This is a genomic window from Bauldia sp. (genome assembly GCA_037200845.1).
Lineage (GTDB): Bacteria > Pseudomonadota > Alphaproteobacteria > Rhizobiales > Kaistiaceae > DASZQY01.
The window spans coordinates 228,577-284,583 of the sequence record JBBCGQ010000001.1 but is presented as its reverse complement, the minus strand read 5'-3'; the positions used below and the strand labels follow the sequence as shown (position 1 = coordinate 284,583).

General features: G+C 63.0%; 58 protein-coding genes and 1 tRNA gene (2 of these 59 cut by a window edge). 32 read left to right on the top strand and 27 right to left on the bottom strand.

All coding sequences use genetic code 11. From position 1 onward, the window contains the following. The 3 genes in view from WDM94_01400 to WDM94_01390 are tightly spaced (each overlapping or abutting the next) and all read right to left on the bottom strand, a layout consistent with a single transcriptional unit that may run on beyond the window. Positions 1–726, bottom strand: the 5' portion of a protein-coding gene (locus tag WDM94_01400; GenBank protein ID MEJ0011284.1) for an NAD(P)H-dependent glycerol-3-phosphate dehydrogenase. It extends 264 nt beyond the left edge of the window; 726 of the gene's 990 nt are visible here — the first part of the coding sequence; the start codon lies at positions 724–726; the stop codon falls past the left edge of the window. Beyond that, the gene (tsaD, locus tag WDM94_01395) at positions 726–1,799 is read right to left on the bottom strand and encodes a tRNA (adenosine(37)-N6)-threonylcarbamoyltransferase complex transferase subunit TsaD (GenBank protein ID MEJ0011283.1); all 1,074 of its coding nucleotides are present in this window, start codon (positions 1,797–1,799) and stop codon (positions 726–728) included. Before tsaD ends, WDM94_01400 begins: the two co-directional genes overlap by 1 nt. Then, on the bottom strand, positions 1,796–2,122 hold the full coding sequence (locus WDM94_01390; protein MEJ0011282.1) for a nuclear transport factor 2 family protein: 327 nt from the start codon (positions 2,120–2,122) through the stop codon (positions 1,796–1,798). The genes tsaD and WDM94_01390 overlap by 4 nt, the downstream gene beginning before the upstream one ends. 62 nt (positions 2,123–2,184) lie before the next feature. On the opposite strand from WDM94_01390, the gene hemC reads away from it, so the two are divergent. The 15 genes from hemC to WDM94_01315 all read left to right on the top strand — a co-directional run bounded on the left by hemC (position 2,185) and on the right by WDM94_01315 (position 16,553). Next, a complete protein-coding gene (gene hemC / locus WDM94_01385) occupies positions 2,185–3,108 on the top strand; it encodes a hydroxymethylbilane synthase (GenBank protein MEJ0011281.1) in 924 nt (307 codons plus the stop codon). Positions 3,109–3,110: 2 nt separating this feature from the next. Next, positions 3,111–3,827 carry a uroporphyrinogen-III synthase gene (locus WDM94_01380; protein MEJ0011280.1) on the top strand — a complete coding sequence of 239 codons (717 nt, stop codon included), beginning with the start codon at positions 3,111–3,113 and terminating at the stop codon, positions 3,825–3,827. Between the two features lie 41 nt (positions 3,828–3,868). Further along, complete coding sequence (locus tag WDM94_01375; protein MEJ0011279.1) at positions 3,869–5,158, top strand: hypothetical protein; 1,290 nt, start codon at positions 3,869–3,871, stop codon at positions 5,156–5,158. Between the two features lie 6 nt (positions 5,159–5,164). Then, entirely contained in the window at positions 5,165–6,733 is a 1,569-nt protein-coding gene (locus WDM94_01370; protein MEJ0011278.1) for a heme biosynthesis HemY N-terminal domain-containing protein, read from the top strand. A 54-nt stretch (positions 6,734–6,787) separates the two neighbouring features. Next, a tRNA-Thr gene (locus WDM94_01365) sits at positions 6,788–6,863 on the top strand. Positions 6,864–7,037: 174 nt separating this feature from the next. Next, positions 7,038–8,246 (top strand): integrase arm-type DNA-binding domain-containing protein, encoded by a 1,209-nt coding sequence (locus WDM94_01360; GenBank protein ID MEJ0011277.1) that lies wholly within the window; start codon positions 7,038–7,040, stop codon positions 8,244–8,246. Between the two features lie 109 nt (positions 8,247–8,355). Then, positions 8,356–8,568 carry an AlpA family phage regulatory protein gene (locus WDM94_01355; protein ID MEJ0011276.1) on the top strand — a complete coding sequence of 71 codons (213 nt, stop codon included), beginning with the start codon at positions 8,356–8,358 and terminating at the stop codon, positions 8,566–8,568. A gap of 267 nt (positions 8,569–8,835) precedes the next feature. Further along, positions 8,836–9,636 carry an SDR family oxidoreductase gene (locus WDM94_01350; protein ID MEJ0011275.1) on the top strand — a complete coding sequence of 267 codons (801 nt, stop codon included), beginning with the start codon at positions 8,836–8,838 and terminating at the stop codon, positions 9,634–9,636. A 34-nt stretch (positions 9,637–9,670) separates the two neighbouring features. Continuing rightward, positions 9,671–10,138, top strand: a complete 468-nt coding sequence (locus WDM94_01345) for a hypothetical protein (GenBank protein MEJ0011274.1) — start codon at positions 9,671–9,673, stop codon at positions 10,136–10,138. Positions 10,139–10,145: 7 nt separating this feature from the next. Continuing rightward, entirely contained in the window at positions 10,146–11,045 is a 900-nt protein-coding gene (locus WDM94_01340) for a TauD/TfdA family dioxygenase (protein ID MEJ0011273.1), read from the top strand. Then, positions 11,023–11,685, top strand: a complete 663-nt coding sequence (locus WDM94_01335; protein MEJ0011272.1) for a YdcF family protein — start codon at positions 11,023–11,025, stop codon at positions 11,683–11,685. The genes WDM94_01340 and WDM94_01335 overlap by 23 nt, the downstream gene beginning before the upstream one ends. A gap of 103 nt (positions 11,686–11,788) precedes the next feature. Next, positions 11,789–12,703: a hypothetical protein gene (locus WDM94_01330; GenBank protein MEJ0011271.1), complete on the top strand. Its 915-nt coding sequence runs from the start codon at positions 11,789–11,791 to the stop codon at positions 12,701–12,703. Between the two features lie 159 nt (positions 12,704–12,862). Continuing rightward, the gene (locus tag WDM94_01325) at positions 12,863–13,285 is read left to right on the top strand and encodes a hypothetical protein (protein MEJ0011270.1); all 423 of its coding nucleotides are present in this window, start codon (positions 12,863–12,865) and stop codon (positions 13,283–13,285) included. A 10-nt stretch (positions 13,286–13,295) separates the two neighbouring features. Then, positions 13,296–15,479 carry an ATP-binding protein gene (locus WDM94_01320; GenBank protein ID MEJ0011269.1) on the top strand — a complete coding sequence of 728 codons (2,184 nt, stop codon included), beginning with the start codon at positions 13,296–13,298 and terminating at the stop codon, positions 15,477–15,479. A gap of 102 nt (positions 15,480–15,581) precedes the next feature. Next, positions 15,582–16,553, top strand: a complete 972-nt coding sequence (locus WDM94_01315) for a replication-relaxation family protein (GenBank protein ID MEJ0011268.1) — start codon at positions 15,582–15,584, stop codon at positions 16,551–16,553. 136 nt (positions 16,554–16,689) lie between these two features. On the opposite strand, the gene WDM94_01310 is transcribed toward WDM94_01315, so the two are convergent. The 6 genes from WDM94_01310 to WDM94_01285 all read right to left on the bottom strand — a co-directional run bounded on the left by WDM94_01310 (position 16,690) and on the right by WDM94_01285 (position 20,051). Continuing rightward, on the bottom strand, positions 16,690–17,013 hold the full coding sequence (locus WDM94_01310; GenBank protein MEJ0011267.1) for a DUF3768 domain-containing protein: 324 nt from the start codon (positions 17,011–17,013) through the stop codon (positions 16,690–16,692). After that, a complete protein-coding gene (locus WDM94_01305; GenBank protein ID MEJ0011266.1) occupies positions 17,010–17,177 on the bottom strand; it encodes a hypothetical protein in 168 nt (55 codons plus the stop codon). The genes WDM94_01310 and WDM94_01305 overlap by 4 nt, the downstream gene beginning before the upstream one ends. Positions 17,178–17,349: 172 nt before the next feature. Beyond that, a complete protein-coding gene (locus WDM94_01300; GenBank protein ID MEJ0011265.1) occupies positions 17,350–17,880 on the bottom strand; it encodes a hypothetical protein in 531 nt (176 codons plus the stop codon). Then, on the bottom strand, positions 17,858–18,205 hold the full coding sequence (locus tag WDM94_01295) for a helix-turn-helix transcriptional regulator (protein ID MEJ0011264.1): 348 nt from the start codon (positions 18,203–18,205) through the stop codon (positions 17,858–17,860). The genes WDM94_01300 and WDM94_01295 overlap by 23 nt, the downstream gene beginning before the upstream one ends. Before the next feature lie 367 nt (positions 18,206–18,572). Further along, positions 18,573–19,400, bottom strand: coding sequence for a hypothetical protein (locus tag WDM94_01290; protein ID MEJ0011263.1), 828 nt, complete (start codon positions 19,398–19,400; stop codon positions 18,573–18,575). Between the two features lie 48 nt (positions 19,401–19,448). After that, complete coding sequence (locus WDM94_01285; protein MEJ0011262.1) at positions 19,449–20,051, bottom strand: hypothetical protein; 603 nt, start codon at positions 20,049–20,051, stop codon at positions 19,449–19,451. Between the two features lie 231 nt (positions 20,052–20,282). Here WDM94_01285 and WDM94_01280 point away from each other — a divergent pair, with 231 nt between their 5' ends. Further along, on the top strand, positions 20,283–21,857 hold the full coding sequence (locus WDM94_01280) for a recombinase family protein (protein MEJ0011261.1): 1,575 nt from the start codon (positions 20,283–20,285) through the stop codon (positions 21,855–21,857). Positions 21,858–22,316: 459 nt separating this feature from the next. Here WDM94_01280 and WDM94_01275 read toward each other — a convergent pair whose 3' ends face one another. The 3 genes from WDM94_01275 to WDM94_01265 form a co-directional block, all read right to left on the bottom strand. Further along, positions 22,317–22,967 (bottom strand): hypothetical protein, encoded by a 651-nt coding sequence (locus tag WDM94_01275; protein ID MEJ0011260.1) that lies wholly within the window; start codon positions 22,965–22,967, stop codon positions 22,317–22,319. 5 nt (positions 22,968–22,972) lie between these two features. Continuing rightward, a complete protein-coding gene (locus WDM94_01270) occupies positions 22,973–23,860 on the bottom strand; it encodes a nucleotidyltransferase (GenBank protein ID MEJ0011259.1) in 888 nt (295 codons plus the stop codon). Between the two features lie 537 nt (positions 23,861–24,397). After that, positions 24,398–24,946, bottom strand: a complete 549-nt coding sequence (locus WDM94_01265; protein ID MEJ0011258.1) for an ImmA/IrrE family metallo-endopeptidase — start codon at positions 24,944–24,946, stop codon at positions 24,398–24,400. A 538-nt stretch (positions 24,947–25,484) separates the two neighbouring features. Between WDM94_01265 and WDM94_01260 the strand changes: the two genes are divergently transcribed. From WDM94_01260 to WDM94_01235, 6 genes are read left to right on the top strand one after another with little or no spacing between them, the layout of a single operon-like run. Continuing rightward, entirely contained in the window at positions 25,485–26,000 is a 516-nt protein-coding gene (locus tag WDM94_01260) for a hypothetical protein (protein ID MEJ0011257.1), read from the top strand. A gap of 3 nt (positions 26,001–26,003) precedes the next feature. Then, positions 26,004–26,399: an E2/UBC family protein gene (locus WDM94_01255; protein MEJ0011256.1), complete on the top strand. Its 396-nt coding sequence runs from the start codon at positions 26,004–26,006 to the stop codon at positions 26,397–26,399. Next, entirely contained in the window at positions 26,396–27,733 is a 1,338-nt protein-coding gene (locus tag WDM94_01250) for a ThiF family adenylyltransferase (GenBank protein MEJ0011255.1), read from the top strand. Before WDM94_01255 ends, WDM94_01250 begins: the two co-directional genes overlap by 4 nt. Then, complete coding sequence (locus WDM94_01245; protein ID MEJ0011254.1) at positions 27,730–28,275, top strand: DUF6527 family protein; 546 nt, start codon at positions 27,730–27,732, stop codon at positions 28,273–28,275. The genes WDM94_01250 and WDM94_01245 overlap by 4 nt, the downstream gene beginning before the upstream one ends. Further along, positions 28,268–28,510 carry a hypothetical protein gene (locus tag WDM94_01240; GenBank protein MEJ0011253.1) on the top strand — a complete coding sequence of 81 codons (243 nt, stop codon included), beginning with the start codon at positions 28,268–28,270 and terminating at the stop codon, positions 28,508–28,510. The genes WDM94_01245 and WDM94_01240 overlap by 8 nt, the downstream gene beginning before the upstream one ends. Next, positions 28,510–30,015 carry a hypothetical protein gene (locus tag WDM94_01235; GenBank protein MEJ0011252.1) on the top strand — a complete coding sequence of 502 codons (1,506 nt, stop codon included), beginning with the start codon at positions 28,510–28,512 and terminating at the stop codon, positions 30,013–30,015. The genes WDM94_01240 and WDM94_01235 overlap by 1 nt, the downstream gene beginning before the upstream one ends. A 140-nt stretch (positions 30,016–30,155) precedes the next feature. Here the strand turns inward: WDM94_01235 and WDM94_01230 are convergent, their stop codons facing one another. From WDM94_01230 to WDM94_01220, 3 genes are all read right to left on the bottom strand, one after another. Continuing rightward, the gene (locus tag WDM94_01230; GenBank protein ID MEJ0011251.1) at positions 30,156–32,753 is read right to left on the bottom strand and encodes a DEAD/DEAH box helicase family protein; all 2,598 of its coding nucleotides are present in this window, start codon (positions 32,751–32,753) and stop codon (positions 30,156–30,158) included. 4 nt (positions 32,754–32,757) lie between these two features. Continuing rightward, a complete protein-coding gene (locus WDM94_01225) occupies positions 32,758–34,470 on the bottom strand; it encodes a site-specific DNA-methyltransferase (protein ID MEJ0011250.1) in 1,713 nt (570 codons plus the stop codon). Between the two features lie 289 nt (positions 34,471–34,759). Continuing rightward, the gene (locus WDM94_01220; GenBank protein ID MEJ0011249.1) at positions 34,760–35,962 is read right to left on the bottom strand and encodes a type IV secretion system DNA-binding domain-containing protein; all 1,203 of its coding nucleotides are present in this window, start codon (positions 35,960–35,962) and stop codon (positions 34,760–34,762) included. 222 nt (positions 35,963–36,184) lie between these two features. On the opposite strand from WDM94_01220, the gene WDM94_01215 reads away from it, so the two are divergent. Further along, positions 36,185–36,577 (top strand): hypothetical protein, encoded by a 393-nt coding sequence (locus WDM94_01215; GenBank protein ID MEJ0011248.1) that lies wholly within the window; start codon positions 36,185–36,187, stop codon positions 36,575–36,577. A gap of 259 nt (positions 36,578–36,836) precedes the next feature. Here the strand turns inward: WDM94_01215 and WDM94_01210 are convergent, their stop codons facing one another. From WDM94_01210 to WDM94_01190, 5 genes are all read right to left on the bottom strand, one after another. After that, positions 36,837–38,534, bottom strand: a complete 1,698-nt coding sequence (locus tag WDM94_01210) for an alginate lyase family protein (GenBank protein ID MEJ0011247.1) — start codon at positions 38,532–38,534, stop codon at positions 36,837–36,839. A 321-nt stretch (positions 38,535–38,855) separates the two neighbouring features. Then, complete coding sequence (locus WDM94_01205; GenBank protein ID MEJ0011246.1) at positions 38,856–40,139, bottom strand: ABC-type transport auxiliary lipoprotein family protein; 1,284 nt, start codon at positions 40,137–40,139, stop codon at positions 38,856–38,858. A gap of 5 nt (positions 40,140–40,144) precedes the next feature. After that, positions 40,145–40,921 (bottom strand): ABC transporter ATP-binding protein, encoded by a 777-nt coding sequence (locus WDM94_01200; protein MEJ0011245.1) that lies wholly within the window; start codon positions 40,919–40,921, stop codon positions 40,145–40,147. Positions 40,922–40,923: 2 nt separating this feature from the next. Next, positions 40,924–42,015: an ABC transporter permease gene (locus WDM94_01195; GenBank protein ID MEJ0011244.1), complete on the bottom strand. Its 1,092-nt coding sequence runs from the start codon at positions 42,013–42,015 to the stop codon at positions 40,924–40,926. After that, on the bottom strand, positions 42,015–42,467 hold the full coding sequence (locus WDM94_01190; protein MEJ0011243.1) for a hypothetical protein: 453 nt from the start codon (positions 42,465–42,467) through the stop codon (positions 42,015–42,017). Before WDM94_01190 ends, WDM94_01195 begins: the two co-directional genes overlap by 1 nt. A 125-nt stretch (positions 42,468–42,592) precedes the next feature. Between WDM94_01190 and WDM94_01185 the strand changes: the two genes are divergently transcribed. Continuing rightward, entirely contained in the window at positions 42,593–42,874 is a 282-nt protein-coding gene (locus WDM94_01185; GenBank protein ID MEJ0011242.1) for a DUF4342 domain-containing protein, read from the top strand. Beyond that, complete coding sequence (locus tag WDM94_01180) at positions 42,871–43,491, top strand: DUF998 domain-containing protein (protein MEJ0011241.1); 621 nt, start codon at positions 42,871–42,873, stop codon at positions 43,489–43,491. The genes WDM94_01185 and WDM94_01180 overlap by 4 nt, the downstream gene beginning before the upstream one ends. Here the strand turns inward: WDM94_01180 and WDM94_01175 are convergent. Together WDM94_01175 and WDM94_01170 are read right to left on the bottom strand one after the other, a co-directional pair. After that, complete coding sequence (locus WDM94_01175) at positions 43,485–44,315, bottom strand: universal stress protein (protein MEJ0011240.1); 831 nt, start codon at positions 44,313–44,315, stop codon at positions 43,485–43,487. The genes WDM94_01180 and WDM94_01175 overlap by 7 nt on opposite strands. 11 nt (positions 44,316–44,326) lie before the next feature. Continuing rightward, on the bottom strand, positions 44,327–44,989 hold the full coding sequence (locus WDM94_01170; GenBank protein MEJ0011239.1) for a helix-turn-helix domain-containing protein: 663 nt from the start codon (positions 44,987–44,989) through the stop codon (positions 44,327–44,329). 145 nt (positions 44,990–45,134) lie between these two features. On the opposite strand from WDM94_01170, the gene WDM94_01165 reads away from it, so the two are divergent. The 7 genes from WDM94_01165 to WDM94_01135 are packed head-to-tail and all read left to right on the top strand — an operon-like array spanning position 45,135 to position 50,541. Continuing rightward, entirely contained in the window at positions 45,135–46,610 is a 1,476-nt protein-coding gene (locus tag WDM94_01165) for a PAS domain S-box protein (protein MEJ0011238.1), read from the top strand. Continuing rightward, positions 46,600–47,208, top strand: a complete 609-nt coding sequence (gene fixJ, locus WDM94_01160) for a response regulator FixJ (GenBank protein ID MEJ0011237.1) — start codon at positions 46,600–46,602, stop codon at positions 47,206–47,208. Before WDM94_01165 ends, fixJ begins: the two co-directional genes overlap by 11 nt. Before the next feature lie 59 nt (positions 47,209–47,267). Next, positions 47,268–47,432, top strand: a complete 165-nt coding sequence (locus tag WDM94_01155; protein MEJ0011236.1) for a hypothetical protein — start codon at positions 47,268–47,270, stop codon at positions 47,430–47,432. Positions 47,433–47,437: 5 nt separating this feature from the next. Next, entirely contained in the window at positions 47,438–48,991 is a 1,554-nt protein-coding gene (locus tag WDM94_01150) for a cytochrome ubiquinol oxidase subunit I (GenBank protein ID MEJ0011235.1), read from the top strand. A 9-nt stretch (positions 48,992–49,000) separates the two neighbouring features. Further along, positions 49,001–50,143: a cytochrome d ubiquinol oxidase subunit II gene (gene cydB, locus WDM94_01145; GenBank protein ID MEJ0011234.1), complete on the top strand. Its 1,143-nt coding sequence runs from the start codon at positions 49,001–49,003 to the stop codon at positions 50,141–50,143. 12 nt (positions 50,144–50,155) lie between these two features. After that, complete coding sequence (gene cydX / locus WDM94_01140) at positions 50,156–50,272, top strand: cytochrome bd-I oxidase subunit CydX (protein MEJ0011233.1); 117 nt, start codon at positions 50,156–50,158, stop codon at positions 50,270–50,272. Continuing rightward, positions 50,269–50,541, top strand: a complete 273-nt coding sequence (locus tag WDM94_01135; protein ID MEJ0011232.1) for a cyd operon YbgE family protein — start codon at positions 50,269–50,271, stop codon at positions 50,539–50,541. The genes cydX and WDM94_01135 overlap by 4 nt, the downstream gene beginning before the upstream one ends. On the opposite strand, the gene WDM94_01130 is transcribed toward WDM94_01135, so the two are convergent. From WDM94_01130 to WDM94_01110, 5 genes are all read right to left on the bottom strand, one after another. Further along, the gene (locus WDM94_01130; protein ID MEJ0011231.1) at positions 50,538–52,133 is read right to left on the bottom strand and encodes an ABC transporter ATP-binding protein; all 1,596 of its coding nucleotides are present in this window, start codon (positions 52,131–52,133) and stop codon (positions 50,538–50,540) included. The two genes, WDM94_01135 and WDM94_01130, sit on opposite strands and share 4 nt — an antisense overlap. Before the next feature lie 13 nt (positions 52,134–52,146). Beyond that, positions 52,147–53,265, bottom strand: coding sequence for an ABC transporter permease subunit (locus WDM94_01125; GenBank protein MEJ0011230.1), 1,119 nt, complete (start codon positions 53,263–53,265; stop codon positions 52,147–52,149). After that, a complete protein-coding gene (gene oppB, locus WDM94_01120; GenBank protein ID MEJ0011229.1) occupies positions 53,258–54,181 on the bottom strand; it encodes an oligopeptide ABC transporter permease OppB in 924 nt (307 codons plus the stop codon). The genes WDM94_01125 and oppB overlap by 8 nt, the downstream gene beginning before the upstream one ends. 67 nt (positions 54,182–54,248) lie before the next feature. Further along, the gene (locus tag WDM94_01115) at positions 54,249–55,856 is read right to left on the bottom strand and encodes a peptide ABC transporter substrate-binding protein (GenBank protein ID MEJ0011228.1); all 1,608 of its coding nucleotides are present in this window, start codon (positions 55,854–55,856) and stop codon (positions 54,249–54,251) included. Between the two features lie 137 nt (positions 55,857–55,993). Next, positions 55,994–56,007, bottom strand: partial view of a diphosphate--fructose-6-phosphate 1-phosphotransferase gene (locus WDM94_01110; GenBank protein MEJ0011227.1) — the 3' end only. 1,150 nt of this gene lie beyond the right edge of the window; only the last 14 of its 1,164 coding nucleotides appear in the window; the start codon falls outside the window, past its right edge — the gene reads right to left on this strand; its stop codon occupies positions 55,994–55,996.

Here is a 56,007-nt window from a genome sequence, read left to right as displayed (position 1 = left end):
GAGGCCGGAGAGGCCCATCAGCGTTTCCGGTCTGGCGCCCAAGGCTTCCGCGAGGCGGCGGAGCTCGGCGAAGCCGCGGGCGACCAGCGCGGCACTAGCGCTGGCGCCCAGTCTTTTGCCGGCGACGATGCCGGCGGCGATGGCCAGCACATTCTTGACCGCGCCGCCGATCTCGACACCGACGATGTCGGTCTCGGCGTAGGGGCGGAAACTCGGCGTCGACAGGGCGTGGCAGAGATCGAGCGCTAGGCCCTCATCGGCGGTGGCGATGGTGACGGCGGTCGGCAGGTTACGCGCAACGTCCGTCGCGAAGCTCGGGCCGGAGAGGACGCACGGCTCGCCGAGCGGCGCGACCTCGGCGACGACCTCGGACAGGCGCTTGTCGGTGCCACGCTCCAGGCCCTTGGCGGCGATGACCACCGGCGTGCCGGCGATCAGGTGCGGGGCGAAGGTGGCCAGGGTTGCACGCACCTGTTGGGCGGGGATCGCGAGGATGATGATGTCGGTCGCGACGATCGCCAGCGGATCGCCGACGGCGACGATGGACGTGTCGAGTTTCACGCCGGGCAGGCGGGCGGCATTCTCGTGGCGCTGGTTGATCGAGGCGACGGTGTCGGCGTTGCGTGCGTACAGCATGACACTGCGGCCGGCGCGCGCGGCGGTCAGCGCCAGCGCCGTGCCCCAGGCGCCGCCGCCGATGACGCTGACCTTCGGGTTGTCGCGCATCAGGCTTTGGCCCCTTTCGCGCCAGAGCCGAAGGCGGGCTCCGATGTCGCGTCGAGCGGCCAGCGCGGGCGCGCGGCGAATTCCATCGTGTCGGTGAGACCTAGCGCCAGACGCTCGGCGCCCGCCCAGGCGATCATGGCGGCGTTGTCGGCGCAGAGGCGGATCGGCGGCGCGACGACGCGGAAGCTGTGGCGCTCGGCCTCGGCGCGGAGTGCGGCACGGATCGCCTCGTTGGCGGCGACGCCGCCAGCGACGACGAGGATGCCGGGCACCTGATGCTCGTTCTCAAATTGCGCGATGGCGTGGCGGGCGCGGTTGGCGACGACGTCGGTGACCGCCGCCTGGAACGAGGCGCAGAGGTCGGCGACGTCCTGATCGGACAGCGGCGCTATCGCCTCGGCCGCCAGGCGGAGCGCGGTTTTCAGGCCGGAGAAGGAGAAGTCGCTGCCCGGCCGGTCGGTGAGCGGGCGCGGCAGGGCGAAGCGTTTGGCGTTGCCGCGCTTGGCGGCGGCCTCCACCGCCGGGCCGCCGGGATAAGGGAGGCCGAGAAGCTTGGCGGCCTTGTCGAAGGCTTCGCCCAGCGCATCGTCGATGGTTGTGCCCATGCGGCGGTATTTGCCGACGCCCTCGACCGACAGGAACTGGGTGTGGCCGCCGGAGACGAGCAGCAACAGATACGGGAACGGCAGACCGTCGGTGAGGCGCGCGGTCAGCGCGTGGCCCTCGAGATGGTTGACCGCGATCAGCGGCTTCTTCGCCGCAAGCGCGATGGCCTTGGCCGTGGTCAGGCCGACCAGCACGCCGCCGATGAGGCCGGGGCCGGCAGTTGCGGCGACGGCGTCGATTTTGGCAAAGCCGATGCCGGCATCGCGGAGCGCCGCGGCGACGATGCCGTCCAGCTTCTCGACGTGGGCGCGGGCGGCGATCTCGGGCACGACGCCGCCGAAGATGGCGTGCTCGTCGACCTGGCTGAGCACGATGTCGGAGACGATGCGCGCGCTGCCGTCGGCGCGGCGCTCGACGACCGCGGCGGCGGTCTCGTCGCAGCTCGACTCGATGCCGAGGACGATCATGCGGCGGAGATTCGCATCTCGCGGATGCGTTCGCCGTCGAGGTGGAGGACGAAGCGGCCGGGGCCGGTGAAGACGCTGCTCTTCCAGTCGCCGTTGAAGATGATCTCGTTCGGCCGCGTCTTCACCTCGGATACGGTGAGCCTGCCCCTGGCGCCGATCATCTCGCGGTCGTTCCACTCCGAGATCGCGGCGATGCCGACGTAGCGGTCGCCCCAGTCGGTGACGATGCTGTCGTCGCCGAACAGCGCGAGGAATGCCGCGCTGTCGCCGCCGTTCACGGCCGCGACAAATCGCTCGACAAGGGGCGGGAGGGGCGCTGGCATGCTTTGCACCGGAGGCGCGTGGCCAATAGACTGGCCCTGCCCGTAACACCCGGACCCACGCCTTGCAATCGCACGAGATTCGTATCGGAACGCGCGGCAGCCCGCTGGCGCTGGCGCAGGCGGAGGAAACGCGCTTCACCCTGGCGCAACGCCTGCAGATCGCGCCGGAAGCCATCCAGATCGTGGCGATGAAGACGACCGGCGACAAGATCACCGACCGGCCGATTGCGGAAGCCGGCGGCAAGGGTCTGTTCACCAAGGAGATAGACGAGGCGCTCACCGACGGGCGGATCGACATCGGGGTCCATTCGGCGAAGGACATGGCGACGCGCCTGCCGGACGGCATCGTCATCGCCGCGTGCCTCCCGCGACAGGATGTGCGCGATGTGTTCGTCTCGCCGGTGGCGGCGCGGCTTGCCGACCTGCCGGAGGGCGCCATCATCGGCACGTCGTCGCTTCGGCGCCGAGCGCTGGCGTTGCGGCTGCGGCCCGATCTCCGCGTCGTCGATCTCCGCGGTAACGTCGATACGCGGTTGCGCAAGATTTCCGAAGGCGAGGCGCAGGCGACGCTGCTTGCCGCCGCCGGTCTGACGCGGCTGGGGCTGCTCGATCGCGCGGCGAGTTTCATGGAGGTCGACCAGTGGCTGCCGGCGCCGGGGCAGGGCGCCATCGCGATCGCGGCGCGCGAGGACGATCTGGTCACGCGCCAGCGGCTCGCGGCGATCGACGACCGTGCGACGTCGATCGCGCTTGCCGCCGAGCGCGCGTATCTCACCGTGCTCGACGGATCGTGCCGGACTCCGATCGGCGGCCTCGCCACCATCGAAGGCGCGCGGCTGACGTTTCGCGGCATCATCGTCACGACCGACGGGCTGACCGCGCACGAGATCGCCACGACGGGCGCGACCGGCGACGGCGAGCGGATCGGGCGCGAGGCCGGCGACGCGCTCTTGAAGCGCGGCGGGCCCGGCTTCTTCCGGCGCTAGCGATGCGCCTCCTGGTCACGCGGCCGGAACCTGACGCAACGCGGACGGCGGAGCGGCTTCGCGGCCTCGGCCACACGGTGCTGGTGCAGCCGTTGCTCACCATCGCGTTTTATCCGGCACCGCAGGATGTACCGCAGCCGGCCGCGGTGCTGGTCACCAGCCAGAACGGCCTGCGCGCCTTGGCGGCGTGGCCGCAGGCGGCAGGCTGGCGCGGCGTGCCGGTGTTTGCGGCGGGGGCGGCGACAGCCCGGGCGGCGGCGGAGCTTGGGTTCACCGATGTCCGCAGCGGAGCGGGCGACGCCGGCACGCTCGCCGAGCTGGTTATGCGGACGATGCCCAAGGGCCGCGGGCCACTCGTCTATCCTGCGGCACGCGACCGGGCAGGGGCGCTCACCGCCGGGCTGCTGGTCGGCGGCTACGACATCCGCACCGTCGAGGCGTATCGCGCGGAGGCTGCGACCGCGTTCGACGAGGGCGTGCGCGACGCTCTCGCGCTGCACGCCCTCGACGGCGTGCTGCTCTATTCGCGGCGGACGGCGACGGCGTTCCGCGACCTGGTCGCGGCATCGGGCATCCGGCTCGGCCGGCTCACGGCCTTCGCCATCTCCGATCAGGTCGCCGAGGTGGTGGCCGGAACGCTGCCGGTGAAGGTCGCGGCGACGCCCGACGAGGACGCGCTGCTCGGTCTTATTCCGCCGGTTGGGCGGGCGGGCGATTAGCCTGTATTGTACCGGCTGGACGCCGACCATACGAGGAGACCATGGCCGCGGACGATGACCAGGTGAAGGGCGGGGACGAAACAAAGGGCGGGGCGCGCCAGCGGCCGACGGTGACGATCGACCTCGCCGCCGAGGACGTGCGCGCGAAAGCCGCGGGCGAGCCGCCGAAGGACGAACGGCCGGCCGAGCCGCGCAGCGGACGGCGCAGCGATCCGCCGCCGCCGAACGCGACGCCGAGCAGTGCGGCGCGGGCGATCTCCGGCGACGAAGGCTGGCGGCAGGCCGGGCTTGCGGGTCTTGCCGGCGCGATCATCGCGCTGGTCGTGGTCGCCCTGCTGCAGGCGATCGGCATCTGGCCGGCACCGGGCCGCGGCGCCGCCAACCAGGCATTGGAACAATCGAAGGCGACCGCCGACACCGCGACGGCGCTGGAGCGGCGCATCGCGGCGATCGAGTCGATGACCGAGTCGCTGCCGGCGATGCGCACCGATCTCAAGGCGATCGGCGACAAGGTCGATTCGCTGAACGCCATCCGCAACATGACCGCCAGCCGCGGCGATCTCGACGCACTTTCCGCCGGCATCGCGGCGCTCGGCAAGCGGATCGACGCGCTGCCGCCGCCGGACGTGACCAAGGACGATCTCGCGGCGCTGACCGAACGCGTCGCGCGGCTCGAGGTGAGCACGGCGGGGGGCGCGGGGGTTGCGCCGGAGGCGGTGTCGGCGCTCGGCGCGCAGCTCGCCGATTCCGAGGCGCAACTCAAGGCGTTGTCCGACCGCGTTGCCGCCGCCGAGGCGAAGGCCTCTGCTGCGCCGGTGGTTACCGGCGGCGGCGAGGCGGCGACGCGCGGGCTTGCGGTCGCGGCGCTCAGGCGCGCCGCGCAGGGCAGCACGCCCTTCGCCGACGACGTCGATATGGTCGCCGGGCTGGGGCTGGCCGGCGACGATATCGCCGCGCTCCGGCCTTATGCGGCGAAGGGCGTCGCCGACGCCGCGTCGCTGGCGGCGGAGTTTCCCGCCGTCGCCGACGCAATCCTGTCGGCAAGTGCGGCCAGCGATCCGAATGTAGGGTTCTGGCAGCGGCTGTTCGGCAGCGTCGTCTCGATCCGCCCGGCGGGGCCGGTCGCCGGGAGCGATCCCGCCGCGATCGTGTCGCGCATGAAGGACGACGTCGCCAGGGGCGACCTCGCGGCGGCGCTCGCCGAGCGCGATGCGCTGCCCGCCGCCGGCAAGGATGCCTCGGCGGCGTGGGCGGCGACGGCGGATGACCGCGTCGCGCTCGATGCGCTGATCGACAAGGTTGCGCGCACGCTCGACCCGAAGGCCGGGTAGCTTCATATGATCCGCCTGCTGGTCATCGTGGCGCTGATCTTCGCGGCCGCCGTGGGCTTCGTCTGGCTGGCCGAGCGGCCGGGCGGGCTGATCCTCGTCTGGCAGGGGCAGGAGATCCGCACCTCGCTGATGGTCGCGGCGCTGGCGATCGTCGTGCTCATCGCGGCGATCGCGTTCGTCGGCGCGGTGATCCGGTGGATCGTGTCGACGCCGCAGTCGGTCGGCCATTTCATCGGCGCACGGCGGCGCGACCGCGGCTACCGCGCGCTGACGCGCGGCATGATTGCGGTCGGTGCCGGCGACGTGCGCGCGGCGAGGCGAGCGGCACAGGAGTCGCAGAATTTATTGGGCAAGGAGCCGCTGGTGCTTCTGCTTTCGGCGCAGGCGGCGCAGATCGCCGGCGATGCGCCGGCGGCGCGGTCGGCCTTCGAGGCGTTGTCGGCGGAGCACGATACGCGCGTGCTCGGCCTGCACGGTTTGTTTGTCGAGGCGCGGCGGCAGGGCGAGCATGCGGCGGCGCGCGCTTTTGCCGAGGAGGCGACGCGCGTGCAGCCAAAGATCGGCTGGGCCGGGACGGCGCTGTTCGAATACCAGTCGCGGGCCGGCGAGTGGCAGGCGGCGCTCACGACACTCGCCGCCAACGCCGAGGCGAAGCTGATCGACAAGGACCAGGCGCGGCGCTATCGCGCGGTGCTCGATACGGCGCGGGCGCTGGAACTCGAAGCCGGCGAGCCGGACGAGGCGCGGGCGCTGGCGCTCGAAGCGCACAAGCTGGCGCCCGATCTCGTGCCGGCGGCGACGGCGGCGGCGCGGCTGTTCGCGCGGGCGGCCGACTATCGCCGAGCCACGCGCATCCTCGAGGCGACGTGGAAGGCGGCGCCACATCCCGAGATCGCGGAGGCTTACGCAGCCGTGCGCCCGGGCGACTCGGTGCGCGACCGGCTGAAGCGGGTGATGCGGCTGGCGGAACTGCGCGCCAACCATCCGGAAGGCGCGCTCGCTGTCGCGCGTGCTGCGATCGATGCGCACGACTGGCAGGCTGCGCGCACCGCGCTCGGCGGCATCATGCGCGCCAGCCCGACGGAACGCGTCTGCCTGCTGATGGCCGAGATCGAGGCCGGCGAACACGGCGACGAGGGCCGCGTGCGCCAGTGGCTGACGCGCGCGCTGTCGGCGCCGCGCGACGCCGCGTGGGTGGCGGACGGACAGATATTCGAGCATTGGGCGGCGGTGTCGCCGATCTCCGGGCAGCTCGACGTGTTCGAATGGAAGGTGCCGGCCGACCGGCCGCCGGTGCGCGCGACGTTCGAGATCGAGGCGGCGGCGCCTGCACTGGCGGAGACTGGTGCGGCGATCGTAGCGCCGGTCGTTGCCGAGACTTTGCCGACCGTGGAATCTGTGCGTCTCGCCGAGACGGCGATCCGCACCTTGCCGGCAGGGGAGATTGTGGCGGCCGGCCCGGCGCCGAAAGGCCAGCGGCCGATGGCGCGGGCGCCGGACGATCCCGGCCCGATTTCCGACGAAGAAGACGACCGCGCGGCGCTGCCCTTATTCCATCGCGGCCACACGGCTTGAACCATCAGGCCACGGCGGCTATCAATGCGCCGCATTCCGGCCAAACGGCCGCGCGCCGCGGTAGCTCAGTTGGTAGAGCATCGCATTCGTAATGCGAGGGTCGGGGGTTCGAGTCCCTTCCGCGGCACCAGTTCACCTCAACATAGCGCGTCATGCGCGACCGTTTTCGCAGCTAACTCAATAGCTTGCGGCTGTTTTCGCTGATCGCACCCTGCTCATAGCTTCTCATGCCGAACGGTGACGTACCCGCAAAATGGGGGTATTTTTGCGGGTACATCTTCACGTCCGTTGGACTCGTACCCGCATGGCTCTCACGCAGTTCGCCATTACCAAAGCAGTCGCGCACGGCAAGCCTCTGAAGCTCTCCGACGGCGGTGGTTTGCACCTCTTGGTGCGCGCGTCCGGCAGCAAGCTATGGCGCTTCCGGTATCGCTTTGCCGGCCGCGAAAACATGCTCGCCCTCGGGGCTTTCCCGACCGTCACGCTGGCTGACGCTCGTCAGAAGCGCGAGGACGCGCGACGCCTGCTCGCCGCCGGCTCCGACCCTGCAACCAAGCGCAAGCTCGACAAGATCGCCGCTGCGACGTCGGCACGGAACACGTTTGGGCTCGTCGCTTCCGAGTTCCTGGCCAACATGGAAGCAAGCGGCGCCGCCGAGAGCACGATGATCAAGGGTCGATGGATGCTCCAAGAGCTTGCGCGGCCTTTGTCGGCGCGCCCTATCGCCGAAATAATTCCGGCCGAGGTTCTCGATGTGCTGAAGCGCATCGAAAAGAGCGGACGCCGGGAAACGGCGAGGAAGTTGCGTGGAATGATCGGCGGCGTCTTCCGTCACGCCATTGTCACGCTTCGCGCGACAAGCGATCCTACCGCACCCCTTCGCGGCGCACTCTTGCGGCCGAAGGTGACGCATCGGGCGGCCGTCACCGACGAGCGCGCGCTTGGCGCTCTCATGGTGTCGATCGACGAATATGACGGCTGGCCGACAATTCGGGCCGCGCTGCAGCTTCTCGCTCTCACCATGACCCGGCCGGGCGACGTGCGTTACATGCGACGTTCGGAGATCAGCTTCGACAAGGCGATATGGCGCATTCCCGCCGAGCGGATGAAGATGCGCCGGCCGCACGACGTACCGCTGTCGAAACAAGCGATCGAAGTGCTTCGCGATATCTGGATACTGTCCGATGACAGCGACCTTGTGTTGCCGTCGATCAGATCAACGCGGCGCCCGCTCTCCGAAAACGCGATGAACTCGGCGTTGCGGCGAATGGGCTATGCCAAGGACGAAATGGTCTCGCACGGCTTCCGGGCCTCGGCGAGCACGATCCTGAACGAGCGTGGCGTGAACCCCGACGTGATCGAAGCTGCGCTCGCCCACCAGGACGAGAACGCCGTGCGTCGGGCGTACAACCGCGCGACTTACTGGACGGAACGAGTAGCTCTGATGCAGCGGTGGGCCGACCTGCTCGACGAGTTCCGCGCAAGCGCCGTGAACCATCGCAAGGCCGCCTGAGGTCGCCGACATTGCGGCGTTGAGCGTTTCTTCTGCCGGTTGTATCGTGCTCTGCCCGCTAGCTGGTTCCTGGCGAGCGTCGACGCTCCCTTTCGCGAGGGAGTGGTCGATGACCCTGAAACTGGTCAGCAAGAAAGAGCTGAAAACCGTCTATGGCATTCCGTACAGCTTCGTTCACATCGCACGACTGGAACGCGCCGGATCTTTTCCATTGCGGATAAAGCTCGGCGAATGCCGCGTCGCGTGGTTGGCCGAAGAGGTCGAGGAGTGGATAGCGGCGCGAGCTGCGCAACGGCCCGCTGAAATGACATCTCCTTCTTAAGAAGGGCGGGGCCCCGGATTGCAAGCCGGGGCCCCAATTCATGGCGCACTACCGAGTCATGCGTATTCTGATACGTGCTACTGCACGACCAACTGGCGAGCTGGCGGAGAACTCCAGCGATCGCAATATTCTCGCCCACCATCTTTGGGGCTTTTCGCCCCACTTCGATCGTCTCCACCTATGCGCTCGAAGGCGCCGGCCTGAAATCGACCGCCTATTTAACTCAGCTCTAGTATGAGAGCGCGACGCTTCAAAGGAAGCAGGGCCATGCAAATCGACTTGACCGGCAGACGCGCCGTTGTCACCGGCGGTGCGTCAGGCATTGGGCGCGTAACGGTGGAGACGCTCGTCAGTTGCGGTGCTCGCGTACACATCTGCGATATTGATAGCGAGGCTGTTGGCCTATTGAGCGACGGCACAGAAGGACGTGTCACAGGAACTGTTGCAGACGTTTCTGACGCAGCTGCTATCGCAAGAGTTTTCGAAGATGCGGCGACGCACCTCGGCGGCTTGGACATCCTCGTTAACAACGCCGGGATCGCCGGACCGAAGCAACCTGTAGAAAAAATACCGCCTGAGGAGCTTATCAGGACTATGGCCGTCAACGTACACGGTCAATTCTTTTGCGCCAGCAGAGCGGTACCTTTACTGCGTAAGGCAGGCGGAGGATGCATCATCAATATTTCTTCGGTCGCCGGCCGGCTTGGCTACGGTGGCCGGTCCGCTTATTCAGCGTCGAAGTGGGCACTGGTTGGCCTCACAAAGAGCCTGGCTATCGAACTTGGCCATGCTCAGATACGTGTAAACGCAGTTTGTCCTGGCGCGGTCGATGGCCCCGCAATTCGACAAGCCATAGCTACTCGGGCCGCAAAAACCGGACAGTCTGAAGACACGATTTTTGCCTCCTACTTGGATCAATCATCTCTCAGAACTCTGGTAAAACCAGAGGATGTAGCGCATATAGTTGCTTACCTATGCTCCCCCTACGGTGAGAGAATCTCGGGGCAAATAATAGGGATTGATGGCAACACCGAGATCCTGAACAGCGAACGGGGGTCAAGTTTTTAGCGGCTAGAATCAACCGCAGAGTGAACGTCGTACAATGTCCATGACCACAACTCACAAGGACCGCTCACCCGAAACCGAGATACTCGGGCTTCAGACCGATACGCCGGAGACTGAATCTGTCGGCGTCTTAAGCGGGCCTGTAAATCGCCTTGCGGCCGAACTCGCCGGTCTAGAAGCGCCCACCGCACCTATTCAGCTTCCGAGCAAAGAAGAACTCACTGTGCGGCTCGTCAACATCTCTCTGCTGCAGAGGTTGGACGAGTTGAGAGGCGACGTGACACTGCTTCAGACGATATTTTGGACCATCGCTGGCGGTTTGCTGGGTCTCATCACAACGCTCTTCGGTTCGGTGCAATCGACAATTCTCTTCGACAAAGCAGCCGGCGCCCTTCTGGTGCTTCTCACAATTTTCTTGGGACTGTTTGGCTTTCTCTGGCGGCGAGCCTCAAAGCGCGCAGATGAAATGACCAAAAAGATATTCGAGCCAGACGCGAATAGATGAGCAGGCTATGTTTCAACCACCGAGGGTTTCTGTTTCACCCGACGTAGCGAAGGAACTCGTCGCCCTTTCGCCCGAACTGAGTTTGCCGGGCTGGGACTTTGAAAGTTGGCCTCAGTCGTCAGGCGCCGACGCCATCCATTCGCATATAGTCCAGCGTTGCATTTCGGAAGTTGCGGCAGAACTTCAGATGCACGGTTTCGTCGTCATCGGCTTTTCTAATATTCTCGATTCATTTTCCGACGGTCTCGCTGCCGGGGCGATCACCGCCTTCCTCGCGCGAATAGCGCCTCCTATCCGTGTCTTTATCGACAGTCCGACGTTTTGGCGAAAGGTTGATGTCGACTTGACTAGGCCGCCGAACCGATCACGTGGCACCGGATTTCTCCCACTGCACATGGATTTTGTGAACGCTGAAAACCCGCCGGATTACGTCTGCTTGCTGTCAATGCGTCCTGACCCACGAGGCGGGGGAAACACTATCGTCGCATCTATGGACCAGATTGAGAAAGAGCTCCCAGCTCATGTGTGCGAAGTCCTTCGCAGAAGCATCTTCAGCGACGGGGCGGTCGTCAACCTTGCAAACATAGGCGAGGATGCCAACCCGTTCAGCGTTCTTGCCGATCGTGTGTGGCGATACAGGTTCACCGACAACTTGCTGAGGCTAGACCTTCCGCCAGAAGTAATTGATGCGTTGAACATGTTTGCCTCGGTCATACAAACCCGAGCAGTGACGTTCGGCCTCCCACGCGGCGACTGCGTGGTCATCGATCAACATCGGACGTTACATGGTAGAATGCCCTTAGGTTCTGACCAAGCGGCGCTGCCGCCGGCAGAACGTCGACTCGTGCTCCATGCATTTCTCAGAGAACGAAAATTGGTCAGAAATGAACACGTACCCATCGGCTGAGGAGCTTAGCCAAGCACGAATTTTGTGGGATTATCACCGCATCTCGGACTCGCTAACGCCCGCGGATTTCGTGTTGGCTATGGGTAGTCAGGACGACCGCGTTGCCGAGTGCGCCGCCAAGCTTATTCTCAATGGCATGGCACCCCTGCTCGTTACTTCAGGAGGATTCGGGAAGGTGACGCGCGACACCTCCACCCGCCCTGAGGGCGAGCGGTTTGCGGAAGTAGCCATGCGAATGGGCGTCGATCAGTCAAACATCTTGATCGACGCCAAGGCCACCAACACCGGTGAAAATCTGGCAAACACGCGTAATTTGCTAACAGAAAATGCCATCCGTGCTGCCCGCGGCATTCTAGTAACAAAGCCCTACATGTGTCGCCGAGCATACGCCACGGCCTCAAAACAATGGCCCGAAATCGAGTGGCAAGTGACCGCGCCGAATATCTCCTTTGAGGATTATCCAACTGAAGAGATACCTGTCCAACGCGTGATTAACTTGATGGTGGGTGATCTTCAGAGAATGAAGGTCTATGCAGATAAAGGCCTCCAATCTGCTGTTGATATCCCCCCGAAGGTTTGGAAGACCTACGAAATGTTGCGGGACGCAGGCTACGACGATTTTGTGATCAAGGATTCGTAATCGCGCGCTTAATATGGACTGATCGTTCCTCCCGCCGTCGGCAAGGCCGGTTGGGACCAATTGACGACCGACCGCTGCGGTACTTCCACTTGAGGAGTTGCCATTGGCCGGCGCATTGCTCAGTGATCAGGCGGATATCAGTCGCGTCGCAAATGACGCGAGTTCGATCGACGTCTATCTATTTAGACGGCTTCGGTACTTAGAAGCGAGGTACCTCGAGAGCGGACGGCCGCAGCTTCTGCTCTGGGCAGCGGAGTCGTTTTACAAGGACTTGCGCCAGATTCCTGCCTGCCGTTCATCGTTCCAATACGCAATGCTACTGGCGTTCATGACGAGGATGCTCGTCAGCCAAGGCGGAAACATACCTGCCTTGGAGCAGGCGGAAACCTACGCGGAAGAAGCAACGGACATTCTCAATAGACACGGGATTGTTTCTCAGGAAGTGATCGCTCTACACGCATCCCTTGCGCTCCATCTGGGTGTGATCCGCAAAGCTTTAGGGAGGTTTGATGACTCAATCTTAGGAATGCGGGCTGCCAGAAAAACACTGTCCGCTGGTCTCGGCGCCGAAGAAGTTGAGTTAGTCATGCTGCGACGGCAAGAAGTTATCATGCAGCAAGAAGTCCTAGGTCACCGAATGCTCATAGAAGAAGCAGGCGCTTATGCTTCGAGCAGGCCAATGGAGTATTTCAGCACAATAAAGAGAGTATTTGAGTTTGCTATGAATAAGCGGATGCACTCTGACGCAAGGCAGATTTTTCCAGTATTCCGGAGTGCCTTCGGCGCAGTGGCACGCAGATTGCCCGCTCTATCCCATGTGTCCTTTGCAAAAAACGTGGGACAGTTCTTGTCAGTTCGCGGAGAAAGCGCGAAGGCAATGCTCATCCTCGATCAAGCAACGTCCCATGCGCGCGCGCTGGGCCTAATCGGCCAAGAGAGACAGTTACAGGTTTTGCGTGACGACGTTATCTCAGGGAAAAAACGCGGCCTGCCGACGTTCAGAGTCGACAAAATGTAATGGGAATCCGCTACCTCTGCGCAGCTAAATGGGCTTGCAAGAATGGTGCGGACGCTCAGCCGAATAGAACGACCTAGCCTCCCTCGCAATCGTCATCGGTGTCTTGACGGCACGAACCCTGCCTTTCAGACTACCATAACGGGAATCGGGGGCCGTTACATGAAGCTTTCGATGAGGCGTTCGCAGCGCGACGCCGGGATGCTGGGCAACAAGGTGGTATTCGCTCTTGAAGCCCAAGTTCAACCGACTGCGGAAGAGCAGGCGCTCATCAAGCGTTACAAGCTCGGCAAACTGACGGTCTACGACAGCGAAGCCGCACGCAAACACCTGGCATCAGCTCAAGATGGCGCACAACAGGGCGGATTTACCGGCCTAGCGAAGGCCGCTCTCAGCGCTGGCATGCGGGCACTATCCCTCCGCTGCACCATCGACAGTCTGGTCGGCGGTCAACGCATCGAATGCCAAGAACTGCCTGAACTCTTAAGCGCAGAAGAAGCGATTATCGAGGCCTGTCAGACGGCGAAGACGTTTCTTACTACCGCGCAGAGCTTCGATGGTAGGGAAAACGTCTGGGAATTTTAGCGGGCGCGCCGTGGCCTCACGTCAGCCTGATCTCTACGGACAGGTTCTCGCAACGTACGCTGTCTTCGCCGGATTTCTTCTTCTCGTCGTCTTCGCAAGTCCCTTTTTCCTGATCGGTGCCGTCGCCGTCTTCGGCTATCGCCTGCATCGCGCCTACCAACATTCTCCCAAGAGACTCGCGCGCGTAGCGCATGAAAAAAGCCTGGTGCTCTATCAGCGCGCGCAGGCGCTGATCCGCGAACGTTCCGTCCCCGACGCCGCCGAATTCAGCGACGACCTCTACCGCGATTTCATTGAAGTGGAGGGCGGGCCGCGGCCGACGCAGAAACTGCAGACGATGTTGCTGGCCCTTGCCGACTATCTGTACGGCGAAGAAGGGCTGACTCTGCAAAGCGTTCCGGAACCGCCTTCAGAGCCGGCACTCCTTGAAGATGCGAGATATCAGGACGCAATTTCGCGCACGATCTCAAAGCTCTCGACCCCTGACGTGCTGCAGCTAGCGCAGACTGCGATCGCAGAGAGCGTGCTGGCCTTTATTCGTCGGCTGCCTCCCATCGCTCTGAGGAACCCGGACGAGGGCTACTACGATGAGCCGGAAATTCAGTTTACCGTCCCGCTTATCGACGCTTGCTCCGATATGGGTGCGACCGTCGATGCTCTCGTTCTTCCGTTCTATGCCGAGCGCCTGAAAAAGACTGGGCTGTTCGCCGAGCTGCGCGAGCAGATCGATCAAAATCTTCGTGTCGAATCCGGCGTAGGTATTGAGCCTGTTGATCCATCCAAGCTGACATTTCCTCCGGATCATCCGGGTACGCCGGCCGAGATCGTCAGCGCCTATCTGCGACACACGCCTTTTCCTGAACTCTTCGACACCCCGCTGCCCTTCAATATCGACGAGGGCGCCCGAATTGAGCATTGGCACCTCATCGCCGGATCGGGCCACGGCAAGACCCAAACCCTGCAGCACATCATCGCGAACGATCTGCGCCGGGAAGTGTCGCCCGCGCTCATCATCGTCGACAGCCAAGGCGACATGCTGAGAAAGCTGGAGCGGCTTGCGCTCTTCCAGGAGACTGACCGGCTCGTCATTGTCGATCCGGAGGACGACTGCTCGCCCGCGCTCAATATGTTCGATGTGAAGACCGCGCGCCTGGAAGGCTACTCCCGCGCGATCCGCGAGCAGGTCGAGGCCACCATCATCGAACTGTTCAACTACGTCTTCGGTGCGCTGGCTAGCGACCTGACAGCCAAGCAGGGCACCGCCTTCGCCTATATCACTAGGCTCATGCTCGCCATTCCAGGAGCAACCATCCATACGTTCCGCGAACTAATGGAAACGAACGACCCTACGCCATTCGCTTCTCACATCGCCAAGCTGGACCCCACGGCCAGAGCGTTTTTCAGCAACCAGTTCTTCAACAAGACGGCGTTCGGCGAGACGCGCCAGCAAATAGCGCGGCGGCTGTACACCGTGCTTCAGGTACCGGCATTCGAGCGGATGTTCGCCGCGCCGACGAACAGGTTCGACATGTTCGCGGCGATGCAGTCACGCAAGGTCGTGCTCATCAACACATCCAAGGCCCTACTCAAGACCGACGCTTCTGCGTTGTTCGGGCGGTACATGATTGCGCTCACTCTGAACGCCGCATTCGAGCGCGTCGCGATTCCAGAGAGCCAGCGCGTGCCGGCGTACCTAGTCGTGGACGAAGCGGCCGAGTACTTTGACATCAACCTAGAACGGCTCCTGGCTCAGGCGCGCAAGTTCAAGCTGGGCGTGCTCTTCGCCCACCAGCATATGGATCAGCTGTCGCCGGCGCTCCGGTCCGCAGTCGCCGCCAACACCTCCATCAAGATGGCGGGTGGCGTGTCCGACCACGATGCGCGTCTGTTAGCGCCGGACATGCGGACGACCGCCAACTTCATAGCCGCTACCCGCAAGCACGACGCCTCGAGCGAGTTCGCGTGCTACATCCGCAATCGCACGACTGCGGCCGTACGGTTATCGGTGCCGTTCGGGACCGTCGAAGGCCTTCCCCGGATGTCAGCGGTCGAGCATCGCGATATCCGCCAGCGCAACCGCGAGCGCTACGGCGTCGAGGCCGCGGCGGCTTCCGAGCCGCCCCCCGAGCCGCCCGAGCAAGCGAGGCAGCGCCGCGATCCGGATGACGTCGACATGCGCGCGACCGAAAACTGAAATTTTTCTTCGCTGGTCATCGATGCGCATCGCCGCACATAGCGAGACAAAGGCCGTCATTCGCGACGTTGCGCCGTCCGGCGAAACGCGTACGTCGATGCCATGGATATTTCACCTGAGAGCTGTCAGCGACGTTCCCGCTTTCGCCGCCAACCGACCGGCAAGAAGCTTTGGACGAGTCCGCGTGACATAGAGATCTTCAGACTGCTCCGGCGCTACCGGTACCTTCCGTCCAACTTCCTCGGCGAGTTTGTCGGCGGCAACCCGATTAGGTTGAAGCAGCGGCTCGGCGACCTGTACCACGAGGGGTATCTGGATCGACCGCCCCAACAGTGGCAGACGCTGAACGCCCGCTACCGTCACGCAACATATGAGCTTGGCCGGCGAGGGCGCGAGGCCCTTGTGGCGGGCGGGTACGCACCAGCGGCGACTCTTCCAGTCAGCGGCATCTTTGCACACGAAGCCATGGTTTGCTCAGTCATCGCTGCGCTTGAGCTCGGTGCGCGGCTAACGCCTGGCACCCAATTCCTGGCGTGGGAGGGCTTGTCGCTCGCTCTGAGACCGGCGGCGCCGTTTACGCTCGAACCCATGCCCATCAATCTTTCGCATCAGGGCCAGGTTCTGGGGTTCCGGCTTCGTCCCGATGGCCAGCCATTCGCGCTGCAGCGCCGGTTGAATGACGGCCGGACACGAACGCTCTATTTTCCGGGAGTGGAGGTGGACCGGCATACCGAACCGCTCACCGTGGCGGACCTTCACCGCACATCGATCCTGCGCAAGATCCTTGGCTACCGGGAGATCGTTGCCACCGGCGCGTACCAGGAGCACTTCGGCTTCTCCAACATGCTTGTGCCCATTGTGACCATCAACGCGGCGCATATGGAGCATATAAAGCAACTCATTCTGGATGTGACGGGTGGGAAGGGTGCCAGTTACCTACTGCTAAAGACGGTGCCGGATTTCCTGCATCCGGATTTGGCATTGCAGCCCGATGCAGCTCTTTTCCGTGAGCCGTGGCAGCGCGCCGGGTATCCGCCGCTCGATCTCGAGCGCGAGTTGCGCGGCACGGCATAAAAAAGCCCGCCGAGATGGCGGGCTTGACGCACCGGTGGGAGATGGCGGCGAGCCGCCATTATGAGCCTCCAGACGTGCCGCGCTGCCGACCCCTCGCTCGCCGGGGTGCTTCCGGCAAGCGCCCAGGACGGCGGCGTCAGTATTCCTCCGCGAGCATGATGGTGAGGACGCGAAGGGTTTTCGTAGGATCCGCGGGATCTTCTGATCCAGCGTCCAGCGACGGCGCGTAGTAGTCGATTTTCCAGAAGAAGCGGCGTTGGCAAAGCTCGAAGGCGCCGAAGTCGTGTTCGGCGTACGGATCGTTGTCCGCATCAAACTCATTGAACGCAGTAACCGCCAGCATCGCAGCAGCCTTGACCATGTCCGGCAGTGCGATAACGCCGGCCGTCATGAACACCTTGCCGCCCGCGAACGTGCGCCTGAACGCATCGTTGAGTTCGCGGACGACGTCGGCGCTCATGGCTGCCTCCCGAGCGCGGTCGCTGCCGCTTCGCGGGTGACGAACGAACCCACGAGCGTATAGTTCGGCTCGTCCTCGGCGCTTTCGTCCGATCGCCACGCGAGGAATGCGCCGTCCTGCTCATCGATACGTTCTGAAAGATCGTCGCTGCGTGCTGGCGACATGTGCCGTGCCCCGCAATCGGGACAGTCATCGTCACACGTCGCTGACCACTCATCACACCACGTCCTGCCGCAGCGGGCGCAGGCGTAGTGGTTTCGAAACCAGGCCATTTGCCGTCTCCATCGGTTGTTGCGGCCAATAGAGGTCGCAACGGGAGCAGCGAGAACGTCGGCATTAGCCGGGCGCTGTCAGCGGAGGTTTCGATAACGCTAGGTGCGCAATCCCTAGAATGATCGCCTGGAACATCCCCATCTTGAACGGCTCGCCGTCCCAAAGGCGTCTTTTCCTCGGCAGTTCGTCGAGCAGCTCGGGGAACATCCTGCAGGCGACACGCGCCATCTCGTAACGCGACTTGGCACCCTGTCCGGCGAACACCTCGTCGATCTCCGCCCGCGTATGCGTCGCGACCGGGAGCTTGTGCATCGTCGCAAGCTCTGCGGTGGCGCGGATCAGTTTTCGGACGCGAGCGGAGCGGCGCTTGTCGTCCCACGCTGGCAGGGCAACGGCCGCCGGCCCACGTGCCAGGAGGGTCTCGATTGCCGCCAGACTACGCCGATTCTTCTCCTCGGGGTCGCGCGTGACATGCATGTCCCGTGTTTCCCAGTCGACAAGAACGTCGAGCCCTTCAAAGAAGGCGTATCCGAAGCCGCGCGAGACTGGCGCGATCGACAGTACCAGGCTGTTACCAGAGGGTGTTTTCTCCATAGGCAATGGTTTCGTCGCCGGTGAGTTCGGCGAGCTTGCGCAAGACAGCGTTCACGCGCTGATCTCGGGGAATCCCTCGAAGAGTCGCCGCGAACGCAGTGGCTCGAGCTGCGATGTCCGCGGCTACTTCATCGAAGGCGTCGGGGAAGAGTTTATCGAGCGCCCGGCCGTAGATCACCTGATAGGCAAAGGCGGTCCGCAAATCTGGCGCATGCAAACCGGCCTCGTGCCGGGAGACCACGGAGGCATCGCCAAGACCGAGGAGAGCAGCGATCTCATTCTGGTTGAGATGCAGTTCCTGTCGCCGCTTCTTCAGTTGGATCAATGGGACGATTTGCATTGAAGGCTGGGTAGGCCTGTCCGGCCTCTTGGCTCCATCTTCTCAAATGGCAAGCGAACACAAAAGACGCAGCAGGATGCAAGGTGTGTGCTTGCAACAATGTAGCCGGTCTGACCACTCCATCTTCCGCAACCATGAGACACGTGGCGTCGTAAAAACATCTGCCTTTGAGTCGCTGCCCGGGATTTGCTGCTGGCGCAAATTTTCGCGGCTGCGGTGACGCTGCGGTTTGTGGGGATTAGGTGGACGTGGTGGACACAAAAGCCACCGGCTCGGGCGCGTCCTGTCCTAGTGAGATGCCCTCCCGACTCTGGCAGGCGTCTACCCGCTCCACCGCCGTCCCCGTAGCGGGTCAGCCTTGGCCTACTGGCAGCCGCGCCGCATCCTCGGCGGTGATGCCGTAACGTTCCCAAAGGTGGCGGAGCTTCCGCCGCTCGCCTAGAGCGATGACATATACGCCATGGCTCTTGTTCGTGACGATCGCTAAGCGGCGGCGGATGACGCTCCCGATCCAGCGAGCCGTAATGACGTGCCCGTACTCCTTGGCAAACACAGCGGCGAATAATCGCGCGATATCGCGGAGGGCGATGCTGCGCTCGGGCTGCCGATCGCAAAGATTGCGCAGCACGAGCAGAATGTCCGCCTCTACCGTGGCACCTCGCTCATCGAGGAGTGCAGCGTGGCTTGTGGTGGCGATCTCCTGCAGAGATTGCAGAGTCTCGCGGTCGTCGACCATGGCCGCGAGCGGCGCCAGGATCTGCAACAGCCGCGGCTCGACCGCGGGCAGTTCGAGATTTGTGATGCGAGTGGGACCGAACTTCGTCGCATTGCGGAAGCGGAACAGCAGAAGCTGGTTGCGCAGTTGTTGAGCTTCCTGCGCCTGTGACGGCGGCAAGCTGATGGGGATATCGTCTCTTAGCGGTCGACCGCCGGATCGTTCGCTGAGGAACCGCGACTCCAGAGCGGGATCGTCATATTGTCCCCGCATGGCGACGACCTTAGGTCCAAATACGTGGAAAGCGCGCGGGCTGAATTCCCGGCCATTCTGGCTTTCCGTGCGCAGAACAGGGAAGCCGCGCGCGTTTCCGTTGTTCAGGATCTTGACGATTTGCGCCTTCTCGTCACTGAAGCGGAAATCGGCTTCGTCGATGAGCAAGGTGCCGCGGAAGGCATCCAGCATGTGGAAGATGGGCGACACAGTAGATGCGCCGCTGGCGAAAATTGGCTTCTAGCAGATGGAGCCAACCACCAGCAGGAAGCGGGTCTTGCCGGTCCCAAATTCGCCGCGCAGACGCAGGTAAGGCAGTTCATTGAAGCTGTCGTGAACCCAGCTGAGCAGCACATAGTGTGCCGCCAGCCGTAGGAATGCCGGCGATAGATCGACATAGCGATCGATGTAGAGTGCGATGGACGCAAGCAAGTCCGCCTTTGTGCCGTACTCCAGTGGCGCTTCCGGAAAGAGCACCACGCGGTTGCGGATAAGGCTGTTGTCCCGAGAGTAAGGGACCAAGCGCTGGCCACCCGCGTCTATTACTTCATGCGCGATACGCCAATCCGCTCCTTTCGACACCGCGAATGCGGTCGAGCCGTCCTGAGCGACGATCAGCTCGACGAGGCCATCGTCCTTGAGCCGCGCGGACACGATTGATAGCGTCGCCGGTCGCGTCGATTGCTTGGCTAGATGCATCACACACCAGCGTATCGCGGTCTCCAATGCGCGGAAGACGGGCAGGCCATCTGAGGTGGATCGAGCCACGCGCCCGAAATTTGTCGCGAGGGCAAACGCGCTGATCGTGCCCGTCTTTGCATGCTTCGGAACAACGGCGACCATGGGAGAGCCACTAGCGGCAGCGAAACCCATGAATGTTTCTAACCCCATCCCCTTTATTCGACGCCTATGCGCCGATCTTTCGGACGAGGAGATCACTGCTGCAGAGCAGAATTTTCGCGACATACTTGCGACGCTTCGGCGAATTGCAAAGGCGCGTCGTGCGGCGCAATCCACAACCCCCGATTCGACTCTTTCCGACGACGATTCTACGATTCAGCCGTAATCGTCAGCATGAAAGTCTTCTACGGATACATTCGGGTTTCGACCCCCAAACAAGGCCTGGGCGTTTCTCTCCAGGAGCAACGTGCCGCGGTAGAAGCGTTTTGTGCACGCCAAGGCGCGCGTATCAGCGAATGGTTTGAAGAGCGCGAAACAGCAGCGCATCGTGGCAGGCCCGTCTTTGGTCGGATGTTGCGATTACTGCGAGCCCGCCGTGCTGACGGTGTCGTGATGCACAAGATCGACCGCAGCGCTCGAAACCTGAAGGACTGGGCTGACCTAGGAGAGCTGATCGACAGCGGAACGGAAATGCACTTTGCGACCGAGAGCCTGGATCTAGGGTCACGCGGTGGTCGCTTGTCGGCAGATATCCAGGCGGTCGTTGCAGCCGATTACATCCGAAATCTCCGTGAGGAGACGCGCAAGGGCTTTTACGGCAGGCTCAAGCAGGGCCTGTATCCGTTGCGCGCCCCCGTCGGATACCTCGATCGCGGGCGTGGGCAGCGTAAAGAGATTGATCCCCGCCTCGGGCCGCTGGTGAAGCGTGCGTTTGAACTTTACGCCACCGGCGAGTTTTCGCTGGAGACTTTGCGGCGACACATGTTCGACGAAGGACTGGTCGGGCACACCGGGAAAATGCTGTCACCCAATGGCATGTCTGGTGTGCTTAACAACCCCTTCTACACCGGCGTGATGCGTATTCGGCGCGACGGTAGTTCGTATCAGGGGCTCTATGAGCCTCTGATTCCTGTCGATCTCTTCGATCAAGTCCGTCAGCTTCTCGCTGGGAAGACCGCGCCGCGCACGCGAACCAACGCGTTCCTCTTCAGACGCCTCATCCATTGCGCAGTGTGCGGCCGTATCCTGACCGGCGAGCTCAAGAAGGGCCGCGTCTACTATCGCTGCCATACGCGAACGTGCGTCGAAGTATGCATTCGCGAGGACGGGATTTGGCGCGCCGTGTCCGACGCATATCGTGGCGCGACAGATTTCAGCGGCGCGGAAATGGCGGAGGTTGAATACGAAATATCACTTCTGCAGAAGGTCGACACAGACGGAGCGGAAGACCGCAAACGCACCGCGCAGCTCCATATCGCTCAGATCGATCAGAAGCTCGACAAGCTTACCGATGCGCTGATCGAGGGCCTCATCGACCGAGGTGCATTTGAACGGCGCAAGGCGAGTTTGTTGTTTGATCAGCGTCGTCTAGCACTTCAAGCCCAAGAAGGTGATCCTTCGGCTGAGGGGATTGCGCGTGAGGTAGCGGATATATTCGAACTGATAAAAACGTTGTCAGAGGCTGTTAAAGCAGCGCCATCGCCGGAAAGTCGCGATCTGGTCTGCAAGACTGTTTCGAACTTTTCGGCATACGGAAAAAGCGTTGTCGTTGAGCTGTGTTCGCCACTTCGCGAGCTCCGACAACGTTCCTCCATATCGTGTTGTGACCCATATCGAGGCGCTATTCGAACTTTTGCGCCTGACGCAAATCCGAAGCTGCTTACAGCTAAGGATGTTGCCACGTTGATATTCGCGTCCGCGAAAGGGGCGGCCAAGGCAGCGAACGACCATGTTCAGCTGGCAGCGTGATCAGGTCACGCCGACCGTGATGCGCTGAACTGCTTCAGGAGCAAAGACGCAGCTTGTGGCGCCCTTGGAATCTCGTGCCGTAGAATACGGCTTCATCCCGTATGGAAAAGGAGCCCGAGAAGGATCACACGCGCTCGCTGTGGGAGAGCGCCTGATGCCGAACGCTTCTCCGGAGGAGATCGCGACTGCGGGCGGCCGAACTCCGAGCATATCCACGACGCCCTCGTCAACTTAGGCGAGAAGGTCTATACTTTGCGTCATGACAAATATCCGCGGCAGGCGTGACGGACCTAACGATCGCAACGAGCACTACGATGTCGGCTCACGAAAGAATGTGCCACGACCGCAAGTCGTCAAAGAGGTCGAGGCTGGGAAGCATCCTGGAGCGCACGTCGTGAAGATCGGGGGTCGCAGATACGTCCGCGACAATCCCGACAGTTCGAAGAAAGATAACGTCAATCAGGAATGACCGCTAGGCGCGGCGCTCAGTCCGAAAATCATTGCACCTTCGTTGAAGCTTGCCACCCGACGCCATTGGCGGTTCGACAATTCAAGCGAACCCTTGGTGCCACGATCGGTCCAATAGTGGCCGGCGAGACTTGTCGGAGGATCGCCGCGTACCTCGAGGATGAGCGCGCCGTAGTGGATCTCGCTGCGCTGTCCCCTCAGCTCCACCTTGGGCGTATTCAGATAGATTCCGTAGAGCTGGAAGACACCGTCGTCTTGGCACACGAGACGATTGGCATAGAGGAAGGAATTGGACTCAGGCGTGAACAGACGCGTTGTCATCTTCGAGAATGTTTGAGTGATGACCATCACGCACTCGATCGGCGGGATGGACTGACCGGTCTGCGGATCCTTCCAATCCGACGCTAGGGTCGCCTTCCACGTGCCGTTTAGGTTTGGCCGTTGCACCAGCCAGCCCTTGAACACGGACAAACTCCAGAGCCATTTGTCGAACACGATGCAAATCGTAGTCAGTACCGCGACCGCGATGGTGAACGGCTTCAGGTAGTCCCAACTCAGAGGGATTCCGAGCACGACGAGCGTGGCAGCCCATACGGCTACCGCGAGTATCAACAAGAGGGTTATGTGGAGGCGAGTGAGCATAGCGTTTAGGTCATCCCCAGGTAGTTCCAAGCCGCCACGACGAAGTCGTTCGCCTGCTGCCTGGTCCACTTCTGGCTCGGCCGGAAGAGGTATTTTAGCTCACTCACCTCACCCCACTCGCTGCAAGTTGCGTCGGTTTGCGTGTTGCCGAAGAGGGAGACCAGTGCGCCTCGCACTGCCGCCCAATATGTCGACTGCTGGAACGTCGCGTCAGGGACATTCCAAAGCAGGCATTCGTTCAAAAAGCCCACGATAGGCGCTGCCTGTGGGGCTTTCGCATCATTCATCTCGTTGCGCAGATTCTTGATGATGCGAATGAGAGCCTTATAGCTCCGTCCAGTTCGATCGTTCTTTGCTACACCATTGGCGTACTGCTGTTCCGGCCAGTTAATTATGCGCGGACCTTTGTCAGGCTGCATTTCGACGCCCGAGATGTAGGTGCCATCCGTAGCGTAGCGCCGATGCTCGAAGAAGGGCGCCACGTCTGCTTCGACATGATAGGTGGTCTCGCGAACGTCAAAAGCCTTGTTCCCACGAGACACAGCCCCGGCGCCGAAGTAGCTGACAAGAGCTTCTCCGACCTCGTCCTTGAATTGCGCATAGTGATAGCTGGCAGGGCTATTACCAAATGTCTCTCGAGTGGTGCCTGATGGGTAGTTGGGGAAGAACGTATCGAAGCACACAACACCGATGTCCACGTCGCTTTCGCCGGGGACGTTCGTTCGGTTTCTATAAGAACCTTGAGAAAACACCTTCACATCGCGGGCCTTTAATTTCGAGCTCGCCTGAATGGCCTTTCGGACCATTGCTTCTGTGTTCTCGCAGCGCTCGGTCTCCGTTTTTCCCGGAGGTTGCGCCCAAGTTGAAAACTTGTTTTCCCAGTTTTGTTGCATGCTATGTCGCCGCCCAACGACTAGCATTATACGCGCAGCAAGAAATCGTGCGAGGCGCTATCTGCTTTCGCGCCTAAATACTTGCGTGACTGGCAACTTTTCGAACCCTCCTTTTAGGGTGCCCTTGTTTGACGAAAAGTTCGAACCGAGTCGTACTTGTCTGAGCGGCGTTTCGCATATCGAGGCGCTATTCGAACTTTTGCGCTCGGAGAAAACCTGGCTCTCCGCCGCTGCGGTTCGCAGCCTGACTTTTGGCGTGGTCTTATGTACACGACGGACTTGTTCGTCAAAGTGTAGCGAGCACACTGGCCACGCTTTTGAGCCGCGCGTTCAGCGACAGATCGAGATCGCGGCTCACAACCTGCCTTCGCGATGAGCAGCGGCAATCGGGGGTAACTCTCGATAGGTCGCTCGCATTTTCTTCGCCACGCGTAAGCGACGGCGAGGCAGCGCGCCTGATTGCCAACCAAAAGCGGGGTGCGACCTGCGCGCGCCATATGGTCACCGCGCCCGACCCGAAAGCGCAAAATTCGCGAGCTATGCTTTCGTTTTTCGAATATCGCTTGTCAGATTGCGCATGCGGTAGTGTAGAGACGTAACACTGACTTTGAATTTTCGGGCCATGTCCTGCAGAGGCTCATCATCGTCGATGTCACCTGAAAGCTTCGCCAGTGCCGCGATCAAATGCCTTTTCGGCATTAGCAACGCTGCCGCAAATTGGTTGGCATCTATTTCGAGTTTCTCCGTCCCTTGGGCCGACAATGAATCTCGCCGCAACACAGGCACTGCGAATCCCTTGTCCACATGAACAGCCGACGTGATTAGCTCCGGATGAAGTCGCAGATGAGCGATCTCGTGCGCGATTGTGAACCGCTGGCGATTTGAATGATGCAGCGAGTTCACCCCAATTATGGGCGTGCCATCGCGTATGAAAATCATTCCTGATAGCTCTTCGTCCAAGGGCGCGTAGCGAAGGCGCGCCCCTAATTGCTTCGCAATACGATCAACGGGAACCGGGACACTGTCGCAATTCACCTCTCGGAGTAAAAGTTCCGCAAGCTCTTCAATCGTCTTGGTGTGCGCCACAGGCATTCTTTCCGAACCTCCTATTTGCGCGTTCGGGTGTGCACGGACGAAATCAGGCGGATCACTTCACTGCGTTGTTTAGGACTGACGTCGCCACCGATTGAAACGGCTTCGGGCAAGTCCCCCTGCGTGGTCGCTGACGGCGGCAGGAGATCGCCTGGGCCAACACCTAGTGCGCTCGCTATCCCGTAGAGTTGGTGCACCAGAACGCGCTGACGCCCCGTTTCGATGCTAGCTAGAGTCGCGCGCGATATTCCCAAGTGCTGAGCAACACTGTCCTGTGAGGCGTCCATCTGTCGTCGGCGCGTTCGGATGTTGCGCCCGATCTCTTTGTACACAGCCTCGATTCGCATGCGTCACAGTAATGACCTACCCGATTCGCACTGTCAATGCGGCGCACAATACGTGTTTAATGAACACATTACTTCCATTTTTTTGGTGTGTATTGACAGCGACAAGTCCATCGATGATAACCGCAGGTGCTGCGACGTGAGAGTCGCGAGACAGAAGGGCGCGGAGATCCCGCGGGGAACGCATCATGAATGATGACCGGAAATTGGACGTACTGGTCACGTACCCAAAATCGGGCGATGAGCTGCGCGACAACAATGCCAAGCGCAAAGAAACCCTTGGCTCACTAAGGGGCCGCGCGCTGATCGCGTTTGGACTTCAGGAGGGCGAGGAGCATGGCAAGCTCACGACCTACAGCCTGTTTCATGGCGACCATGAGTTGACTAACCTGGATCGCACGCTAGGGGATATCGCCGGCAATCACGAACTTCTTACGTTGGAGCTGGCCCGCGAGCGTTACCGCTTCTTCTTTGTCGAAGACAAGATCAGCTCGAACTTGGCAGTGGCCACCGGCGCGCAAATCAAGGAAATGATTAAAGCCACGGTCCCCGCTTTCGACGTGTCCCATGAGCTGATCCTTGAGGGCCACGGCGCGCATGCTGATAAAGCGATCGCCGATGGGGAGAGCGTTTCACTTGAGGCCGGACAGGGCCATCCGATCAAGCATTTCTTCTCAAAGCCGCCAACCAACTTTGGCGCTTGATCGATGCTATCACCGATAACGCAGAAGCAGTTCGAGCGACTTAAGCAGCGCTATCCAGATGCGGTTCTAACGGCGCTGCCTTCCGGTGCCGGGCTGGTGACCATTCCGGCGGTGTCTCTGCCGGAAGGTTGGTCGCGGGCAACCAGCAGCGTCCGCTTTGTCGTCCCTATTGGTTATCCGGGGCCCGCACCGGATTGTTTTTGGGCCGATCAAGAACTGCGTCTGGCAAATGGTCAGCAACCTCAGGCAAGCCAAGTCAACCAGATACCGGAAGCAAACCAACAGGCACTTTGGTTTTCATGGCATGTAGTCGAAGCGGCGAAGAACTGGAACCCAAATCGTGATGATCTTCTGACCTTCGTTGGGATCATCATGGATCGCTTTCGGCGGCCTCAATGATAACGCTGGTCTTTCCAAACCGGGCGCGCGACGAACTCCGCGCGGCCCTATGGGAGGACAATTTAGAAAGCGCTGCGATACTTCTGTGCGTACCGGTCAGGCTTGCCGGGAGCGACAGTTGGCGGCTGCTGGTGAAAGAGGTCCACATTGCTGGCCCTTCTGACTACGAAGAACGCACGGCTGCCTCAGTGCGATTGACGGCGGCGTTTGGTCTCCCGTTTGAACGCAAAGCGAGGGAAAACCGTTGGTCCTTGATTTATTGCCACACACATCCCCACCAACGGGGCGAGGCGCGTTTCTCAAGCGTTGATGACAAAACTGAAATCGCGCTGTCTCAATATGCCGGCAGTCGTAGTCCTGGGGTGCCACACTGTGCGCTCCTCTTTGCGGTCGATAGCCTGGCGGCACGTCAACTCGGACAAAGCGAACCCATTCGCGTGATGCAGGTAGGGTCCACAATTTCGGAGGAAGCTGGTTCGATCCTTGGAGAAACGCGCCCCGTGTTTGATCGACAGGTGCGAGCGTTTGGAGTTGAGGGCCAGCAGCGCGTCGAGGCCGCTCGAATCGCCGTCGTAGGACTCGGGGGCACGGGGTCAGTCGTGACCCAGCAGCTAGCGCACCTCGGTGCCGCACGATTTGTGCTGATCGATCATGATGTGGTCGAGGAGACCAATCTCAATCGGACAGTGGGGACTGTCCCCAGAGACGTCGGTCAGCCAAAGGTCAAGGTTGCCGAACGGATGATCAAGGCCATCCGTCCAAACTCAGAGGTGAGCACCATCGTCGGTGATATCGTCGACCAGGCACCTGCCCGTGCGTTGCTTGATGCCGACTTCATCTTTTGCTGCACCGATTCGCAGGCTAGCCGCCACCTGATCAATCAGCTGGTATATCAATACGAGATACCAGCCATCGACATGGGTGTGGCTATCCACGTTGTGGCCGAAGAGCCGGTTCGCTTTGCCGGTCATGTGAAGGCGCTAGCTCCCGGATTGGCGTGCCTTTGGTGTCTAAACCACATCAATCCAGATCAGCTTCGCCGTGAACTCATGACGGAGCAGCAACGTGCGGTTGATCCATATTTCAATAGTAGCCAAGGCATCGTCCAACCCGCCGTCATTACTCTGAACAGCACCGTCGCCTCGTTGGCGGGCACGATGTTTCTTTCGATGGTTGCTGGCGTCAATGCGCCAGCCCGGTATCTGGTGTACGATGGAAATCGACAGCGCGTCGCTGCTGTTGACGCCGTTCCCATACCCACCTGTAGTTTCTGTGGGCCGGACTCAACCGCGGGCGCGGGGGACACGGCGCCGTTACCGGTGCGACTGAAATGAAGCGCGCATCGAAAATCGCTCTAAAAGGCTCCGTGGAGCGTCAGGCCGAGGCCGTCAGACTAGTCCCGCAACCCGGCGACGTAGCCCTTGTCGAGCGAGGTGTCCTGCGTTCCCTCGTGATGCGGTGCCCGGATGGCTGTGGGGACGTTCTAACGATCAATCTCGACATTCGCTCTGGAAAGGCCTGGCGCCTGTATCGTAACCCGAGGGGTGAGCTAACGCTGTATCCGTCGGTGTGGCGCGACACGGGTTGCGAAGCACACTTTATCCTGTGGCGCGACAAGGTCCTGTGGGGACGTGGCGACGAACGTGGTGCCTGGAGTGACAGCGAGCTGCGCCAACATGTTCTCGAGCAACTGCCACCAAGCGGTAACCAGCCGATACATTTTGAAGAAATCGCCGCGAGACTTGCTGAACCTCCTTGGGAAGTGCTCTGGGAATGTCGGTCGTTGGTGCGTAGTCGCCTTGCCGTGATGTCAGAAGACGAACGACACTTCGCTGCCGCGTCCCCTGAGTACATGGGGGATCAAGACGATGTCTGATGACCAGCCTCAATACCGGATCGAGGTCAACGGCAAGGCTTTCTTGATCTCGCAAGCCGTCGTCGAGGGGCTTCAGGTGCGGGTTCTCGGACAACTAGAGCCGCAGGTCGACCTTATTGTTGAAGGCAGCGGAAACGAGCCTGACCGGATCGTTCAAGACCGAGATCGCATTGCATTGCAGCCTGACGGTTCGCCGACCCGGTTTTTTGCAAAACCTCCGACAAGTTTCGGCTGATGGAGCGTGACGCGATCTTGTGGTGGGGCAAGTCGCCACCGCCGCCGGAAGTCACGACACTGTGCCGGGCTCGGGATATCGCGCTCATCCAGATCGATCGACATCCGTCCGATACCGAGTTTGCTGGCGCCAAAGGATTGATCGTCGAGTGGGATGGTCAACCGCAAAACGATGCGATGATTGCCGCGGTTAAGCACGGTCTCACACCTGTGTTCTTATGCGATTTCCCAGACGTGCCAAAGGTCGGTGACGCCATCGATCGGATCGCACAGAATGGCAAGCATCTTATTTTTATTGAGACCGCTTCGGAGAACGCCATAAGACGGATAAGCCGCACGGCGGAAACGCCTGCCTGGAAGCCGAACCTAAGTATAATCGGCGGCGAGAAACTTCGTAGTGCCGAAGACACCTTGTTGCTGTCGCGCGCCTTTAGCGATTGCAGCAGCCTGACACTCGTTCCAGTGTTACAAGGTTCGACGTCGGTATTCCAGGCGTACGCGCGGCTTATCAACTCGCGCGCCGGTCCGGTAGCGCTGCCCTTCTTTGTAAAGTTCGGATCGCGAGAGGCCATTGATCGTGAACTTCGGAACTACATGGAGTGCACGACGCTGCATGTGCCTTTTAATCAAAGACCCAATCTCGATGCATCGCGCTGTGCGCTCGGATTTGCGCGTGGTGTAATCGTCGGCAATTTTGTGGAGCGGTCGGAGTCCCTTCAAGCAGTTGTCGACCGCGGCGCAGGCCTGCCGGCGTTACAGTCCTTGTTCGATGTCGCCCTGAAGGGCTGGCGCCAACAGGCGCATCTCGACCGGGTTAACAAGGTCGCCGCTGTAACGCTGACCGAACGCATGCGACTTTGTCTGCCGTCGACCTACAAACAGAAACGGCGTGACACCCTGGCGAGCCATGTTGGCGTAGCTCGCCAGGATTTGGGAGCAACCTTATCCTATGAGGACTTGGAAAAGCGCCTTCTTGATCTGCCAGTTATCAAATTCAGGTATGCGATGGCGCACAACGACCTTCACGGAGAAAATGTGCGGGTAACCGGCCAGGATGCCATACTGATCGATTTTGCCTCGACCGGCGACGCGCCCCTGAGCGCAGATCCCTCGGCGCTTGACGTATCACTCGTGCTGGCGACAGACAGCGTGTACGGAGAAGCTTGGGAAGGATTGGCTAGGTCGCTGTACAATTTGGAATCCTTGAGCCACGTACCTTTGCCTGTATCGCCTGAAACCAAGGGCGCGAGGATTGCTCAAGCTCTGCGCTTTTTGCGCCAAGTTGCGCTGGCCGACACGATAGATCCGCTCGAATACCCTATTGCGGTCGCACTGCAACTGTTGAGGAAGGCTTCGTACGCGGACAAATCAGAGATACGGCTCCTTGCCGAGCGGCAGCGACGGAGAGCGCTGGCATACGCGATGGCCGAGAGTCTGACGCTCGCAATTGAAAACGAGGCGCTGGGTCGATCGGAAATCTCGAAAAACTCATTACAAACCGCTTAGTCGCGAGCACCAGAGGCTCGTGAATCCCCTGATGCAGTTGCCATCGCGCCGAATGCGCATCACGCCGGTGTAGAAGGGATTGTTGAGACGCCAGCCACGACTTACTGCGTCATCTCTGCGGCTGACGTCGGCAACAGACTCTATTGCAGGTAGCTCGGCAGCTTGGCCTCCCACTCGCTCATCAGGATGAGGGTAGCCCTGACTGACTCGCCCCCATTCTTGACCAATTCAAGCTCGCCGACCGGAGCGGTGTGGTCCCACGCGAAATTCTTGGACAGGAAATTGAGCACGTCGCGCTTATAGGCCGTGTCGAGATTGTCGAGCTGGTCGCCCTTAGTTTCAAGAACGGTGATCTTCGCGGCATTTCCGTCCTGCCGCACGGCGAAGATGAAGTCGGGATATATCTTGGCCCTTCGCCAGCCTTGGATGCCGTACTGCGTCCGGGCGACATTGCGGTGCCACCAGTTGAGCGCCTTTTCGCCGTCGAGATAGACGGCAACGTCCCGCTCGTCGCCGTTGAGGTCGTTTTCATAGACGGGTGCAAAGAGACTCTTTTCGAGCGGCCCGCCCGACTTTGAAAGAAGCTGTCGACCATTGAGCGGCTCGGTAGTCTCCACCGTATGGGGGATGCTCCAATTGCGGCCGTCGATCCGCAGTCGGAACTGGATGCTCCCGGCCGCGACTTCTGCCTTGAAGAGCGTTTCGGCGCGCGCGGCGCGCTCCGCGTCCAATCCCTTGCGCAATTCCTCTACGATCAAGCTAGCAAATGCCCCCAGCTTTTTGTCATCAAAGCCACGCGCTTTAAGCGCCTTGATCAGCGCCCCGACGATCTCCCGGCCGACGAACGGGTTCGGCACAATGTCGGACACCATCCGCACCGCATAAGCAGGGTCAAAAGCCAGAAGCTCGCTGTTCGCGGCGATGATTTCGCCGACGAACAACACATCGTCATTGTCGGAAAGACGAATGCGTTGCAGCTGGCTCTCGGCGGCTTGGGCGTTGTCGGGAATTTTCGCAGCAATGGATTTGGGATCGAAGCCGCGCCAGTCGATCACGGACAGGATATCGGTTTCGTAGTCGAGGTCGCGCGCGTTGCTGCCGTCCGCGACCATGACCTTGGGCAGATAGATTTCGGTCTTGTCGAAGGCTGGCCGCCGCTCGATCTTGCGCGTGACCTTGCTTGCTCCACCGGCGTCACCCTGGGTGACTTCCAGCACAAGGTCGCCAAGCCCGTCCTGCTCCAGTCCGTCCTTAATGGCACTCACTACATCTGCGGTGCCGGCACGGTGGGTGATGACGTGGCATTCGTCCAATGAGGAGATACCGGTCTTGAGCGCATCCGGCTGGCGCAGGATGCGCCCGACAAGCTGAGTCATCGCATTGAGGTTCGAGCTGGCGGCAAGGCTGCAGAGCACGTACGCGAAGGGACAATCCCAGCCCTCCTGCAAGGCCTGCTTAGTGATGATCGCGCGCACGCGGTTTGTGGGCAAAAGCAGGTCCTGGTTCTCGGGACTATTCAGGTCGTTCTGCTCCGCCGTCTTGATGGCGATTTCAGCGTCATCGAACCCCTGCGCCAGCAACCATTCTCTCACGTCGTCCGCATGGATATGGCCCGCGTCCCGCTGGTCTCTGCCGGTGCGCTCGACCTGGATCAGCATGATCGGCCGGATATAGCGGTTGGTTTCGGCGCGGAGTTTCTTGGCGTCGGCGTCGATTGCGTCGAGCTTCAACAGCGCCGCGTTGAGGGTCGCCTTCCAGTCGTTGCCCTGCCTGGGATCGAGATTGAGGGGCATCTTAATCATGCCCTCGCGGTCCAGTTCGCGGCCTGTCACTTCGGCCAACACATTGGTATAGCGGCCCGGTCGTGGGTTCTGCCCGCCGCGTGGCTGCACGTCGATGGGCGTGGCTGTCAGCTCCAGCACGAAGCAAGGGTTGAAGCCGTAGAGGGTGGAAAATGCTAAATCGGAAATTGCCTTGTGTCCCTCGTCCAGCACGACGACGGGTCGGATGATCCGCAAGGCATTGCCCAACGAATCTTTCACCATCGGGAACATGCCCTTGTATGCGTCGAGATTGGGAGTTGCCTCGATGGTTGCCTGGTGGGCCTGCTGTTCGCCCTCCGGCGGAAAGAAGCCATGAACATCGCCACGGTCCTGGAACATCTTGAGCGAGTCCTGCGTTTGCCGGTTTGCCGACTGCAGCATCAGCAACATGATGCAGAGCTGGGTGTCCACGTCGCGAGCATCCAGCCGATGGGTCTTTTCCATGATCTGCACCCGACCGGCCGCCGCCCGGTCGAGGGCTTGCCTGTAGGGGTGCTGCCGGTTCTTGAGGTGGCGGAGCGTCTGCGAATAGATTGCCTCGTTGGGCACGATCCAGAGGACGAAGCCGGCATTGCGGTCAAGATAGCTGCCGATGACGCGCGACACGGCAGACACCGCTAGCCATGTCTTGCCACCACCGGTGGGAACTTTCAGAACGGCGTTGGGAACAGGTCGTTTGCATCCGTCGTCGCGCTGCGAAAATGGAATGGCCGCACGTGACGCGGGCAGCTTGCCTGCGGTCTTCAGCCCTTCCCATGCTTCCTTCGCGAAGTCGGGAATGGGAAGCCCAAGGGCGGGGTCTTGCGCTGCGAGGGCGGCAATCTTATCTGCGCGAGCCTTCTTGTCTTTGAGTACATCCAGGTAGGCGTCGAGCGTCGCGAGAACTCGGTCCTGGTAGTCGAGCTGGCGAAACATTCCGTCAGCTCCGGTCGATGCGATAGAGAGCGAAGGGCAGCGGCACGAACTCAACCGGAATGTTTTGCTCGTCCAGCATCTTCTGCGAGACGTAGCGCGCCGGCGCGAAGACAAGGTGCCGCCTTTTCGAATCTGCTGCGGCGAAAGCCTTGGCCCGGGAAAGCGTCAGGGCGCTGTCCGCCGTCTTCAGCCATTCAAGGTCGGGCCGGTAGATCAGCCAGACATGCTGCCCGTCCGCCTCGCCAAGATAGAAGTCCTCTTCGCGCACGGCTGCCGGGACCAGCGCACGATTGGTCGCCATCCGAAATAACTCTGCGCCGATCCCAACGAAAGAGGGCAAGGTCCGACCGGTCAACACCTGGTCCAACTCTACCGGCTCGCCAAGTACACAATAGGTGAAGGTGCCGCCTAAACCCTTGGCTAGTTCGTCTTCGGCACCGGCCACACCAGACATTACGCGTCGGACACGCTCGGCAGTAAGCTCATCTGCATAATCTTCGCCCTCGACAATCACAAATTGCCGTGTGCCCCCATCGGCGGCATTGAGCTTAAGAACAGCGTGCGCAGTCGTACCCGAGCCCGCAAAGCTGTCGAGGACGACTCCATCTTTCTTCGTGGCAAACGAAAGAATCTGCTCCACAAGAGCACTAGGCTTCGCGTGGTCAAATGTCTTTTTCTTCTCGGGAAAGATCGACCGGAGCTCGTATGCTGAAGTCCTGCCGTCTAGCTCAATTACGCTCGGCAGCTTCTCCTGATACTCGTGAGCATAGAGTTTCAGCTCGATGATTTTGGTTTCGTCGTCGCCAAAAAGTATTTTGCCCGCGGCAAGAAGGTCGTCCATCGTTTCCTTTGGGAAACGGTATCCCATGAGTGGCTGCTTGCAGGGCTTCTTAGTCACGGGATGGATAACGTCGTACCGATAGCCCTCCTTGCCGGGGTTGTGGACGCTTTGGCTCCCGGTAAACACGCCGCCCCGGTCGATATATTTGTAGCGATCCAGAGGCCAGAGCTCGCTTTTGTGGGCGCGGAACCACTTCGCATATTCATGCTCAAGCTCGCGGTCATCGGGGTATTTTGCGGCAAGGTCTTTGCCGACACCGATAAGCGCATCCTTGATGTCAGAGATCGTGCTCTTCCAAATCTTCCCGACTTTGTCTTTGTCCCTTGAAAAACAGATGATGTATTCGTGCTCGACCGCGATCCTAGTGGGATTGTTGTCTGTTACATTCTTCCAGACAATTGTGCCGATCCAGTTCTCTGCCCTATAGAAGATTTCGTCCAACATGGTGCGCAGGCGATAAAGTTCGTTGTCATCTATGCAAATGAAGATGACGCCGTCATCGGCCAGCAGATCTCTAAGCAGACAAAGGCGCGGCCACATCATGGCGCACCATTTGTCGTGCCTAAGCCCGTCCTCAATACCGATAGGATTGGCTTCGAGCCATTCCCGGATCATCGGCGCGTTGACGTTGTCGTTGTAGGACCAACCCTCGTTACCGGTGTTGTAGGGCGGGTCGATGAAGATGCAGTCCACCTTCCCTGCGTAGAATGGCAAGAGCGCCTTCAGCGCGTGAAGGTTGTCGCCCTGAATAATCAGATTCCCATCAAGGGCCACTGGGCCGATGCCCTTCTTCGCGTCCGGAACGAGCGGACGGAAGGGCACGGCGAGGTGATGGTTATAAACGAACTCCTTGCCTTTGAAGCTTAGCTCGGTCACGCCGCCCGCCCGCCTTCCCAGATCGCTCCGCGTCGGTGGCCATAGAATCAGCCGTGGCGGTCGCTGGCAACGGGAGATTGCCTAGGCGCTCTTCAGCGGCCTTTCAGGTCAACAATGCCACCGCTTTCGCGATGGCGGCCGTTGGCCGGGGTAGAATTCGAGGGGCTGACGATAAAGCTACGAACTCGCACCAGGCTGTCGGAATGAAATCAGCGGAAGGCAGCTTGGAGTTTGGGTCACAAAGGACGGCGACCGGCACGTTTGCGCGTTCATACCAGGGGTGTCGCAATCATATCGTGCGTGCGCTAAACGGCCTCGACGGCTGTCCGTCTATCATCAGCCGAAGCGCCATTGCCCTGTTGGCGAGGCGCAGAAGATCCGAGGGGCTGAATATTCGATCGAGTTCGCGCGAGACGATTTCCGCGTCCTCGGCGCCGAGCCGGAAAGCGATCAGGGTTCCGGCGTTGCCCAAAATTGCGTGCCTGACTTCGAGAGCGAGCTGGTGCAGGTACTGATGGGCCATCGTGAAGCCAACCGCATACTTGCGCATTTCAGTGAGCATTTCGACGACCGCCAAGGTCGTAAAGCTCTGGAACTCATCGATGTAGATGAACGAGGGGCGGCGCTCCGCCTCCGGCGCTTCGGCTCGGCTGGCTGCAGCAAGGCCGATTGTTGTCACGATGAGTCCACCAAGCAGCGAGGAGCTGTCCTCACCGAGCCGTCCTTTCGAAAGGTTGATGAGGATGCTGCGACCGGCATCCATCTCTCGGCGAAAATGGAGGTCGCTCTTCGGCTCGGTGACGAAGCGTCTGATAAGCGGGTCAGCGAGAAATGCGCCGACCTTGTTCTGGATCGGCGCGAGACCGTCTGAGCGATAGGTGTTCGCCAATCGATCGAATTCCTGTTCGAAGAAGGCGCGCACTGCCGGATTGCGGGTACCCGCTGTAACGGACCGCCGGAATGCCTTGTCTGAGTAGAGCCGCGGTACGTCAGCCAATGTCGCGTTCGGCAATTCGAGAAGAGCCAGCAGGGTGTTGCGGAGGATGTGCTCCATGCGGACACCCCAGGCGTCGGTCCACCGCTTCCTGAACACGTCCATGAGACCCGACGCCGCTATCGCAGCGTACTTTTCGCCGACGTGACGAAGCGGATTGTATCCGTACGGCTGTGAGCGATCGGCAATGTCGACGTATGTCGTTCGCGAGCGTGCTTCTTCGGACAGAGACCGATATAGCCGATCGACCATGTCGCCGTGCGGATCGATGACGATCGTTCCGCGGCCCTGAAGCAGATCCTGGCGCGCCATGTTTTCCAGCAATGTCGACTTACCGGTTCCGGTCTTGCCGATTACGTGGATGTGCGCGAACCGATCAGCTTCCTTGATGCCGAATACCCGCTGATCGTTGCGGGCATCGACGCGGCCTATCAGCGTGAGCCCCTGCATCCAGCCATTCTGATTCAGATAGCGAATCTTGCGAAGACGGGCAGGCAATGCCCGGCTTCGCCGCGCCTCGCATGAGAGAAGAACGGAGAAGCGCTTTGCTTCTAAAGTCAGACTGACGGGAAGCCGCTGGAATCTATGTCGCCTCGGGATTTGCCCGACGTGCAAACGCATGCACAGAAGATGCGTCTGTATATGCGTGCCAAAGTGCGCCCCTCATAGAGCGTCAATTTGCGATCGGAAGGTCTTGGTCGGCTAGGAAGGATTGAGTTGATGGCGCTCCCGTTGGGAAGTTGGCGGGCGGATATCATTGGCCTTTCGAGCCTGCGGCTTGGAGCGTCGCATCCTCAGAAGGAGCAGCGATCCACGGAACTGTCCACGATCATCTTCTCGGCGGTGTCGCATCCAGAAGCGATGGCCGACGCAGTAGGTCATCCCACGGTGGTCGTGTTGATCGCTTCCTCGCGGGCTAAGCTACCGCGCGTGCCTGGCTCTCTCGCCATCGAGCTGGTGAGCCTCTTTGTGTCGTTGAGCACCACGCGACTTCTTTTTTCTGATCTGCTGCATCTTGCAGTCAACGGAAAGCTGCGTACTCTCGACTTCGATCTCGGAGACCCTCTTGGCGGCGCTTGGCCGATCTCAAGTTGGAGCTTTCAGGTCTCTTGATCAAAGGACTCGAACTGGCTGCGGTTCGAGTCCCGTTTCAGAGAAAAATGTGCGGGTACGCCTGCGGGTACGATTCATTTTGTCGCAGTAGTAGTCCCAATGATTTCAGCTGGTTAGAGCGCGTGTGCGGTTCCCTTCCGCGCACCAGTAACATTTTGATATAATTGGAATTTTTGGAACTGACTGACGTCAGTTCGGCACCGATCAAATAGCGGGTCATCACCGCGATCGATAGCGAGAGGCTCGCAGCCGAGCCACCCTATTGGATTAGCACCTTGCCGGCGGCGACATCGTTTGCCCAAGCGCGCAGCCCCGGGTGTTTAATGGCCTTCGCTTTGCCGGAAGCTACAAAGTCGGCAACGATCTTATTGAACGTGTGAGCCAGCAGTCTCACCGACGTCGCAGCTCTCGGGTTCAGGAGCGACGCGATGCAGTCGGCCTGAGGGGCTGACCAGGCCCCATCGACCTTCTTGAAGTCGATCACTACTCGCGGCTGCGTGTCGTCCCAGAATTGGGTTTTGACGTACCCGCACTTCTGAAGGCCAGGAGGCGCCATTTTAGAACCAATCGGAGCATTCGGGATGATACTGAGCAGCATCATGTCTGCCAGGCGCGGAACATAAACGCCTTCGATGTGGTATTCGGCTTCGTTTTCGCCGCCCCCTGATGTGAAGATCGTTCTCCACTGCACATTGAATTCTGCAGGGCTACCGTCCGGCTGTTTGGAGAATTGTTCCTCCGTTCTGACGATCGTCGGCGGCTCTGTCGTCACGACCACCTCGGCGCCCGGTGGCGTCAGCCTTGCGGCTGTCGCACCGTAGATGCAGGTGACGTTGCCAAAACTCAGGTCTCTGACGACCTCACTTTGCTCGACTTTGTATCTCGCGACGAGCGCACGTATCCGGGGCGCGTTTTCCGATGCGGGGAAACGAGCGAGATACGCCTCGAACCAGCCGATTGCCGTTCCAAAGTCGAGGTCGAAACGCCAGCTCGGATCCTGGCTTCCCCGAAAGGGCAGGCCCTTCATGCCGATGTCGGCCTTGGCGTATTTGTTGATGATGGCCTGGTCGTCGGCTGCATCGAGCAGGAACCGGACTGCATCGTGAATAGAATGCCCGTTACGCTGACGCGTAAACAGGTCCACGCCCTGATGGGCCGCAACCTCGCCGAGAAAGAACGCTGCCGAGATATTGTACGCGGAATAGCGCATCGCCCACATGCCGCGATTGGCATCGTAGAGACTGCCGTCGTCCTTGATGTTCTCAAGAAATCTGACGTAGCCGTTTTCGACCGCGGTGTTGAACATCGCCACGTCATTGTGAAGCACCGCCCACATTGCGGCGACGAGATTCCTTCGCGTGTTGTGATTGTTGACGCGCTGTTCCACGTCGCGATATCCGGCAGTCCCTTTGGGTAGTTCTTTTCCGATCCGCGTGATCTTTATGAGGTGTCCCAGCCATCCCTCGATGGTTGTCCGGTCCTCGCCGGAGAGTTTCCCGAGTCGGTCGAGCTCACGAAACGTCACCATTGCGACCGGGAGCACTTCGTAGGCCGCCCACCAATTTCCACTGGTGGCGGCTTCGTAAGTTCGCAGGGCGTCGGCTTTCGCCCATTTCAACAGGAGAGACTTCGCCTGATCGGCGACTTCGGTCCGTCCGGCCATAAGGGCCGGTCCATAGACCCCCATGGCCGCGGCGAAAGTTACACCTGTCGGAGCGCCGCCGTGAACCCAGCCGACCTTGGCGGCAGGCTCCTCGACCAAGCCAATGACGCTCGGGCCACTTTCGCAGGCTTTTTGATCGGCGTCGGACGTTCCACCGCGTGAGGGATCATAGCTGCCGGCGGCGGTGTACAGTTCGCCTGGGTGCGGCAAGGCTGTGAGCGGCGCTTCTTCGACTGCCAATGCCGGGCTCAGCAGCAGGACCAGCGCCACACCGCCAAAAGCTAAGTGCTTCATTGTGCGTCGCGCTCCACCTTCGGTTGAGGCAGAATATCGATGCCGTGCGAGAACGGTCAAGGTTTGCCGGTGCCACCCTGGACGATCGAGCGACCTGCTCCGGCAAAAGCCGCGCTGCACAGCCTGCAGCTCGCTCGGCGCGACCCTGATGCACCCTAGCGGCTGCTCGCCCAGGCAAGCGTCAGGGCGAAGATCGTGAAGATCGTGATGACGACGCTCACGGCGATGATCGATTCGACAGGCATGGCAGGCTCCGGCTGGTGACGATTTCCGTCACTTCAGCCAAAGCCGGCAGGGGTCGCCTTGATCTGTCGCAAACCTCTAGGGATTGGCGGGCGCAGCCGCCGGGGCAGGCGCATCCGTCGCGGCCGGAGCGTCGGTCGCCGGGGCGGCATCGTCGGCCGGCGGCTTCAGGTCGTCCGAGGGCGGCGGCAGGTCGAGGTCCTTGTCGTCGGCCGCCGGCGCGGCGTCCGCGTTGGCGTTCATCGCGGCGAGGCTCCAGACGACGAGATCGGCCGTCGCCTGGTCGAAGGCATCGTTCAGCGCCTTGGCCGCGGCGGCGGCGGTATCGGTGGCCGTCGCCGGTGCGCTGGCGGTGAAGATTTTCGCGTCGACGACCTTGCCGTCCGAGTCGAGCAGCTTGGCGGAGAATTCGATCTCGGCGCTGGCCGGCGCCGGGTTGGTCGTGATCTGGAACTTGCGGAGGTCGAGGGCGAGCTTGTAATCGCCTTCGAGGTCGCCGCCGTCGGCGCCAACCTTCAGGTAGTTCGCGTTCTCGAACGACTGAACAATGCGCGCCTGGAAGAGCGCCGGCAGGTTGTCGGCGAAACGCGCGTCGGGGAAGGCCGGGGCGATGCCGTCGGCGGTCTGCATGACGATGCGCTGGGTGTCGAGAACGATGACCGCGGTCGGCGTCGCGACGGCGAGCTGCTCGCTCGGCACCGCGGGGATCGCGGCGAAGGTCGTCGGCGGGGCAAGGTCGTAGGTCGTGGGCTCGGGCGCGGTCTTGCCGCCGGTCAGACGCTCCAGGCCCTCGAGGATGCCATCGACGCGGCCGGAGTTGCGGCCGAGCGCCTCGGCGAAGGTGGCGATGTTGGCGACCGCGACCTTGAAGGCGTCCGAGTTCTGGCCGACGACCTCGTCGATATGGGAAAGCACGTCGCGGGCCGCCTGCGTCATGTCCTTGAGCGAGGCCGGGTCGGCGACGAGCAGCGGCGGCTGGCCGTCGGTCGAGGCCGGCAATTCGGAGCCGACGGTGCCGCCGGCGAGCGCCACGGTGGCGGTGCCGGTGAGGCCGGCGAAGATCAGGCCGACGCGCGTGTCGCTCTTGACCGGCGTGCGGCTGTCGACGGCGATGGTCGCGACGACGGCGCCGGGATCGGCCGGGAGCAGCGACATGCCGGTGACCTCGCCGACGTCGAGGCCGTTGAAGAGAACCGGCGAGCCCGTGTAGAGGCCGGCAACGGAGCCGTCGAACTCGACGCGGTAGGTGGTGCGCTCGCCGAGGCCGCCGGCGTTGTTCAGCCAGAACACGAAGCCGAAGCCGCCGACGATAACCGCCAGCACGAACAGGCCGATCAAGACGTAGCGGGCTCTGATCTCCATGGTCGTCAGTTCCGTTGCACGAGGGGGGAGCGGGCGGGCTTGCCCCGGCCGCCGAAATAGGCGCGGACCCAGGGATGGTTGGACGCGAGCATCGCGGAGAGCGGGCCCTCGGCGACGATGTGGCCGTCGGCGAGCACGGCGATGCGGTCGCAGGCGTTCTCGAGCGAGGCGAGGTCGTGCGTCACCATGAAGACGGTGATGCCGAGCGTCTGCTGCAGCGTACGGATCAGGCGGTCGAACTCGCCGGCGGTGATCGGGTCGAGGCCCGACGTCGGCTCGTCGAGGAAGACGATCTCGGGATCGAGCGCCAGGGCGCGGGCGAGCGCGACGCGCTTGACCATGCCGCCGGACAATTCGGCCGGGAATTTCGCCGCGTCGTCGGACGACAGGCCAACCATCTCGAGCTTCAGAATGGCGAGGTCGGCCATCAGCTTCTCGGAGAGGCGGAGATTCTGGCGCATCGGGAACTGGATATTTTCCAGCACGGTGAGCGAGGAGAACAGCGCGCCCTGCTGGAACAGCACGCCCCAGCGGCGCTCGACGGCGCGCCAGTCGCGCTCGCGTGCCTGATCCTCGGAGACGCCGAAGACGCTGATCGTGCCGGCGAGCTTGGGGACGAGGCCGATGATCGTGCGGAGCAGCACCGACTTGCCGGCGCCGGAGCCGCCGACGACGCCGAGAATCTCGCCGGCGGGAACAGCGAGCGTCAGGTCGCGCAGCACCTCGGCATCGCCAAATTTCACGGCGAGGTCGCGGACGTCGATGATCGGGGCGCTCGCCATCGTCACCAGCCGATCGACGCGAAGAAGATGGCGAAGCAGCCATCCAGCACGATGACGAGGAAGATCGATTTGACCACGGACGCGGTGGTCTGCAGGCCGAGGGATTCGGCGCTGCCCTTGACCTTCAGCCCTTCGGTGCAGGCGACGATGCCGATGATCAGCGCCATCACCGGCGCCTTGATCATGCCGATCCAGAAATCGTGCGGCGAGACGGCATCGCGAAGCCGCGTCAGGAATATCGCCGGGCTCATGCCGCCGTAGGACCAGGCGACCAGCTCGCCGCCGACGATTGCCGCTATGGAGCCGAGGAAGGTGAGGATGGGCAGCGCGAGGATAAGCGCGATGATGCGCGGCAGGACGAGGATCTCGACCGGATCGATGCCCATGGTGCGGAGCGCATCGACTTCCTCGCGCATCTTCATCGAGCCGAGCTCGGCGGTGTAGCTCGAGCCGGAGCGGCCGGCGACCATGATCGAGACGATGAGCACGCCGATCTCGCGCAGCACCAGGATGCCGACGAGATTGACGACGTAGTCCTCGGCGCCGAAACGGCGGAAGTTGAAGATGCCCTGCTGCGCGATGATGCCGCCGATCAGGAACGTGATCAGCAGGATGATGCCGATGGCCTGCCAGCCGACGCGATCGAGATGATGCACGATCGAGGTCGGGCGGAAAGCGCGCGGGTTTACGATCGCGCGGCCGAAGGCGACGGCGACGGCGCCGCCCATGGCGAGGAAGCCGGCGAAATCGACGAAGCCGCCAACGGTGGAGCGGCCGATGCGCTCCAGCCGTGCGATCGGGCCGCGGGCCGGCGCGCGATTTTTGGCGGGCGTGCGGACGGCGCCGTGGACCTCGTCGAACAGGTCGCGGTAGCGGTCGGGCATGTCGACCAGGCGGGTGTCGCGGGCCCGCACGATGCGCTCGATGGTCCAGGCACCGAGCGTATCGAGGCGCTCGATGCCGCTGACGTCGATGGTGTCGGCGGCGGGAGCGGCGGCCAGCGTTTCGAGCAGGGCGGCGTGGGCCGTGGTCCAGCTTCCGGTGGCGCGGAGGCCGCCGTCGGTGCCGGTGACGAGGGCGGGGGCGTTCGGCATCAGCGCTTGCCCCGGTTGCCGACGAAGAAGCCGGCGAGGGCGGCCACGGCGAGCGCGCCCATGGTCGTCGGATCGATGGGCGCGTCCTTGCCAAACTCTGCCGTGAAATTGAAGCGGTGGCGGTGCCTCGCCATCTGGGCCGCGACGGCCTGCAGGATTATGGCGGCGATGGCGAAGACCGCGGCGACGATTGCCGCGGCGGCGATCCCGCCGACCAGACCCGCCAGCCAGACCACGAAGGCGCCGAGCAGGAACCCGGCGACCAGCAGCCAGAGCAGGACGGCGGCGATGCTGAGCATCACGCGGATGGCCGCGGCGCGGGCGGCGGCGGAAGCCTCACGCTTCAGCGCGCCGAGGCTCGCGGCGCGGATCAGCCAGCGGAGCAGCGGCTCGGCGTTCGCGGTGCGGGCCGCGGCGGGTTCCGATTCGCCTTGGTCAGAGGTCGCGGACATGGCGGCCTCTGTTGCACTTTGCCGCCGCCGCCGCAACACCCGCGTTGCCGCTTGACCCACGTCAAGGCGGCCGGGAACGGCCCGGTCCAGCTTCCCGCCATGCGGGCACAAGCGGAGACACGACCATGGGCGATCAGGGCAAGAGGACGTGGACCGAAGAAATCGAGGTCAACGGCGCGCAGCTCATGGAGCGAATCAGGGAGCTGATTGCCGAGGGGAAGGTGCGGCGGCTCAGGATAATGGCGGCCGACGGGTCACTGATCCTCGAGATTCCGCTGGTGGTCGGGGCCATCGCCGGTAGCGCGGTGGCGCTCGGTGCGCCGCTTCTGGCGGTGCTCGGCGCGTTCGCCGCGCTGGTGGCGCGGGCGAAGATCGAGATCGTGCGCGAGGACGCGGGCACGCCGTGACGCCGCTTCGGGCGGCGCTGCTCGCCGGGCTTGCCGCTCCGGTCATTTACGCGGTCGCGGTCGTCGCCGGGGATTGGTTCGATCCGCGCTACAACGCGGTCGCCAATACCATCAGTGAACTCACCATGGTCGGGGCGCCCAGCCGGGTGGCGGTCGCCGCGGTGTTCGTCGTCTACAATTTTCTGGTGATCGCATTCGCGCTGGCGTTGCCGCGCGCCATGGCCGGCGCCAACCGGCGGGGGATTGCGGTGGCGGCGCTGCTGCTGATCGTGGTCGCGGCGGCCGGTCTCGGGATGTCGGCGCTGTTTCCGACCGACATGCCGGGCGCTCCGCTGACCGCGGTCGGCACGGCGCACATCGCGCTGGCGGCCGTTGCTTCGCTGGGCACCATGGCGACGGTCGGCGCGGTGGCGTGGGCGACGTGGCGCGCGCCGGGCTGGCGCGGCGTCGCAATGCTGTCGGTCGTATGCTTGGCCGCGATCGTCGCGACGGGGCTGTGGACCGCGGCGACAACGGCGCAGCTCGCGCCGACGATGGGGCTCGCGGAGAGGGCCACCATCGGCAGCTTCGAGGTCTGGCTGTTTGCGCTTGCCGCGCTGGTGCTGCGCCGTCAGTGACTGAACAGCACCGGCACGGTCGAGCGCATCAGCAGGGCGCGGGTGACGCCGCCGAAGACCCATTCGCGGAAGCGGCTATGGCCGTAGGCTCCGGCGACGACGAGATCGGCCTGCGCGCGGCGGGCGAAATCGAGCAGCACGTCGCCGATCGCGGCGCCCTTCGGGTCGATCAGCTCGGACTTGGCGGCGATGCCGTGGCGGAGCAGGAAGGCGACCGCATCGGGCAGGTTCGGCGGACGCTCGCCGCCTTCGCTGATCGCCGCGAGCACGACGCTCTCGGCGTCCTTCATGAAGGGCAGCGCGTCGGCGATGGCGCGCTGGGCCTCGGTCGTGTTCTTCCACGCGACGACGACGGTCTTTGCCGCGGCCTGCTGGACGTTGTCCGGCACGACCAGCACCGGGCGGCCGGAGCGCAGCACTACGTCGGCGGCGGAGGCGACGCTGAGGTCACCCAGCAGCGAACGGTCGCCCGGGCCGACGACGACGAGATCGGCGGCGATGGCGGCAGCGACGATGGCCTCTGACGGTGGGCCGAAGGTGGCGCGCCAGCTCGTCTCCAGCCCGGCGCCCTTGGTGGTGCGATCGAAGGTCGCCTCGGCCTTGGAGAATTCGGCCTCAAGCTGCTTGCGGTCCTGCTCGGTGTAGTCGGGACCGACGGCGACCGTGCCGAGGCCGGCGTCGTAAATTTCGATCGGCAGGCGCGGCAGGCCGGCGGTGACGCCGATCAGGGTTGCGTTGAAGCGGCGGGCGAGATCGGCGGCGAGCGCGATGCGCGGGGTCGAGTCGCGGACGTTGTCGGCATGGACGAGGATGGTGCGGTACATGATGTTTCCCTTCAGGCGTCGAGGCGTTGCAGGCCGGCGCGGTTCTTAACTACGATCCGGCGCGCGCTCGGCAAGGCGATGGCCGACTGTGCCTCGAGGTGGGTGAGGGTGCGGGACACCGTCTCGATGGTGAGGCCGAGATAATCGGCGATGTCCTGGCGCGACATTGGCAGTTCGATGATCTCGCCGCCGGAAGCGCCGGCCATCGCCAGCAGGAAACTCGCGACGCGCTCCTCGGCATTCTTGCGGCCGAGCAGCAGCATGTGCTGCTGCGCGCCGCGCAGGCTGCGCGCGGTCGCCGCCCAGAGATCGGCGGCGACGCTGGCGTCGGTCGCGGCGAGCGCGACGATGCCGGTGCGCTTGGCGACGCGGACGACCGAGTCGACCACGGCCTCGGCGCTGAAGCCGTGCGCGGCGCCGGCCTCGAGGCCGAAGATGTCGCCGGGAAGATGGAAGGCGCCGATCTGGCGGCGGCCGTCGTTCAGCACCTTGTAGGTGCGTACCGCGCCGGTCACGACCTCGTAGAAATATTCGGCCGGCTCGTCCTCGCCGTAGATCTCGGCGTTGCGGGCGAAGGCGATGGGCGCGGCGCGCAAGGCGAAGGCGGTAGCTAGGCCGCCGGATGCCACCGGCAGCGGCGTCGCTCCGTGGGCGGTGATGTTCTGGTGCAGCATGGCCGTCTCCCGTTGTGGTGCATCAGAGGTAGCGGCGCGCCTGGCGGGGAGAAATTCAGGTAATCTCCCTACGGGATTCTCCTGAGGTGCACGCGGCGGGCTCCCCGACTAGGCAATGGGCGAAAAAGCCTTGAGGATGAACAGGTTGGCGCGATTCCGGATCGGCTCGGAGGGGCTCGACGGATACCTTGCGGCGGTCGCCGCGGTGGCCGTCACGCTGGGCGTCGCCGTCGCGCTCCGCCCGTTCCTGGAAGGGCGGCCGCTGCTCATTCTGTTCGTGCCGGCGCTGCTGGCGGCTTCGATGCTCGGCGGTCTCGGGCCCGGGCTGTTCGCGATCGTGCTGGGACTTGCCGGCTCGGCGGTCGTCGATTCGGGTTCCGGCTGGTCGACGCTGCCCGAGGTCGTGTCGAGTCTCGCGTTCGTCTCGGTCGGCCTCGGCCTCGCGTGGTTCGGCGACCGGCTGCAGCGCAGCCGGCGCGAGGCGGAAGCGCGGACGCTCGACCTCGTCGCGCGCGAGGCGCACCTCCGCTCGATCCTCGACACGGTGCCCGACGCAATGATCGTCATCGACGAGCACGGCACGATGTCGTCGTTCAGCAAGGCGGCGGAGCGGCTGTTCGGTTATGCGCCGGCCGAGGCGATCGGCAGGAACGTGCGGATGCTGATGCCGCAACCCTATCGCGGCGATCACGACGGCTACCTCGTGCGCTACCTCACGACCGGCGAGCGGCGCATCATCGGCATCGGCCGCGTCGTCGTCGGCGAGCGCAAGGACGGCTCGACGTTCCCCATGGAGCTGTCGGTCGGCGAGATGCATTCCAACGACCAGCGCTTCTTCACCGGCTTCGTGCGCGACTTGTCGGAGCGGCAGGTGACGGAGGCGCGGCTGCAGGAATTGCAGTCGGAGCTCGTCCACATCTCGCGGCTGACGGCGATGGGCGAGATGGCCTCGACGCTGGCCCATGAACTCAACCAGCCGCTGTCGGCAATCGCCAATTATCTCAAAGGTTCCCGACGCTTACTGGAGGGCAACGACGCCGTCGCGCCGGTGCGCGATGCGATGGACAAGGCGACGGATCAGGCGTTGCGCGCCGGGGAGATCATCCGGCGGCTGCGCGATTTCGTCTCGCGCGGCGAGAGCGAGCGGCGCGTCGAAAGCCTGCCCAAGGTGATCGAGGAGGCGAGCGCGCTGGCATTGGTCGGCTCCAAGGAGCGCGACGTGCGCGTGCGCTTCCTGTTCGATCCGGCGGCGGATCTCGTGCTCTGCGATCGCGTTCAGGTGCAGCAGGTGCTGCTCAACCTGATGCGCAACGCGATCGAGGCGATGGCCGAGTCGCCGCGGCGCGAGCTGACGCTCGCGACCTCGGCGCGCGACGACGGCACGGTTGAGATCGCGGTCGCCGACACCGGGCCGGGACTGGCCGACGAGGTCACGCGGCAACTGTTCCAGCCGTTCGTCACGACCAAGCGGCACGGCATGGGAGTCGGCCTGTCGATCTCGCGCACCATCGTCGATGCGCACGGCGGCCGCATCTGGGCGGAGAAGAACACCGGCGGCGGCACCGTGTTCCGATTCACGCTCCGCGCGGTAAAGCGTGAGGAGGCCGCCGATGTCGTCTGACGCGATGGTGCACATCATCGACGACGACGATGCGGTGCGCGACTCGCTGTCGTTCCTGCTGTCGTCGGTGAAGATTCCGGCGGCGACCTATGCTTCGGCGACGGCGTTTCTCGGCGCGCTGACGAAGGACGCGGCGGGGTGCGTCGTGACCGACATCCGCATGCCGGAGATGACCGGGCTGGAGCTTCTGCAGCGGCTCAACGACGATGGTTTCAAGTTGCCGGTGATCGTGGTCACGGGCCATGCCGACGTGCCGCTGGCGGTCGAGGCGATGAAGCTGGGGGCCGCGGATTTCCTAGAGAAGCCGTTCGACGAGGACAGTCTGCTGGCGGCTATCCGTGCGGCGCTCGGACGGCAGAGACACGACGGCGAGCGGGAGTCGCAGCAGGCGCGGGTGCGGTCGCTGATCGCGACGCTATCGGCGCGGGAGAAGCAGGTGCTCGACGGGCTGGTCGCCGGCCAACCCAACAAGACGATCGCGTTCGATCTCGGCATCAGCCCGCGGACGGTGGAGATCTACCGCGCCAACGTCATGACCAAGATGCAGGCGGGGAGTTTGTCGGAACTGGTACGCATGGCAATGGTCGCCGCCGGTTAAGCGTTGATTCTGATCCAGATCAAAGCGGTCGTCACCGCGAGAGCGTAGCGAGGGACCCGATGTTCAAGAACCCGCTGGCACGCGACGTCACCGTCGTGCTCGTCGTCAAAACCGTGATCGTGATCGCTGCCGCTCTGTTCGTCTTCGGTCCCAGCCAGCGCCCGGTCGTCGATGCCGCCGCGGTCGATGCACGCCTCACCGTCAATCAGGACACCGCCCCATGAACGAGATGATGGACATCGTCACGCTGTCGCGCGTGCAGTTCGGTCTCACCGCGATGTACCACTTCCTGTTCGTACCGCTGACGCTCGGGCTGGCGCTGCTGCTCGGCATCATGGAAAGCGTCTACGTCATGACGGGACGCGAAATCTGGAAACAGATGACGAAGTTCTGGGGCGTGCTGTTCGGCATCAACTTTGCCATGGGCGTCGCCACCGGCATCACCATGGAGTTCCAGTTCGGCACCAACTGGGCCTACTACAGCCACTACGTCGGCGACGTGTTCGGCGCACCGCTCGCCATCGAGGGGCTGATGGCCTTCTTCCTCGAGGCGACGTTTATCGGCCTGTTTTTCTTCGGCTGGGACAAGCTTTCGCGGGTATCGCATCTTGCGGTGACCTGGCTGGTGGCGCTCGGCTCGAACCTCTCGGCGCTGTGGATCCTGATCGCCAACGGCTGGATGCAGCACCCGGTCGGAGCGCGCTTCAATCCGGACACGATGCGCATGGAGGTCACCAACTTCGGTGACGTGATCTTCAATCCCGTGGCGCAGGACAAGTTCGTCCATACGGTGAGCGCCGGCTATGTCACCGGCTCGGTGTTCGTGCTCGCCATCTCGGCGTGGTTCCTGCTGCGCGGCAAGCATGTCGCGATCGCCAAGCGGTCGATGACCGTGGCGGCCAGCTTCGGCCTTGCGTCGGCGCTGTCGGTGGTCGTGCTCGGCGACGAGAGCGGCTACACCGCGACGGAAAACCAGAAGATGAAGATCGCTGCGATCGAGTCGATGTGGGAGACCGAGCCCGCGCCGGCGCCGTTCACGCTCGTTGGTATTCCCAACATGCAGGAGCACCGCACGGATTTTGCGATCAAGGTGCCGTGGCTGCTCGGGCTGATCACGACGCGGTCGATCAACACCGAGGTGCCGGGCATCGTCGATCTCGTCGCCAACGCCGAGACGCGGATCAAGCTCGGACTCGTCGCCTACGATGGGCTGGAGAAACTGAAGGTCGACCGCACTGACACGACGGCGCGCTCCAACATTGCGCTGCATGCCAACGATCTCGGCTACGCGCTGCTGCTCAAGAAAATCCGGCCGGATATCCTCAACGCGACGTCGGCGGAGATAACCGCGGCGGCGTGGAACACGGTCCCGGCGGTGTCGCCGCTGTTCTGGTCGTTCCGCATCATGGTTGGGCTCGGCTTCTATTTCATCGCGCTGTTCGCCTTCGCCTTCTGGCTATCGGCGCGGCGGCACCTGACCAAGTACCGCTGGTTCCTGTGGGTGGCGCTCGTCACGCTGCCGGCGCCGTGGATCGCGGCGGAGCTTGGCTGGTTCGTCGCCGAGGTCGGGCGGCAGCCGTGGGTGATCGAAGGCGTGCTGCCGACGTTCCTGGCGGTGTCTTCGATCTCGGCGGGCAACGTCGCGACGACGCTGATCGGGTTCATCGTCTTCTACACGACGCTGGCGATCGTCGACGTTTACCTGATGCTGAAGGCGATCCGGCAGGGGCCGGGCGAGGCGGCGGGCTCGGAGCCCGTGCCTTCCATGGTTCCGGCGGAGTAGGAGGCGATCATGCTGCTCGACTACGAAACCCTGCGGCTCATCTGGTGGCTGCTGCTCGGCGTGCTGCTCATCGGCTTCGCCGTCACCGACGGCTTCGATCTCGGCACGGCGATGCTGCTGCCCTTCGTCGGGCGCACCGACAGCGAGCGGCGCGTCGCCATCAACACGATCGGGCCGGTTTGGGAGGGCAACCAGGTTTGGCTGATCCTCGGCGCCGGCGCGATCTTCGCGGCGTGGCCGATGATCTACGCGGTCGCGTTCTCCGGCTTCTACTTCGCGATGTTCCTGGTGCTGCTATCGCTGATTCTGCGGCCGGTCGGCTTCAAGTATCGCTCCAAGCTCGGCGATGCGCGCTGGCGCGGGTTTTGGGACTGGGCGCTGTTCGTCGGTGGGCTCGTGCCGTCGCTGATCTTCGGCGTCGCGTTCGGCAATCTGTTCCTCGGCGCGCCGTTCCGCTTCGACGATACGATGCGCATGGCCTACGAGGGCAACCTGTTCGGGCTGCTGACGCCGTTTGCGCTGCTCTCCGGGCTGGTCAGCGTCGCAATGCTGGTGATGCATGGCGGGGCATATCTGGCGCTGAAGGCGGGCGAGCCGGTGGGCAGCCGCGCCGCGGCGTACTCGCGCTATGCCGCGCTGGCGCTGCTGGTGCTGTTCACGCTGGCGGGTCTTTGGGTCGCGTTTGGGCTCGACGGCTACACGATCACCAGCGTCGTTGCGGCGGACGGGCCGTCCAATCCGCTGCTGAAGACGGTGGCGACGGAGAAGGGCGCGTGGCTGCACAACTACGGTACGCATCCATGGGCGCTGGTCGCGCCGCTCGTCGTCTACGTCGCGGCGCCGCTGTCGGCGTTGCTCGTCGGCGGGCGGAGCTACGCGCTGGCCCTGGTTGCGAGCGGCGTCGCGATCGCCGGCGTCATCGCGACGGCCGGGCTGTCGCTGTTCCCGTTCATGCTGCCGTCGTCGCTCGATCCGAACTCGAGCCTCACGGCATGGGACGCATCGTCGAGCCAGTTGACGCTGCTGATCATGCTGTTCTGCACCGTCGTGCTGCTGCCGGTCGTACTGCTCTACACGGCCTGGGTCTATCGCGTGCTGCGCGGGCGCGTCACCATCGCGTCCGTCGAAAATCCCGCCACGCACAACTACTGAGGAGACCAAGCCATGTGGTACTTCACCTGGGTCCTCGGCGCCGGTTTTGCCTGCGCCTTCGCCATCCTCAACGCGATGTGGCTTGAGGTGCACGAGAGCGACCGCGCGGCGCGGGGCGATCTCGATTGAGCACGACAATGGACCGTCCGTGGGCGCGGTTTGTGTCGCTGGCGGTCGGGCTCGCGGTCAGCGCGCTGCTGATGCTCTATCCGTATGCGCTCGGCACGACGATGACGCCGATGCTGCATACGGCCTTGCCGCTTCTGCTCATCGGCGTGTCGGCGGCGCTGGTGCATGGTGTGGGGTTCCGGCCGGAAAGCCGCTGGCTGCGTGTGCTGTTCAGCCCGATTGCGGCGTGGCCGCTGATCGCGATCGGCGGCGCGCTGCTCGTGCTCTAGCCGAGCGCGGCGGCCATCAGAGTCTTCGTGTAGTCATTCGCCGGCGTGGCGAAGACTTCTTCCGTCGGACCTTCCTCGACGACCCTGCCGTCCTTCATCACCAGGATGTAGTCGGCCATTGCGCGCACGACCGCGAGATCGTGGCTGATGAAAAGATAGGAGAGATCGTGATCGCGCTGCAGGCGGCGGAGCAGCTCGACGATCTGCTTCTGCACGCTGCGGTCCAGCGCGGAGGTCGGCTCGTCGAGGACGATCACCTTCGGCTTCAGGATGATGGCGCGCGCGATGGCGATGCGCTGGCGCTGGCCGCCGGAAAATTCGTGCGGGTAGCGGTTGCGTGTCGCGGGATCGAGGCCGACCTCGGCGAGCGCCTCGCCGGCACGCCTGGCGCGATCGGCGTGCGTCAGCGATGGCTCGTGGACGAGCAGGCCCTCGGTGACGATCTCGCCGACGGTCAGGCGCGGCGAGAGCGAGCCGTACGGATCCTGGAAGACGATCTGCAATTCGCGACGGAGCGAGCGGAGATGGCGACGGTCGAGCGCCATCAGGTCGCGGCCCTCGAAGCGGACGGCGCCCTTGCCGTCGATCAGGCGCAGCAGAAGGCGGCCTAGCGTCGATTTGCCTGAGCCGGATTCGCCAACTACGCCAATGGTTTGCGCCTGCTTCAGGCGGAGGGAAACATTGTCGACCGCGCGGATCACATGCGGGGCGCCGGCGAGGAGGCCGCCGCCGATGGTGAACGTGACGGCGAGATTGCGCGCGTCGAGAAGGATCGGCGCGCCGTCGGGCGGCGGCGGCTTCGCGCCGGCGGGCTCGGAGGCGAGCAGCATCTGCGTGTAGGGATGCTGCGGTGAGGCGATGACGTCGGCGGTGGCGCCGTTCTCGACGATCTCGCCGAGGCGCATGACGTTGATGCGGTCGGCGAAGCGGCGGACGATGCCGAGGTCGTGCGTGATGAAGACGATCGCCATGCCGAGACGTTTGCGGAGGTCGGCGAGCAGGTCGAGGATCTGCGCTTGGATGGTGACGTCGAGCGCGGTCGTCGGCTCGTCGGCGATGAGGATGTCGGGATCGTTCGCCAGCGCCATCGCGATCATCACGCGCTGGCGCTGGCCGCCGGACAGTTCGTGCGGATACGACGCGAGGCGGCGTTCGGGATCGGCGATGCCGACGAGGCGCAAGAGTTCCAGCACGCGCGGACGCGCGTCGCGCGCGCTGATGCGGCGGTGGTAGATCAGCGGCTCGGCGATCTGGCGGCCGATGGAATAAAGCGGATCGAGCGACGTCATCGGCTCCTGGAAGATCATCGAAATCTTCACGCCGCGGATGTGGTTCAGCGCGCGCTGGCCGAGATGCACCATCTCGGCACCGCGATAGCGGACGCTGCCGGAGACCGTGCCGTTTTCGGCGGTGAGTCCCATGACGGCCATCATCGCCTGGCTTTTGCCGGAGCCCGATTCGCCAACGATTGCAACGGTTTCGCCGGGGTTCACGGCGAGACCGATGCCGCGGACGGCGTGGACCTCGCCGTCGGGCGTGGCGAAGCGGACGTCCAGTCCCTTGATCTCGAGGATGGGCACCGCTTCCGCCATCAGCGCTCGCTCCTTACCGGTCACGGGGGTCGAAGGCGTCGCGCAGTCCGTCGCCGAGGAAGTTGAGAGCGGAAAGCGTCGCAACGAAGAAGACCGACGGGAAGATGAGCAGCCAGGGCGCGGCCTGGATGTTGGCGGCGCCTTCGGCGATCAGCGCACCGAGGCTGGTCAGCGGCTCCTGCACGCCGAGGCCGAGGAAGGAGAGGAAACTTTCCAAAAGGATGACCCGTGGCACGAGGATGGTGACGAAGACGATCACCGGCCCGACGGTGTTGGGGATGATGTGGCGGCGGATCTGCGCCCAGTCATCGACGCCCATCGCCTCGGCCGCGGCGATGAATTCGCGCCGCTTCAGCGACAGCGTCTGGCCGCGGACAATGCGCGCCATGTCGAGCCACTCGATAGCGCCGATGGCGACGAAGATGAGGATGAAGTTGCGGCCGAAGAAGACGACCAGAACGATGACCAGGAAAATGAAGGGCAACGAGTAGAGGATCTCGACGATGCGCATGAGCACGTTGTCGACGCGGCCGCCGGCGAAGCCGGAGATGGCGCCGTAGGTGACGCCGATGAGGAGGCTGACGAAGGTGGCGAGGATGCCGACGGTCAGCGAGATGCGGCCGCCGATCATGATGCGGGCGAAGAGATCGCGGCCGTTGCCGTCGGTGCCCATCGGGAAATATTCGCGGTGGACGCTGCCGGAGACGACGAGGGTGCGGCCGTCGTCGCGCGTGTCGGTGACGCTCGAGGCGTCGAATTCGTCGGTGCGGTCGACGTAGCGGGTGACGCGCGGGTCGATCGTGGTCGGCGAGGTGAAGGTGGCCTGGAAAGATTGGCCCTCGACTTTGAAGCCCGCGAGCGTGACGCGCGCCTGCTGGGCGGCGGCTGTCATCACCTGCTGCAGCGTGTCGGCGCGCGGGTAGGGCTCGAGGCTCGGCGCGGTGCGGACGTAGGACTCGAAGACCTGGTCGTAGGCGTGCGGCGTGAAGTAGGGGCCGAAGACGTAGAGCGCGGCGATCGCGATCAGCACGACGATGGAGGCGACGGCGGCGCGGTTGCGACTCAGCCGGTCGAAGGCGAGGCGCGTCAGGCTGCGGCCGGCCGTCGGTACGGGTGCGGCGACGTCAGTCATAGCGGACCCGCGGGTCGAGGTAAGCGTAGAGCAGGTCGACGATCAGGTTGAAGACGATGATGAAGACGGCGATGAGCACGACGGTGCCCATGACAAGCGTGTAGTCGCGGTTGAGCGCGCCGAGCACGAAGTAGCGGCCGACGCCGGGGATGGAGAAGATCGTCTCGATGACGACCGAGCCGGTGAGAACAGCAGCGGCGGCGGGGCCGAGATACGTCACCACCGGCAGCAGCGCGGCGCGGAGCGCGTGGACGACGACCACGACGCGCGGCGGCAGGCCGTAGGCGCGGGCGGTGCGGACGTGGTCGGTGCGCAGCGCCTCGATCATCGAGCCGCGCGTCAGGCGGGCGAAGATCGCGAGTTGCGGCAGCGCCAGCGCGATCACCGGCAGGATGAGATCGCGGACGGTGCCGTTGCCCCAGCCGCCGGCCGAGGCCCAGCGCAGCATTACGGCGAAGATAAGCGACAGCACCGGGCCGACGACGAAGTTGGGCACGGTCAGGCCGATGGTTGCCACCGACATCAGGCCATAGTCGACGGCGCTGTTCTGGCGGAGCGCGGCGAAGACGCCGACGCCGACGCCGCCCACGACCGCGATGATGAGGGCGAAGGAACCGAGCTCCAGCGAATAGGGAAGGCTCTGCGCGATCAACTGGGTGACGGTGAAGTCGCGGTAGATGTAGCTCGGGCCGAAATCGAGATGCGCCACGTTCCACAGATAGTGCAGGTACTGCACGCCCAGCGGCTGATCGAGCTGATAGGCCCGCATCAGGTTCGCCATGATCTGCGGCGGCAGCGCGCGCTCGACGTTGAACGGGCCGCCGGGCGCGAAGCGGATCAGGAAGAAGGAGATCGAGACGACGATGAAAATCGTCGGCACGGCGCTCAGCAATCTGCGGAGCACAAAGCGCAGCATCGCGTCCCCTGGTGAGAGGCGGGGCGCCGCTCTTGTTTAAGGCGGCGGCGCCCCGCGATAGCGATGCCTACTGGTCGAGCGTCAGGAAGCGGCTCTGGTGCTCGTTGGCGGCGTTGTCCTGCCAGCCGTGGACCTTTGACGAAACCAGCCACGGCGCGCCGTAGACCATCAGCGGCGCGACGCCCTGCTCGTCCATGAGCAACTGCTCGGCGTCGTGCAGCAACTGGTAGCGCTTGGCCGGGTCACGCTCGGCGTACGACTGCTTCATCAGGTCGTCGTACTTCGGGTTGTTGTACTTGCCGTAGTTGAAGGTGACGGTCGTCGAAATGTACTGGTAGAGGAAGTTTTCCGGGTCGGGATAGTCGGCAGCCCAGCCGGCGCGGGCGACGCTGAACTTGCCGCCCTCCTGCAGGTAGGCGTAGTGCGACTTGGTGTCGGAGTTCGAGATCGTCACGTTCGCGCCCAGCGCCTTCCACATGTCGGCAACCGCGGTCGCGACCTTCTTGTGGTTGTCGTTGGTGTTGTAGCGAATCTCGACGTTGAGCGGCTTGCCGCCCTCGCCGTAGCCGGCTTCCTTGAGCAGCGCCTTGGCCTCGTCCTCGCGATCGAGCTGCGACTTCGAGGCGAAGTCGGGCACCGCCGGCGTGTAGCCCGGGATGCCCGGCGGGACGAACGAGTAGAGCGGCAACTGGGCGCCGGAGAACACCGACTGGCCGAGGAAGTCGCGGTCGACCGCCATCGACAGGGCGCGGCGGACACGGACGTCGTCGAACGGCGGCTGGCGCTCGTCGAAAGCGTAGTAGTAGGTCGACAGCGCCGGCGGGATGCGGACCTCTTCCTTGCCGAACTTGTCCTGCAGGAACTTCAACTGGTCGGTCGGGAAGTAGTAGTTGACGTCGAGCTCGCCGGCCTCGAAGCGGCGGACGGCGGCGGCCTGATCGTCGGTCGGGTAGAAGATGACCTTGTCGATCTTGACGTTCGCCGCGTCCCAGTAGTTCGCGTTCTTGACGACGGTGACGTGATCGTTGGCGACGTTCTCGGCGAGCGTGAAGGCGCCGTTGGAGACCATGTTGCCGGGCTTCACGAACTCAGGCCCGAACTTGTCGATCTCGGCCTTGTGGAAGGGCAGCGCGGTCTGGTGCGCCATCAGCGTGATGAAGTACGGCGTCGGGCGCTCGAGCGTTATCTCCAGCGTCTTGGGATCGACCGCCTTGATGCCGAGGGTGTCGATAGCGACCGGGGCTTCCGGCTTGGCGGTGTTGATCGCCTCGGCATTCTTGATCGGGTAGAGGATGTTGGCGTAGCCGGCGGCTTCCTTCGGGTCCTCGATGCGGCGGAAGGAATAGACGAAGTCGTCGGCGGTGACGGGATCGCCGTTCGACCATTTGGCGGCGTCGCGGATCTTGAAGGTGTAGGTCAGGCCGTCGTCGGACACGGTCCAGCTCTCGGCGGCGCCGGGGATGATCTTGCCGCCGGCGTCGTAGACGGTGAGGCCCTCGTAGAGGTCCTTGAGGATGTTGGCCTCGACGTCGATCGAGGTGTGCGCCTGATCGAGCGTCTGCGGCTCGCTGCCGTTGCCGCGGTGGAGCACCACCTCGGCAAAGGCCGGCGCCGCGGCGGTGGCTGAAATGGCAAGGGCGGCCAGGGCCACCCGCGCAAATGACGAAAGCTTCATGGATGGGACTCCCGTGAGCACTACAAGGCTCGCGGGCATCGCCCTCGCCCCGAGCCGATTGGCTCAAGCCTAGGGCCGAGCGACGCCGGCCGGCAAATCTTTTCTGTCGGCCGCTGACGCTAAACGGGAAAACCGCCTCAGACGAAAGGCG

Coding starts and splice junctions, on each gene's coding strand:
- tsaD (MEJ0011283.1), bottom strand. CDS start 1,799: ATGATCGTCCTCGGCATCGAGTCGAGCTGCGACGAGACCGCCGCCGCG.
- WDM94_01390 (MEJ0011282.1), bottom strand. CDS start 2,122: ATGCCAGCGCCCCTCCCGCCCCTTGTCGAGCGATTTGTCGCGGCCGTG.
- WDM94_01380 (MEJ0011280.1), top strand. CDS start 3,111: ATGCGCCTCCTGGTCACGCGGCCGGAACCTGACGCAACGCGGACGGCG.
- WDM94_01375 (MEJ0011279.1), top strand. CDS start 3,869: ATGGCCGCGGACGATGACCAGGTGAAGGGCGGGGACGAAACAAAGGGC.
- WDM94_01370 (MEJ0011278.1), top strand. CDS start 5,165: ATGATCCGCCTGCTGGTCATCGTGGCGCTGATCTTCGCGGCCGCCGTG.
- WDM94_01360 (MEJ0011277.1), top strand. CDS start 7,038: ATGGCTCTCACGCAGTTCGCCATTACCAAAGCAGTCGCGCACGGCAAG.
- WDM94_01355 (MEJ0011276.1), top strand. CDS start 8,356: ATGACCCTGAAACTGGTCAGCAAGAAAGAGCTGAAAACCGTCTATGGC.
- WDM94_01350 (MEJ0011275.1), top strand. CDS start 8,836: ATGCAAATCGACTTGACCGGCAGACGCGCCGTTGTCACCGGCGGTGCG.
- WDM94_01345 (MEJ0011274.1), top strand. CDS start 9,671: ATGTCCATGACCACAACTCACAAGGACCGCTCACCCGAAACCGAGATA.
- WDM94_01340 (MEJ0011273.1), top strand. CDS start 10,146: ATGTTTCAACCACCGAGGGTTTCTGTTTCACCCGACGTAGCGAAGGAA.
- WDM94_01335 (MEJ0011272.1), top strand. CDS start 11,023: ATGAACACGTACCCATCGGCTGAGGAGCTTAGCCAAGCACGAATTTTG.
- WDM94_01325 (MEJ0011270.1), top strand. CDS start 12,863: ATGAAGCTTTCGATGAGGCGTTCGCAGCGCGACGCCGGGATGCTGGGC.
- WDM94_01315 (MEJ0011268.1), top strand. CDS start 15,582: ATGGATATTTCACCTGAGAGCTGTCAGCGACGTTCCCGCTTTCGCCGC.
- WDM94_01310 (MEJ0011267.1), bottom strand. CDS start 17,013: ATGAGCGCCGACGTCGTCCGCGAACTCAACGATGCGTTCAGGCGCACG.
- WDM94_01305 (MEJ0011266.1), bottom strand. CDS start 17,177: ATGTCGCCAGCACGCAGCGACGATCTTTCAGAACGTATCGATGAGCAG.
- WDM94_01300 (MEJ0011265.1), bottom strand. CDS start 17,880: ATGGAGAAAACACCCTCTGGTAACAGCCTGGTACTGTCGATCGCGCCA.
- WDM94_01290 (MEJ0011263.1), bottom strand. CDS start 19,400: ATGCTGGATGCCTTCCGCGGCACCTTGCTCATCGACGAAGCCGATTTC.
- WDM94_01285 (MEJ0011262.1), bottom strand. CDS start 20,051: ATGGTCGCCGTTGTTCCGAAGCATGCAAAGACGGGCACGATCAGCGCG.
- WDM94_01280 (MEJ0011261.1), top strand. CDS start 20,283: ATGAAAGTCTTCTACGGATACATTCGGGTTTCGACCCCCAAACAAGGC.
- WDM94_01275 (MEJ0011260.1), bottom strand. CDS start 22,967: ATGCTCACTCGCCTCCACATAACCCTCTTGTTGATACTCGCGGTAGCC.
- WDM94_01270 (MEJ0011259.1), bottom strand. CDS start 23,860: ATGCAACAAAACTGGGAAAACAAGTTTTCAACTTGGGCGCAACCTCCG.
- WDM94_01260 (MEJ0011257.1), top strand. CDS start 25,485: ATGAATGATGACCGGAAATTGGACGTACTGGTCACGTACCCAAAATCG.
- WDM94_01255 (MEJ0011256.1), top strand. CDS start 26,004: ATGCTATCACCGATAACGCAGAAGCAGTTCGAGCGACTTAAGCAGCGC.
- WDM94_01250 (MEJ0011255.1), top strand. CDS start 26,396: ATGATAACGCTGGTCTTTCCAAACCGGGCGCGCGACGAACTCCGCGCG.
- WDM94_01245 (MEJ0011254.1), top strand. CDS start 27,730: ATGAAGCGCGCATCGAAAATCGCTCTAAAAGGCTCCGTGGAGCGTCAG.
- WDM94_01240 (MEJ0011253.1), top strand. CDS start 28,268: ATGTCTGATGACCAGCCTCAATACCGGATCGAGGTCAACGGCAAGGCT.
- WDM94_01235 (MEJ0011252.1), top strand. CDS start 28,510: ATGGAGCGTGACGCGATCTTGTGGTGGGGCAAGTCGCCACCGCCGCCG.
- WDM94_01230 (MEJ0011251.1), bottom strand. CDS start 32,753: ATGTTTCGCCAGCTCGACTACCAGGACCGAGTTCTCGCGACGCTCGAC.
- WDM94_01215 (MEJ0011248.1), top strand. CDS start 36,185: ATGGCGCTCCCGTTGGGAAGTTGGCGGGCGGATATCATTGGCCTTTCG.
- WDM94_01210 (MEJ0011247.1), bottom strand. CDS start 38,534: ATGAAGCACTTAGCTTTTGGCGGTGTGGCGCTGGTCCTGCTGCTGAGC.
- WDM94_01205 (MEJ0011246.1), bottom strand. CDS start 40,139: ATGGAGATCAGAGCCCGCTACGTCTTGATCGGCCTGTTCGTGCTGGCG.
- WDM94_01200 (MEJ0011245.1), bottom strand. CDS start 40,921: ATGGCGAGCGCCCCGATCATCGACGTCCGCGACCTCGCCGTGAAATTT.
- WDM94_01195 (MEJ0011244.1), bottom strand. CDS start 42,015: ATGCCGAACGCCCCCGCCCTCGTCACCGGCACCGACGGCGGCCTCCGC.
- WDM94_01190 (MEJ0011243.1), bottom strand. CDS start 42,467: ATGTCCGCGACCTCTGACCAAGGCGAATCGGAACCCGCCGCGGCCCGC.
- WDM94_01185 (MEJ0011242.1), top strand. CDS start 42,593: ATGGGCGATCAGGGCAAGAGGACGTGGACCGAAGAAATCGAGGTCAAC.
- WDM94_01175 (MEJ0011240.1), bottom strand. CDS start 44,315: ATGTACCGCACCATCCTCGTCCATGCCGACAACGTCCGCGACTCGACC.
- WDM94_01170 (MEJ0011239.1), bottom strand. CDS start 44,989: ATGCTGCACCAGAACATCACCGCCCACGGAGCGACGCCGCTGCCGGTG.
- fixJ (MEJ0011237.1), top strand. CDS start 46,600: ATGTCGTCTGACGCGATGGTGCACATCATCGACGACGACGATGCGGTG.
- WDM94_01155 (MEJ0011236.1), top strand. CDS start 47,268: ATGTTCAAGAACCCGCTGGCACGCGACGTCACCGTCGTGCTCGTCGTC.
- WDM94_01150 (MEJ0011235.1), top strand. CDS start 47,438: ATGATGGACATCGTCACGCTGTCGCGCGTGCAGTTCGGTCTCACCGCG.
- cydB (MEJ0011234.1), top strand. CDS start 49,001: ATGCTGCTCGACTACGAAACCCTGCGGCTCATCTGGTGGCTGCTGCTC.
- cydX (MEJ0011233.1), top strand. CDS start 50,156: ATGTGGTACTTCACCTGGGTCCTCGGCGCCGGTTTTGCCTGCGCCTTC.
- WDM94_01130 (MEJ0011231.1), bottom strand. CDS start 52,133: ATGGCGGAAGCGGTGCCCATCCTCGAGATCAAGGGACTGGACGTCCGC.
- WDM94_01125 (MEJ0011230.1), bottom strand. CDS start 53,265: ATGACTGACGTCGCCGCACCCGTACCGACGGCCGGCCGCAGCCTGACG.
- oppB (MEJ0011229.1), bottom strand. CDS start 54,181: ATGCTGCGCTTTGTGCTCCGCAGATTGCTGAGCGCCGTGCCGACGATT.
- WDM94_01115 (MEJ0011228.1), bottom strand. CDS start 55,856: ATGAAGCTTTCGTCATTTGCGCGGGTGGCCCTGGCCGCCCTTGCCATT.